The sequence below is a fragment of the Maribacter aquivivus genome (genome assembly GCF_900142175.1).
In the GTDB taxonomy this organism is placed as follows: Bacteria; Bacteroidota; Bacteroidia; order Flavobacteriales; family Flavobacteriaceae; genus Maribacter; species Maribacter aquivivus.
Map to the genome: position 1 here is coordinate 2,303,701 of NZ_FQZX01000001.1, position 57,671 is coordinate 2,361,371.

The 57,671-nt window shown below is 34.3% G+C and carries 46 protein-coding genes and 1 tRNA gene (2 of these 47 only partly in view); 26 read left to right on the plus strand and 21 right to left on the minus strand.

Annotation, left to right across the window (positions count from 1 at the left end; translation table 11 throughout):
- The 4 genes in view from lptB to BUC31_RS09780 are tightly spaced (at most 51 nt apart) and all read right to left on the minus strand, a layout consistent with a single transcriptional unit that may run on beyond the window.
- Window positions 1-409, minus strand: the 5' portion of a protein-coding gene (gene lptB / locus BUC31_RS09765; RefSeq protein WP_027064458.1) for an LPS export ABC transporter ATP-binding protein. Its footprint begins 332 nt before the window's first position; only the first 409 of its 741 coding nucleotides appear in the window; its start codon is at window positions 407-409; its stop codon lies beyond the left edge, outside the window.
- Between the two features lie 51 nt (window positions 410-460).
- Window positions 461-811, minus strand: coding sequence for a carboxymuconolactone decarboxylase family protein (locus tag BUC31_RS09770; RefSeq protein WP_073243473.1), 351 nt, complete (start codon window positions 809-811; stop codon window positions 461-463).
- Window positions 795-1,676, minus strand: a complete 882-nt coding sequence (gene tatC, locus BUC31_RS09775) for a twin-arginine translocase subunit TatC (protein WP_073243475.1) — start codon at window positions 1,674-1,676, stop codon at window positions 795-797. Before tatC ends, BUC31_RS09770 begins: the two co-directional genes overlap by 17 nt.
- Window positions 1,676-2,653: a KpsF/GutQ family sugar-phosphate isomerase gene (locus tag BUC31_RS09780; protein WP_073243477.1), complete on the minus strand. Its 978-nt coding sequence runs from the start codon at window positions 2,651-2,653 to the stop codon at window positions 1,676-1,678. Before BUC31_RS09780 ends, tatC begins: the two co-directional genes overlap by 1 nt.
- A 172-nt stretch (window positions 2,654-2,825) precedes the next feature.
- Here BUC31_RS09780 and BUC31_RS09785 point away from each other — a divergent pair, with 172 nt between their 5' ends.
- A complete protein-coding gene (locus tag BUC31_RS09785; protein WP_244534030.1) occupies window positions 2,826-5,036 on the plus strand; it encodes a RecQ family ATP-dependent DNA helicase in 2,211 nt (736 codons plus the stop codon).
- A gap of 282 nt (window positions 5,037-5,318) precedes the next feature.
- Window positions 5,319-5,831, plus strand: coding sequence for a fasciclin domain-containing protein (locus BUC31_RS09790; protein WP_073243479.1), 513 nt, complete (start codon window positions 5,319-5,321; stop codon window positions 5,829-5,831).
- A 98-nt stretch (window positions 5,832-5,929) separates the two neighbouring features.
- Here the strand turns inward: BUC31_RS09790 and BUC31_RS09795 are convergent, their stop codons facing one another.
- The 4 genes from BUC31_RS09795 to BUC31_RS09810 all read right to left on the minus strand — a co-directional run bounded on the left by BUC31_RS09795 (window position 5,930) and on the right by BUC31_RS09810 (window position 9,498).
- Window positions 5,930-7,243, minus strand: coding sequence for a carboxypeptidase-like regulatory domain-containing protein (locus tag BUC31_RS09795; RefSeq protein ID WP_073243481.1), 1,314 nt, complete (start codon window positions 7,241-7,243; stop codon window positions 5,930-5,932).
- A gap of 106 nt (window positions 7,244-7,349) precedes the next feature.
- Complete coding sequence (rluF, locus tag BUC31_RS09800) at window positions 7,350-8,093, minus strand: 23S rRNA pseudouridine(2604) synthase RluF (RefSeq protein ID WP_073243483.1); 744 nt, start codon at window positions 8,091-8,093, stop codon at window positions 7,350-7,352.
- Between the two features lie 22 nt (window positions 8,094-8,115).
- Window positions 8,116-9,243: a serine hydrolase gene (locus BUC31_RS09805; protein WP_073243485.1), complete on the minus strand. Its 1,128-nt coding sequence runs from the start codon at window positions 9,241-9,243 to the stop codon at window positions 8,116-8,118.
- Window positions 9,244-9,258: 15 nt separating this feature from the next.
- On the minus strand, window positions 9,259-9,498 hold the full coding sequence (locus BUC31_RS09810) for a hypothetical protein (protein ID WP_073243487.1): 240 nt from the start codon (window positions 9,496-9,498) through the stop codon (window positions 9,259-9,261).
- A gap of 226 nt (window positions 9,499-9,724) precedes the next feature.
- Here BUC31_RS09810 and BUC31_RS09815 point away from each other — a divergent pair, with 226 nt between their 5' ends.
- The 4 genes from BUC31_RS09815 to BUC31_RS09830 all read left to right on the plus strand — a co-directional run bounded on the left by BUC31_RS09815 (window position 9,725) and on the right by BUC31_RS09830 (window position 16,140).
- Window positions 9,725-10,606, plus strand: coding sequence for a peptidylprolyl isomerase (locus BUC31_RS09815; RefSeq protein ID WP_073243867.1), 882 nt, complete (start codon window positions 9,725-9,727; stop codon window positions 10,604-10,606).
- Window positions 10,575-12,038, plus strand: a complete 1,464-nt coding sequence (locus BUC31_RS09820; protein ID WP_244534031.1) for a peptidylprolyl isomerase — start codon at window positions 10,575-10,577, stop codon at window positions 12,036-12,038. Before BUC31_RS09815 ends, BUC31_RS09820 begins: the two co-directional genes overlap by 32 nt.
- A 4-nt stretch (window positions 12,039-12,042) precedes the next feature.
- Window positions 12,043-12,996, plus strand: coding sequence for an AAA family ATPase (locus BUC31_RS09825; RefSeq protein ID WP_073243489.1), 954 nt, complete (start codon window positions 12,043-12,045; stop codon window positions 12,994-12,996).
- Window positions 12,997-13,365: 369 nt separating this feature from the next.
- Entirely contained in the window at window positions 13,366-16,140 is a 2,775-nt protein-coding gene (locus BUC31_RS09830; protein WP_073243491.1) for a bifunctional aconitate hydratase 2/2-methylisocitrate dehydratase, read from the plus strand.
- Window positions 16,141-16,254: 114 nt separating this feature from the next.
- On the opposite strand, the gene BUC31_RS09835 is transcribed toward BUC31_RS09830, so the two are convergent.
- Window positions 16,255-17,697, minus strand: a complete 1,443-nt coding sequence (locus tag BUC31_RS09835) for a pyridoxal phosphate-dependent decarboxylase family protein (RefSeq protein ID WP_073243492.1) — start codon at window positions 17,695-17,697, stop codon at window positions 16,255-16,257.
- Window positions 17,698-18,036: 339 nt separating this feature from the next.
- On the opposite strand from BUC31_RS09835, the gene BUC31_RS09840 reads away from it, so the two are divergent.
- Window positions 18,037-20,310 (plus strand): aconitate hydratase, encoded by a 2,274-nt coding sequence (locus tag BUC31_RS09840; protein ID WP_073243494.1) that lies wholly within the window; start codon window positions 18,037-18,039, stop codon window positions 20,308-20,310.
- Between the two features lie 78 nt (window positions 20,311-20,388).
- The gene (locus BUC31_RS09845) at window positions 20,389-20,955 is read left to right on the plus strand and encodes a TlpA family protein disulfide reductase (protein ID WP_073243496.1); all 567 of its coding nucleotides are present in this window, start codon (window positions 20,389-20,391) and stop codon (window positions 20,953-20,955) included.
- 12 nt (window positions 20,956-20,967) lie between these two features.
- Here BUC31_RS09845 and BUC31_RS09850 read toward each other — a convergent pair whose 3' ends face one another.
- From BUC31_RS09850 to BUC31_RS09875, 6 genes are all read right to left on the minus strand, one after another.
- Window positions 20,968-21,414: a sterol desaturase family protein gene (locus BUC31_RS09850; protein WP_073243497.1), complete on the minus strand. Its 447-nt coding sequence runs from the start codon at window positions 21,412-21,414 to the stop codon at window positions 20,968-20,970.
- Window positions 21,414-22,253 (minus strand): phytoene/squalene synthase family protein, encoded by an 840-nt coding sequence (locus BUC31_RS09855; RefSeq protein ID WP_073243499.1) that lies wholly within the window; start codon window positions 22,251-22,253, stop codon window positions 21,414-21,416. Before BUC31_RS09855 ends, BUC31_RS09850 begins: the two co-directional genes overlap by 1 nt.
- Window positions 22,254-22,260: 7 nt before the next feature.
- Window positions 22,261-23,718, minus strand: coding sequence for a phytoene desaturase family protein (locus BUC31_RS09860; RefSeq protein ID WP_073243501.1), 1,458 nt, complete (start codon window positions 23,716-23,718; stop codon window positions 22,261-22,263).
- Between the two features lie 14 nt (window positions 23,719-23,732).
- Window positions 23,733-24,632 (minus strand): MerR family transcriptional regulator, encoded by a 900-nt coding sequence (locus tag BUC31_RS09865; protein WP_073243502.1) that lies wholly within the window; start codon window positions 24,630-24,632, stop codon window positions 23,733-23,735.
- A 110-nt stretch (window positions 24,633-24,742) separates the two neighbouring features.
- A tRNA-Leu gene (locus tag BUC31_RS09870) sits at window positions 24,743-24,826 on the minus strand.
- 84 nt (window positions 24,827-24,910) lie between these two features.
- Window positions 24,911-25,756 (minus strand): AraC family transcriptional regulator, encoded by an 846-nt coding sequence (locus BUC31_RS09875; RefSeq protein WP_073243504.1) that lies wholly within the window; start codon window positions 25,754-25,756, stop codon window positions 24,911-24,913.
- A 133-nt stretch (window positions 25,757-25,889) separates the two neighbouring features.
- On the opposite strand from BUC31_RS09875, the gene BUC31_RS09880 reads away from it, so the two are divergent.
- The 11 genes from BUC31_RS09880 (at window position 25,890) to BUC31_RS09930 (ending at window position 37,528) form a co-directional block, all read left to right on the plus strand.
- Complete coding sequence (locus BUC31_RS09880; protein ID WP_073243506.1) at window positions 25,890-26,807, plus strand: dihydrodipicolinate synthase family protein; 918 nt, start codon at window positions 25,890-25,892, stop codon at window positions 26,805-26,807.
- A 118-nt stretch (window positions 26,808-26,925) separates the two neighbouring features.
- Window positions 26,926-28,503 carry an aldehyde dehydrogenase (NADP(+)) gene (locus BUC31_RS09885; RefSeq protein WP_073243508.1) on the plus strand — a complete coding sequence of 526 codons (1,578 nt, stop codon included), beginning with the start codon at window positions 26,926-26,928 and terminating at the stop codon, window positions 28,501-28,503.
- A gap of 21 nt (window positions 28,504-28,524) precedes the next feature.
- Window positions 28,525-29,532, plus strand: a complete 1,008-nt coding sequence (locus tag BUC31_RS09890; RefSeq protein ID WP_073243510.1) for a 4-hydroxyproline epimerase — start codon at window positions 28,525-28,527, stop codon at window positions 29,530-29,532.
- A 16-nt stretch (window positions 29,533-29,548) separates the two neighbouring features.
- Window positions 29,549-30,796 carry an NAD(P)/FAD-dependent oxidoreductase gene (locus BUC31_RS09895; protein WP_073243512.1) on the plus strand — a complete coding sequence of 416 codons (1,248 nt, stop codon included), beginning with the start codon at window positions 29,549-29,551 and terminating at the stop codon, window positions 30,794-30,796.
- Between the two features lie 125 nt (window positions 30,797-30,921).
- A complete protein-coding gene (locus BUC31_RS09900) occupies window positions 30,922-31,323 on the plus strand; it encodes a response regulator (RefSeq protein ID WP_073243514.1) in 402 nt (133 codons plus the stop codon).
- Between the two features lie 78 nt (window positions 31,324-31,401).
- Window positions 31,402-31,944, plus strand: coding sequence for a heme NO-binding domain-containing protein (locus BUC31_RS09905; protein ID WP_073243516.1), 543 nt, complete (start codon window positions 31,402-31,404; stop codon window positions 31,942-31,944).
- Entirely contained in the window at window positions 31,937-34,300 is a 2,364-nt protein-coding gene (locus tag BUC31_RS09910; RefSeq protein ID WP_073243518.1) for a PAS domain S-box protein, read from the plus strand. Before BUC31_RS09905 ends, BUC31_RS09910 begins: the two co-directional genes overlap by 8 nt.
- Window positions 34,301-34,311: 11 nt before the next feature.
- Window positions 34,312-35,442, plus strand: a complete 1,131-nt coding sequence (locus tag BUC31_RS09915) for an FIST signal transduction protein (protein ID WP_073243520.1) — start codon at window positions 34,312-34,314, stop codon at window positions 35,440-35,442.
- A complete protein-coding gene (locus BUC31_RS09920; protein WP_073243522.1) occupies window positions 35,442-36,500 on the plus strand; it encodes a sensor histidine kinase in 1,059 nt (352 codons plus the stop codon). The genes BUC31_RS09915 and BUC31_RS09920 overlap by 1 nt, the downstream gene beginning before the upstream one ends.
- Window positions 36,497-36,817 carry a histidine kinase gene (locus BUC31_RS09925; RefSeq protein WP_073243524.1) on the plus strand — a complete coding sequence of 107 codons (321 nt, stop codon included), beginning with the start codon at window positions 36,497-36,499 and terminating at the stop codon, window positions 36,815-36,817. The genes BUC31_RS09920 and BUC31_RS09925 overlap by 4 nt, the downstream gene beginning before the upstream one ends.
- On the plus strand, window positions 36,818-37,528 hold the full coding sequence (locus BUC31_RS09930; RefSeq protein WP_073243526.1) for a LytR/AlgR family response regulator transcription factor: 711 nt from the start codon (window positions 36,818-36,820) through the stop codon (window positions 37,526-37,528).
- Window positions 37,529-37,547: 19 nt separating this feature from the next.
- On the opposite strand, the gene BUC31_RS09935 is transcribed toward BUC31_RS09930, so the two are convergent.
- From BUC31_RS09935 to BUC31_RS09945, 3 genes are all read right to left on the minus strand, one after another.
- Window positions 37,548-37,961 carry a response regulator gene (locus BUC31_RS09935; protein WP_073243528.1) on the minus strand — a complete coding sequence of 138 codons (414 nt, stop codon included), beginning with the start codon at window positions 37,959-37,961 and terminating at the stop codon, window positions 37,548-37,550.
- Window position 37,962: 1 nt separating this feature from the next.
- A complete protein-coding gene (locus BUC31_RS09940) occupies window positions 37,963-39,750 on the minus strand; it encodes a sensor histidine kinase (RefSeq protein WP_073243530.1) in 1,788 nt (595 codons plus the stop codon).
- Window positions 39,751-40,015: 265 nt separating this feature from the next.
- Window positions 40,016-42,076: a tetratricopeptide repeat protein gene (locus BUC31_RS09945; RefSeq protein WP_073243532.1), complete on the minus strand. Its 2,061-nt coding sequence runs from the start codon at window positions 42,074-42,076 to the stop codon at window positions 40,016-40,018.
- 225 nt (window positions 42,077-42,301) lie between these two features.
- Here BUC31_RS09945 and BUC31_RS09950 point away from each other — a divergent pair, with 225 nt between their 5' ends.
- The 5 genes from BUC31_RS09950 (at window position 42,302) to BUC31_RS09970 (ending at window position 49,049) form a co-directional block, all read left to right on the plus strand.
- A complete protein-coding gene (locus BUC31_RS09950; RefSeq protein WP_073243869.1) occupies window positions 42,302-43,549 on the plus strand; it encodes an oligosaccharide flippase family protein in 1,248 nt (415 codons plus the stop codon).
- A 259-nt stretch (window positions 43,550-43,808) separates the two neighbouring features.
- Window positions 43,809-45,038: a glycosyltransferase gene (locus tag BUC31_RS09955; protein WP_073243534.1), complete on the plus strand. Its 1,230-nt coding sequence runs from the start codon at window positions 43,809-43,811 to the stop codon at window positions 45,036-45,038.
- A gap of 281 nt (window positions 45,039-45,319) precedes the next feature.
- On the plus strand, window positions 45,320-46,459 hold the full coding sequence (locus BUC31_RS09960; protein ID WP_073243536.1) for a response regulator: 1,140 nt from the start codon (window positions 45,320-45,322) through the stop codon (window positions 46,457-46,459).
- A gap of 39 nt (window positions 46,460-46,498) precedes the next feature.
- On the plus strand, window positions 46,499-47,770 hold the full coding sequence (locus BUC31_RS09965; RefSeq protein WP_073243538.1) for an MATE family efflux transporter: 1,272 nt from the start codon (window positions 46,499-46,501) through the stop codon (window positions 47,768-47,770).
- Window positions 47,771-47,819: 49 nt separating this feature from the next.
- Window positions 47,820-49,049, plus strand: a complete 1,230-nt coding sequence (locus BUC31_RS09970; protein ID WP_073243540.1) for a glycosyltransferase — start codon at window positions 47,820-47,822, stop codon at window positions 49,047-49,049.
- Window positions 49,050-49,155: 106 nt separating this feature from the next.
- Here BUC31_RS09970 and BUC31_RS09975 read toward each other — a convergent pair whose 3' ends face one another.
- From BUC31_RS09975 to BUC31_RS09985, 3 genes are read right to left on the minus strand one after another with little or no spacing between them, the layout of a single operon-like run.
- Window positions 49,156-50,694, minus strand: a complete 1,539-nt coding sequence (locus BUC31_RS09975) for a glycoside hydrolase family 2 TIM barrel-domain containing protein (RefSeq protein WP_073243543.1) — start codon at window positions 50,692-50,694, stop codon at window positions 49,156-49,158.
- Window positions 50,675-51,922 (minus strand): hypothetical protein, encoded by a 1,248-nt coding sequence (locus BUC31_RS09980; RefSeq protein WP_073243545.1) that lies wholly within the window; start codon window positions 51,920-51,922, stop codon window positions 50,675-50,677. The genes BUC31_RS09975 and BUC31_RS09980 overlap by 20 nt, the downstream gene beginning before the upstream one ends.
- A gap of 1 nt (window position 51,923) precedes the next feature.
- A complete protein-coding gene (locus tag BUC31_RS09985) occupies window positions 51,924-55,013 on the minus strand; it encodes a hypothetical protein (protein WP_073243547.1) in 3,090 nt (1,029 codons plus the stop codon).
- A gap of 287 nt (window positions 55,014-55,300) precedes the next feature.
- Here BUC31_RS09985 and BUC31_RS09990 point away from each other — a divergent pair, with 287 nt between their 5' ends.
- Window positions 55,301-56,467, plus strand: coding sequence for a response regulator (locus tag BUC31_RS09990; RefSeq protein WP_073243549.1), 1,167 nt, complete (start codon window positions 55,301-55,303; stop codon window positions 56,465-56,467).
- Window positions 56,468-56,604: 137 nt separating this feature from the next.
- On the plus strand, window positions 56,605-57,671 hold the beginning of the coding sequence (locus tag BUC31_RS09995; RefSeq protein ID WP_084135009.1) for an FUSC family protein. Its footprint extends 1,159 nt past the window's final position; 1,067 of the gene's 2,226 nt are visible here — the first part of the coding sequence; its start codon is at window positions 56,605-56,607; its stop codon lies off the right edge, out of view.

A 57,671-nucleotide genomic window follows, 5' to 3' on the forward strand; every position in this document is an offset into this window, starting at 1 on the left:
ATAATAAATCACCACGACTTTTACGAATATGACCTAAGCCGAACTCTTCAATAAGCGACTCCATTTTCATGTGTTGCTCTTTCTTGCTCAATTTTGTCAATTGAAGTACGCTTAAAATATTCTTTTCAATACTTAGCTTTCTAAAGACCGAAGCTTCTTGTGCTAAATACCCAATGCCATTCTGAGCTCTTTTATACATGGGGAATTTTGTAATCTCCATGTCATCTAAATAGATGCTGCCACCATTTGGTTTTATTAGACCAACAATCATATAAAAAGAAGTTGTTTTACCAGCACCATTTGGTCCTAATAATCCTACGATTTCACCTTGGTTAACCTCAAGAGAAATTCCTTTAACCACCCTACGACCTCTGTAGGACTTCATTATATTGTCGGCACGTAACTTCATGTTTTCAAATCTATTGGTTATTGGTCTGTTAGAAAAGTAATTAGGGATTATTTAACCTTGTTGGTTTTCTAATTCTTCCCAGTACTCGTAAGCTCTTCGTAAATGTGGTATAACAATAGTACCGCCAACAAGGGTAGCAATACTCAGCGTTTCCATAATCTCTTCTTTAGAAACTCCTTCGTTATAAGAACTTTCTAAATGATATTTTACACAATCGTCACAACGAAGTACGGTTGATGCTACAAGACCTAATAACTCTTTAGTTTTAACGTCTAAAGAACCTGCAGCAAAAGCGTTGGTGTCTAAATTAAATATGCGCTTTACAACTTTATTATTATCAGCCAACAACTTATCGTTCATCTTAGAACGGTAGGCATTAAATTCTTCAATTTGGTTTGACATTTCTATTTTTCTTTTTTTCTTTTTCAGCTTTTTTTCTTTCTTTTCTCAATACCATTCCAGAAATATATATACTTATTTGGTATAAAAATATTACGGGTATAGCAACTATAATTTGACTTGTAACGTCTGGTGGTGTAATTACCGCAGAAAGTATCAAGACAACTACCAAAGCAATTTTTCGATACTTTTTCATTAACTCTGGCGTAACCAAACCTACTTTGGTTAAAAAGAAAATGATAATCGGTAGTTCAAATAAAATACCACAAGCAAGTACAGATATTTTTAATGTACCTATATAAGAATCTAAATCGAACTCGTTTAAAACGGAGTCACTTACAACGTAAGATCCTAAGAAGTTAATAGAAAGCGGCGCAACGATATAGTAACCGAATAATACACCGATAAAAAATAAGATGGAGGCAATTAGTATAAATCCTCTTGAATTTTTGCGTTCGTTTGCGTGAAGACCAGGACTAATAAATTTCCACATTTCATATAAAATATAAGGAAACCCAAGTATAACACCTGCCCATATAGAGGTCCAGATGTGAGCAGAAAACTGTCCGCCCATTTCACGACTCTGTATAGAAAACGGGAATTCATCACCACAGAAAGAGGAATCTATTACTGTAAAAGATTGTACTTTATTTAACCACGTAGCTATATCACAAAAAAAGCGATACGTTGGAAAATCCATATTCTTAGGTCCGAAAATAATGGTGTCGAAAATGAAACCTTTCATTAAAAAGGCAACACTTCCTATAATAACAACAGCTAGTACAGATCTGATTAAGTGCCATCTTAATTCTTCTAGATGATCAAGAAATGACATCTCGTTTGGTGGCGTGGTAGTTTTGGAACTCATTATAAAATACCTTCGTTTATTAAATTATGTAAATGAATAACACCAACATACGAATCTTTATCCATGGCTAACAATTGTGATATTCCCTTTTTTTGCATGTGCTCTAAAGCTTTAATAGCCAAAGTGTTTGCAGGTATGGTTTTAGGGTTTGTGGTCATGATGTCTTTAGCAGTTAAGCCTTTAATATTATCATGCTTGTTTAACATGCGTCTAATATCGCCATCGGTTACGATACCAACAACTTTTTCGCCATCAAGTACAGCAGTGACCCCTAACATTTTTTTAGAGATTTCTACAATTACCTTTTTTACCTCTTCATCTTTTTGAACTTGAGGTACTTGATTTTTACTTACTAAGTCTGCAACTCTTAAATATAATCTCTTGCCTAAAGACCCACCTGGGTGGTATTTTGCGAAATCTGAACTACTAAAACCTTTGATTTCTAAAAGAACAATAGCCAAGGCATCACCCATTACTAATTGTGCCGTTGTACTTGTTGTAGGTGCTAAACCATTAGGGCAAGCTTCTTTGTCAACATGTGTGTTTAAAATAAAATCTGCTTGTTTTGCCAAAAAAGAATCGGTGTTACCGGTCATGGCAATTAACTTGTTCGAACCTCTTTTTATTAGTGGAACCAACATTTTAATTTCGGGTGTATTACCACTGTTAGAAATACAGATTACTAAATCATTATCTTGTACGGTTCCTAGGTCTCCATGTATAGCGTCGCCAGCATGCATAAATATTGCGGGAGTACCCGTAGAATTCATAGTAGCTACAATTTTTGTGGCAATGATAGCGCTCTTTCCAATACCAGAAATGATAACGCGTCCTTTTGCTTCAATAATGCAGTTTACGATACTAGCAAAATCATCAGTTAAAAGAGAGGAAAGTTGTGCTATAGCATCACGCTCAGTTTCAATGGTTTTTTTCGCTAAGCTAATAATGGTGTCCGTTGCAATCAATCTATTATTCAAATTATGGATTGTATTCCTAAAAGAATGTATTATCTTTAAGATGACAAAATTAAACAAACTTAATTTTAAATGCTGATTATCGCATAATAATTTAGTAATGCCAAGCTTGGTATTTTATAATTTTGTTCACTTATAAATTTAAAAGTAAGTAGTGTCCCCTTAAATGTAAAATGTGACAGACAGTAAAGAATTTGACAATATCGATTTACATTCCTCATTAAAAAAATATTTTGGTTTTTCTCAGTTTAAAGGACTTCAAGAGGAAGTGATCAAGAATGTTCTGCGGCAGAATAATACATTTGTTATTATGCCTACAGGCGGTGGTAAATCTATGTGCTATCAATTACCGGCCCTTATGCAAGAGGGTACGGCAATTATAGTTTCGCCATTGATTGCTTTAATGAAGAACCAGGTAGATGCCATACGTGGTATATCTTCTGAAGTAGGAATTGCACATGTACTTAACTCTTCATTGAATAAAGGAGAGATAAAACAGGTAAAACAAGATATAACAGATGGTGTTACCAAATTGTTATACGTAGCACCAGAATCGCTGACTAAAGAAGAGAATGTGGAATTCTTGCGTTCAGTTACCGTATCTTTTGTAGCGGTAGATGAAGCGCATTGTATTTCTGAATGGGGTCATGATTTTAGACCTGAATACAGAAATCTTAAATCGATAGTAGAACGATTAGGAGATAATATTCCAATTATTGGTCTTACGGCTACAGCGACACCAAAGGTGCAGGAAGATATTATTAAGAATTTAGGTATTGGTGGGGCGAAGTTATTTAAAGCTTCATTTAACCGACCAAACCTATTTTATGAAGTACGTACCAAAACAGAAAATATTGAAGCTGATATTATTCGTTTTGTAAAACAAAATTCTGGTAAATCAGGAATTATATATTGCCTTAGCCGTAAAAAGGTTGAGGAATTAGCACAAGTCTTACAGGTTAACGGTGTAAGTGCCGTGCCATATCATGCAGGGTTTGATGCGAAAACAAGATCTAAATATCAAGATATGTTCTTGATGGAAGACGTAGATGTTGTAGTTGCGACCATTGCCTTTGGTATGGGTATCGATAAGCCAGATGTACGTTTTGTAATTCACCATGATATTCCAAAAAGTATAGAGAGTTACTATCAAGAAACTGGTAGAGCCGGTCGTGATGGTGGCGAAGGACATTGTTTGGCGTATTACTCTTATAAAGATATTGAGAAGCTAGAAAAATTTATGTCGGGTAAACCGGTCGCTGAACAAGAAATTGGGAATGCACTGTTACAAGAAGTTGTAGCATATGCAGAAACTTCTATGTCTAGACGTAAATTTATGCTTCATTATTTTGGTGAGGAATTTGATGACATTAACGGCGAAGGTGCCGAAATGGATGACAACACCAGAAACCCTAAAGAGAAAGAAGAAGCTAAAGATAATGTTGAAAAACTGCTTAAAGTAGTAACGGGTACTAGTGAGAAATTTAAATCTAAGGAGATTGTAAATACATTGCGTGGTAAAATGAACGCAATTATTTCTTCTCACAAAACCAATGAAAAAGAATTTTTCGGCATTGGTTCTGATAAAGATAAAAGCTATTGGATGGCGTTGATTCGCCAAACCTTGGTTGCCGGACTCCTTAGAAAAGAGATAGAACAATACGGCGTATTACACGTAACTGATAATGGTAAAGAGTTTTTAAGTAAACCATCATCTTTTATGATGACGAAAGACCATGTGTATAATGCAGAAAATGATAATGCCATTGTAGGTGCTGCTAAATCTGGTGGTATTGCCGATGAGAAATTATTGAAGCAATTAAAAGATTTGAGAAAAGCGCAGGCTAAGAAATTAGGTGTACCTCCGTTTGTAGTATTTCAAGATCCTTCTTTAGATGATATGGCGTTGAAATACCCTATCTCGCATGAAGAATTATTAAATGTTCATGGTGTAGGCGAGGGTAAGGCAAAGAAATACGGTAAACCTTTTCTAGCTTTTATTAATGCCTATGTAGAGGAGAATGAAATTATTAGACCAGATGATCTTGTGGTGAAAAGCACAGGTGCTAATTCTGCTTTGAAATTATACGTAATACAAAATGTAGATAGAAAATTACCGCTGTCTGATATTGCTTCCTCTAAAGGATTGGAAATTCCGGATTTGATAAAAGAGATGGAACAGATAGTATACAGTGGTACCAAGTTGAATCTTAATTATTGGATTGATGATATCTTAGATGAAGATCAGCAAGAAGAAATTCATGAGTACTTTTTAGAATCTGATACAGATGATTTAGAAGAGGCGATGTCTGAATTTGATGGTGAATATGAAGAAGAAGAATTACGACTGTACCGTTTAAAATTCATTAGTGAGGTGGCGAACTAACCTTTTTAAGAAATTTGATTCTAAATCCATTAATCTATTATAAATAGATTAATGGATTTTTGCTTTTTAAGAGTCTAGTAAACAGAAGTGCGTATTCTTGTTTACTAGACTTTATGATATCCAGTCATTTTATTGGTATATCAAAAATAATTTACTTGTTAAATGTTTGATTTTTAGTCAATTATATTTTGTTTAATCTTTTTGTTAAAATTTTAAACAAAATTTAAGACTATTGCTTGAAGTTCCGTTATACTTTTACAGAAATCTAAAAAAAAAAGAACTATGAAAATTTTAAAAATTACATTATTAAGTGCGATTGCATTATTTGTAACGAACATTAACGCGCAGTCAGAAACTATTGTAGGAGTGGCAGCGGGAAACGAGAATTTTTCAACTTTGGTAACTGCAGTTACGGCGGCCGATTTAGTAGAGACTTTAAGTAGTGAAGGTCCGTTTACTGTTTTTGCTCCGGTAAATAGTGCTTTTGAAGCATTGCCAGCTGGTACTGTTGATACATTATTAAAACCTGAAAGTAAAGATACTTTGACAAGTATTTTAACTTACCACGTGGTTGCGGGTAAGTATATGGCTGCAGATGTTGTTAAAGCAATTACAAATAACAACGGTTCTTTTGATGTAAAAACGGTACAAGGTGGTACAATTGTTTTATCATTAAGTGGAGATAAAGTAATGTTGAAAGACGAAAAAGGAAACATGACAACTGTTGTAATGGCAGATGTTGCTGCTAGTAATGGAGTTATTCATGCAATTGATGGTGTGGTAATGCCAAAATAAATTGAACACGCTATTGGTAATAAAAATCCCTTTGTAATTCTAAAAATAGAATAGCAAAGGGATTTTTTCTAAACACTACTTAAAACTTTAAAAATTTTCTATCGTGCAGCCGTACCGCCATTGATAGATTTATCTTTTCGTAATTGTCTTTGTATTTTTTTGATGGCGGATTCTATAGATTTTTCTGGTTCTATAATATTGTATTCTCCCCAGAAATCTGGATCAGAAAAACCGATAGCTTCGTCACTTAGTATAATAGAAGACTTCATTCTATCTTTAAATTTAGGGAAGGCATTGTCAGTATTCTTTTCCCAATCGGTAATGGCCATTTCGCAGTTCATGCTATATACTGAGTTGAACAAACGCTTATCCCAATTAATTTTGAACTCTAATAATACATTGCTATACCCGTAATACCATTTGCCATCTTTTTCTCTATAATCTACGCGATAAGATACTTCTGTTGGCCATACTTCTGCATTCTTTGGCTTTCTTCTCACAAACATTTGAGACGCCAATCTTTTATCTGTAATGTTAAGGGAGTAAATAGCACTGGTCAAAATCTTGTTTTCGGCATCGATGTATAACTTGCCGTTATATAAAGGGTCTATAATTTCAGGCTTTTGCTTAAAATCTATAACATATATTAATTGGTCATTTACACGTGTAGAAGTGTCAAAAGAGAAATCATAATAGGCTAATGTCTCTGGAGTGAAAATATAATTTGGGTATTTCACCATATCCACGAACAATGTGTTAAACGGACCACCCTGTAGTTTTAATGCTACAGTATCTAATTTTGTATAGTCAGTACTTTTTCTTGCCTTGTAAAGTTCAAGAGCATCAGTCTTTTTAGAAGAATAGGGAGTTTTGTAAATATTTACTACAGCCTCAGATAGGCTTACATTTGTTCTTCTTTTTTTAATGGTTTCTCTGTAAAATGCTGTCATTACAGTACTTTCATTAAGGTAATTGTCACCTTTTTTGTTCAAAGTTTCTTTCACCAGTGCTTCTGCATCATTGGGGGCATCAATACTAGCTTCTGATAATGCCATAACAAATTCATTCATGAAGATTTTGTTCTTCTTCAACGCTAATTCGGCAATAGCAATTTGCTTTGTTTTGTATCCTAAAAAAGCAATTGTTAGTTTGTTGTCTTTATACTCATTGGGGACTTTCAAAGAAAATTGGCCTTCTGAGTTGGTGATGGTGGTTACATTGGTGTTGTCTACGGTAAGCGTAGCGAAAATTAATGGTTTCTTACTATCAGCGTCTAACACTTCTCCTGCATATTCGATGTAATTGATTGTTTGGGCTGAAATCGAAGTGACTCCTGATCCTGCAAATAGAAGTAGAATCAGTAGATACTTAAAACTATGATGCTTAATAACGGTGTGATGTTTTTTTGACATGGTGTAGCTTTTTGTTTTAAGGTAGTGATTTTTAGTTGATTAAGCATCTTGTTTATGCTTTAATTAACTGAGGTAATCATTAAGGAAAAAAGTGCTGATTGTGTAATTATTTATTACTATCAAATGTTTTTGATGACGTACTCACCAATCTATTTATTTCTTTCAATTCTTCTTCTGTTAAATCTCTCCATTTACCAACGGGTACATCTAACTTCACATTCATGATTCTAATACGTTTCAATTTCTTAACTCTATAATCTAAATATTCGCACATTCTACGAATTTGTCTGTTGAGACCTTGAGTAAGAATGATTCTGAATTGATAAGTACTCACTTCAAAAACTTCACATTCTCTGGTTACTTGATCTAGAACGGGGATTCCTCTTCGCATTCTATTTAAAAAATCTATCGTAATAGGTTTGTCTACCGTTACCAAATATTCTTTCTCGTGATTGTTTCTGGCCCGTAAAATTTTATTTACAATATCACCATCATCGGTTAAAAATATGAGTCCCTCACTAGGTTTGTCTAATCTGCCAATAGGGAAAATACGCTTTGGGTAGTTAATGTAATCTATAATGTTATCTTTTTCAACACCGGTGTCCGTGGTGCAAACAATGCCTATAGGTTTGTTGAATGCTAAATAGGTAGATTTTCCTTTTGGTTCTTTGATTAATTCGCCATCTACTTTAACCACATCGCCAGCTGAAATTTTAGTGCCCATTTCTGGAACTTCTCCATTAATAGTTACTCTGCCTTGGGCAATAAGTTTGTCTGCAGCCCTACGTGAGCAGTAACCAGCTTCGCTAAGGTATTTGTTTATTCTAGTTTTATTGGCATTATCTTGCATAGTCAGCTTGCTGTTTCTAATGTTATTTTCGATTCACTTCTTGTTGGTAGATCTCTCGTCCTAATTGCGCTAAAAACGGAATTCCGATTTCGTCATACTCATAAGCGTCGTCATTAAAGATACCATCTTTGTTTACCAAAATTGTTGCAGTTAAAAGAAAGTCTATATTCTTTTCTGTGTCTTTTATATATGCGCAGTCGGTTAGCGTACCGTACGCAAATCCTACTTTATTATAAATTTCAATATGCTCTGGTATGTCTTTCTTGGTATCGCCATACATGAAAAATTTACAATAGGCATCGTAATAAGTTGTTGCATCGTAACCGACTTTTTGAGGTACTGTATGCATCGCTTTTAATAAATGCGCTCTTTGTTTGGTACTAATATCAAAACGTTCTGATTCAACGAAATTCTTGGGAAATAGTACTCGTTTTAATAGCTTGTGTTGTGATGAAATAGGGTAGTAATTTTTTAGGCTAAAATCGAATGGGTCTTCAATTAGCTCTTCATCTTCATAATAACCTATTCCTTTTTCAATTCCTTTTAGTTCTAGCTTCTTAGGTGTTTTGTTCAGTAAAGACTTTGTGATTCCCGTAGTAGAATCGTTTAAATAAATAATTAGGGGCTTGGTTCTTAAGTCATCTGAATGATACCCTAGTCTATGGCTAAGTCTAACAGGTGATATCCCTTTATTATTTAAACTCTCGTTGATGGCTTCAAATCCTAAGAACTCTATTAATCTATTGTTTGCTAAATTATCGCTTACCGCAAAAATTTCAGATACATCTTTGGCAACCGTACTTTCAATAGTGTCACCTTCTATGTAATATTTGGTGTTTATAGTTAAGCTGTCTATTTGGTTAAGCTTTTCTAAAGCTAATACCGCAACTGGGAATTTAACCGTGCTTGCAGGATAAAAATACATGCTGTCGTTTACCTGAAAATCATAGTCTGTAAAAATGACGCTATCATTTCTTCTATCAATTTGTGTGTATTTAATCTGAACTTGATAGTTTTCAACGCTATCCATTACCTTTTTTATTTTAGGGTCATCAGAAGATAGTACAACCTCAAGAAAATTTAAATTCTGCTTTTCTTGAGTGCAAGAAAATAAAAGAACACAACATATGAAAAGAAGAAAGTGCTTCATGTTACTATGTTGGTTTTATGGGGTGTAGACTTCGCCACGGTGAGGTTTTAATAAATCTCTGACCGTAATCATCTCTTTTTCTTCTACAACCATAAATGCAATGCTATACATATCATTTAGTTCTTTGAAACCTGTAATCTTCAAAGAAGTTTTCTCAGAAGCGATGAATTCATTTAGGTGCTTAACATGATGTTCTGCCGTTTTTAATGCCGCAGGACCTCTAAAATCCCATATTAGTTTTATCTGTCGGTTCAAGAATATGTAGTGTTAGTTTATAAAAGTAAGTAGGCAAATTTACCTAAAAAATGGCAGTTTATAACCAGTTTTGAGTGACATTGCCATTTTGCGAATCGCTATTTTTTAATTGATTATTAGCTATTTGTTATATCTTGTAATCCCTAAAAACGTGTTAAGTAAATCATTAAGCATTTGCACACGATTTGGTTATTACTATTTTTGCTCGATGTTTTTTAAGAAATCAATGTTTTTAATCCGTAAATTTTATCCTATTGTAACGATAGGGCTCATTTCTATTGTCATTGTTTCATGCGACGGTCTTTTTAAGAAAGATGAAGAGAAAAAGGTGATTGCTAGAGTGGGAGAGTCTTTTTTGTATCAAGATGATTTGGCTCCGCTATTAACTGAAAATATGACAAAAGGGGATAGCGCTTCTTTTGCAATCAATTATATAAATAATTGGGCTTCTAAGCAATTGTTGTTATCCAAGGCCAAGATTAACTTATCTGAAGAAAAATTAGCAGAATATAATGCGCTGGTAGATGATTACAGAACAGAATTATATACCAGAGTTTATAAAGAGGCATTGGTGGAGCAGGCAACAGATTCTGTTATTACAGACGAGCAACTAAATACGTTCTACGATAATGCTAAAGAGAATTTTAAACTGAAAGAAAGAATTGCAAGAATACGTTTTGTTGCTCTGCCAAAAGGTTTTTTAGATCAAGATGAGGTAGGTAAGCGATTAAAAAGATTTAAAAAAGATGACATTCGTTATTTAGATTCTATTGGTGTTCAGTTTACTAAATTGAATTTTAATGACTCAATATGGGTGCGTTACAATAGAATATTCGAAGAAATACCGCCGATAACGGCAGACAATGCCAATAAGTACTTAAAAAATTCACAATTTTTTGAATTAGAGGATTCAATCGGGGTATATTTGGGAAAAATAGAGGAAACCAAAGATGTTAACGACATAGCACCTTTGTCCTTTATTAAGCCTACAATTGAACAAGTATTATTAAGTCGTAGAAAAATGGACTACCTACGCAAATTAGAAACTGAATTACTAGATGAAGCAATCAAGGATAATGAATTTGAAGTTTTCGAAAACAAAAAATAGTATTTACATAGGTGCAGTTTTACTGTTCTCAGGTATTGCAACAGCGCAAGATTCTATACCAAGTGTTTCGGCTAATGAAGCTGAACCAATTGAAGATGTAGCAGAAGTAGCTCCAGTGAAGAAAGACTCATCAATTAATTTTAAAAGAATTAAACTAGATGGTATCGCCGCAGTTGTTGGTGATTATGTAATCTTAGATTCTGATATTGAAAAAACACTTATCGACCTTAAAAGTCAAGGTGCATCTACAGAAGATATTACACATTGCGGACTTTTAGGTAAATTGATGGAAGATCGTTTGTATGCTAACCAAGCAGTTCAAGATAGTATCTTGGTTTCAGATGATGAGGTAAATGCTACTGGTGATCGTCAATTACAGTCTTTAGTACAACAAATTGGTTCAATGGACAAGGTGTTGAAGTACTATAAGAAAACTGACGAAACTAGTTTTAGAGAAGAACTTTATAAGATTAATAAGCTACGTATGCTGTCTGAGCGTATGCAACAAGATATTATTAAAGAGATTGAAATTACACCTGAAGAGGTTCGTCAGTTCTTTAATAGGATTCCTGAAGATGAACGCCCGGTATTTGGTGCTGAATTAGAAATTGCACAAATTACTAAAGAACCAAAACCATCTGAAGAAGAAAAGCAAAAGGTAATAGATAAGTTAAATCAGATTAAAGCAGATGTTGATGATAACGACTCTAGCTTTAGTGTAAAAGCTATTTTATATTCTCAAGATCCTGGTTCAAAGTCAAAAGGTGGTTTTTATAGTATTACGAAAGACACCGGTTTTGATAAGAAATTTAAAGATGTTGCTTTTAGTTTAAGAGAAGGTGAAGTTTCTGAGCCATTTGAAAGTGCTTTTGGTTACCATATTATTTATATCGAAAAGATTAGAGGGCAGGAGTTAGATTTAAGACACATTTTGATTATACCAGAAATATCACAAAATGTATTGGATGAAGCAAAAGCGGAATTAGATAGTATTCGTAAGAAAATTATAAGTGAAGAATTTACTTTTGCAGAGGCTGCTTTAAATTTCTCTGATGAGAAAGAAACGAAGTTTGATGGTGGATTGCTACGTAATCCAATAAACTTTGATTCTAAGTTTGAGTTGACTAAAATGGATCCTACATTATACAACCAAGTTCAGAACTTGAAGGATAATGAAATTACATATCCGGTACTAGAGGAAGATCCAAGAGGTGGTGCACCAAAATATAAAATTTTGAAAATTACCAACAGGTATGATGAGCATGTTGCTGATTTCTCTAAAGATTATACAAAAATTCAAGAATTAGCGCTTACTGAAAAGAAATACAACGCCATTAAAAAATGGATGGATAAGCATATTGAAGATACCTATATTAGTGTGAACGATGAGAACAAAGATTGTGAGTTCGCTAATAACTGGGTAAAAGAATAAATATATGTCAGACGTTGCAGCAATAGAACGCCTAGTAGTAAAACATGCTGAGCTTAAAAAGGAAATAGCCAAGGTCATTGTAGGTCAAGATGAGGTTATTGAACAGATACTGCTTTCCATTTACACAGGTGGTCACTCATTGTTAATCGGCGTGCCAGGCTTGGCAAAAACTTTAATGGTGAATACCATTGCCCAAGCCATAGGTCTTGACTTTAAAAGAATACAATTTACACCAGATTTAATGCCAAGTGATATTCTTGGTAGCGAAGTATTAGACCAGAATAGAAACTTTAAGTTCATAAAGGGTCCGATATTTTCAAATATTGTTTTGGCAGATGAAATCAATCGAACTCCGCCAAAAACGCAAGCAGCTCTTTTAGAAGCTATGCAAGAGCGCGCGGTAACCATTGCCGGTCATCAGCATAAATTAGATTTGCCGTACTTTGTATTGGCAACGCAAAACCCAATTGAGCAGGAGGGAACCTACCCTTTGCCTGAAGCTCAGTTAGACCGTTTTATGTTTGCCATAGAATTAAAATACCCATCTATAGCCGAAGAAATTCAAGTGGTTAAAAATACTACTGCAGATAGAAAGCAAGTGATTAACCCGCTATTCAATTCTCAAGATATTATTGCTATACAAGATTTGGTACGTAGAATACCAGTTGCAGATAATGTTGTAGAGTACGCAGTAAAATTGGTAAATAGTACAAGACCTAACTTAGACTCAGCTTCAGATTACGTAAAACAGTATTTAGACTGGGGAGCAGGACCAAGAGCTTCTCAGAACCTTATTTTGGGGGCAAAGGCAAATGCCGCTATTCATGGTAAGTTCTCTCCAGACATTGAAGATGTGCATGCCGTTGTTAAAGGTATACTACGTCATCGTATCATTAAAAACTACAAAGCGGAGGCTGAAGGTATCAGTGAAGAAGATATTATCAATAATCTACTTTAATAAATAGCTGACTTTCTGCATTTTTGTGAAGAATTAAACAAAATGATTATTAGTATTGTTTGATATCTATCAACTTTTTACATCATTTGAGAAAAAGCGCCTAATCATACTTATTTAATTTTAAATGCGTTCTATATTACGTAATTTTACGAAATTGCGTTAACTTAAAATTAATTAACAGATGACATTTGACATTGGTAAGTTTAGAAGAGTATATCTTGTTCTTATGTAATAAAGTATATTCTTAAAATCAATTCAATCTGTTAATTTGTGGTTACAATGATTCTCATTTCATCATCAAGTCTTCAGAAAGAAATAAGAAATCTAGCTACATGTCTGCATCCAAATTAACAAACAAATTACTTTTTAATGAGCATTTATAAAGATTACCTTAAGGAGATTGAAGAGCGTAAAAGTCAAGGTCTTCATCCAAAGCCAATTGATGGTGCTGAATTACTTAGCCAAATCATTGAGCAAATTAAAGATGTGGATAATGAGTATAGAGAAGATTCTCTTAACTTTTTTATCTATAACGTTTTGCCTGGTACCACTAGTGCTGCCGGAGTTAAAGCTAAATTTTTAAAAGAAATAGTTCTTGGAGAATCAGTAGTAAAAGAGATTACTCCTGCTTTTGCTCTTGAACAATTATCTCACATGAAGGGTGGACCTTCAATAAAGGTATTGTTAGATATCGCATTAGGGTCTGATGAAGCATTGGCAAAACAGGCAGCTGAGGTCTTAAAAACTCAGGTTTTCCTTTATGAAGCAGATACTTCTCGTTTAGAAGAAGCTTTAAAAAATGGTAGTGCAATTGCGAAAGATATTATAGAAAGCTATGCCAAGGCAGAGTTTTTTACAAAGCTTCCTGAAATTGAAGAAGAAATAGAAGTAGTTACCTATATAGCTGGTGTTGGTGATATTTCAACAGATTTATTATCTCCAGGGGGTGATGCACACTCAAGATCAGATCGAGAGTTGCACGGTCAATGTATGTTTGAGCATAACAAAGACATGCAAAAGGAATTATTGGCTTTAAAAAAGCAACATCCAGATAAGCGTGTTATGCTTATTGCGGAAAAAGGAACAATGGGTGTTGGTTCTTCTAGAATGTCTGGTGTAAACAACGTAGCATTATGGACAGGGGTGCCTTTTAGCAAATATGTACCATTTATCAATTTTGCTCCGGTTATTGCAGGTACTAATGGTATTGCTCCAATTTTCTTGACGACTGTTGGTGTAACTGGTGGTATAGGCTTAGATCTTAAAAACTGGGTAAAGCAAAAAGATGCTGAAGGCAATACTATTGTTGATGCAGATGGTGAACCAATTTTAAAGCAGATGTATTCTGTAGCAACAGGTACAGTGCTAACCATTAATACTAAAGAGAAAAAACTTTATCACGGTAAAGTAGAATTGAAAGATGTCTCTGCCGCATTTACTCCGCAAAAGATGGAGTTCATGAAAGCAGGTGGGTCTTACGCCGTTGTTTTCGGTAAAAAATTACAAACATTTGCTTCTAAAGTACTAGGTGTAGATGTTGTACCTGTATATGCACCATCAAAAGAAATAACTATTGAAGGTCAAGGTTTAACAGCGGTAGAAAAAATATTTAATAGAAATGCAGTAGGAACATCAGGTGCAACGTTGCACGCTGGTTCTTATGTACGTGCAGAAGTAAATATTGTAGGTTCTCAAGATACTACAGGTTTAATGACTTCTCAGGAATTAGAGATGATGGCCGCAACGGTTATATCTCCAATTGTTGATGGAGCGTACCAATCTGGTTGTCATACGGCATCGGTTTGGGATGATAAGTCTAAGGCTAACATTCCAAGATTAATGAGCTTTATGAACGATTTTGGTTTAATTACCGGTCGTGATCCAAAAGGGAAATATTTTCCAATGACAGATGTTATTCATAAAGTATTGAATGATATTACCGTTGGTGATTGGGATATCATTATTGGTGGAGATTCGCATACACGTATGTCTAAAGGTGTTGCTTTTGGTGCAGATTCTGGTACAGTAGCTTTGGCGTTGGCTACAGGTGAGGCAAGTATGCCAATTCCTGAGTCGGTTAAAGTAACCTTTAAAGGACAAATGAAATCGTATATGGATTTCCGTGATGTAGTTCACGCTACGCAGTCTCAAATGCTAAAGCAGTTTGGTGGCGAAAACGTATTCCAAGGTCGTGTTATTGAAGTTCATATCGGGACTTTAACTGCAGATGAAGCTTTTACATTTACTGATTGGACGGCGGAGATGAAAGCTAAAGCATCTATTTGTATTTCTGAGGATGATACCTTAGTTGAATCTTTAGAGATTGCTAAAGGGCGTATCCAAATCATGATTGAGAAAGGAATGGATAATGCAAAGGGCGTACTTCAAGGTTTGGTTGATAAAGCTGAAACTAGAATTACAGAACTTAAAACAGGGATTAGACCTTCTTTAAGACCAGATGCTAATGCTAAGTATCATGCAGAAGTTGTTATTGATTTAGATGAAATTGCTGAACCAATGATTGCTGATCCAGATGTAAATAATGACGATGTATCAAAACGTTATACACATGATAACATTAGACCATTATCTTACTATGGCGGTACTAAAAAAGTAGATTTAGGGTTTGTAGGTTCTTGTATGGTTCATAAGGGTGATATGAAAATATTAGCTCAAATGTTGAAAAATGTAGAGGCTCAATATGGTAAAGTGGAATTTAAAGCACCTTTAGTTGTTGCACCACCAACATATAATATTGTTGATGAATTAAAAGCAGAAGGAGATTGGGATGTTCTAGTAAAATATTCAGGTTTTGAATTTGATGATAATGCACCAAAAGGTGTAGCACGTACAGGATATGAAAATATGCTATACCTAGAACGCCCAGGTTGTAACTTATGTATGGGTAACCAAGAGAAAGCGGAACCAGGTGATACGGTAATGGCAACATCTACCCGTTTGTTTCAAGGTAGAGTTGTAAAAGATTCTGGTGAGAAAAAAGGAGAGTCTTTATTATCTTCTACTCCGGTAGTAGTTTTATCTACAATTTTAGGTAGAACACCTACTATGGCAGAATATGAAGCTGCTGTTGATGGTATTGTATTAACGAAGTTTAAGCCTTCTACCAAGCAATTGGTTAGATAGTCAAGAAATAATTATTTTATATTAAAAATGCCTGAGTTAAACTCAGGCATTTTTTTGTTACAATTCATTTATCAGTACTAGAGTTTAATAGTACAGTAATTTTAATAACCAATATTAAACCGCATTTTTCCAATCTAAAAGAATTTGTTCAGCAAATGTTTCGCATTGATTTAAAGTGTCTTTTATATGATTTAATGTAGTATCTGGGTTAATTAAGCACATTCTTATTACTACTTGATTTTGTAAAATAGTAGTTACTAAAAGTGCTTCTTTTGATGCCACAACTCTCGCTGAAATTTCTTGATTTAATTTATCCAGTTTTTTTTCAGATAATTTTGATTCTAAGGGGTTGTATCTAAAATTTATTATAGCCAAAGTTGCTAACGAAACAATTTCCCAATTTCCGCTTTCTCTTAATAAATCCTCCGTTTTATCGGCTAGGTCAATATTATAAGTAATTGCTTGTTTAAAAGCATCTAAGCCATATGTTTTTATAGACATGTAAAACTTTAAAGCTCTAAATCTTCTTGTTAGTTGAATACCGTAATCATAAAAATTAATTTCTGATTCGTTACCTTCTATATCTCTTAAATATTCTGGTTTTTCGCTAAAAGTATTGCTTAGCCATGATGCATCTTTTACCAAAAGACACCCAATTTCATAAGGTTGAAAAAACCATTTATGAGGGTCTACAGTTAAAGAATCTGCACGTTCAATACCTCTTAGAGCCTTACTTCCTTTATCTGATAAAATAGCTGCTGCGCCATATGCTCCATCAATATGAAACCAAAGATTTTCTTTTTCACAAATATCTGCTAACGTGTCTAAAGGGTCTACCGTTCCCGTATTTGTGGTTCCGGCAGAAGCTATAATACAAAAAGGTTTTCTGCCTTCTATTTTATCTTTTGCGATTTCATTTTTAAGTTTATTGATGCTTATTTTAAACTCTAAATCTGTAGGTATTATTTTAATCTGTTCTTTTTTAAAACCTAAGACCCTAATTGCTTTAATGTTAGAAGAATGTGCTTGGTCTGATAAATAAATAATGGCATTAGAAAAATCGTTTCCACATTTTACTCTTCTTGCGGTTACTAAAGCAGTTAAGTTTGCCATAGAACCTCCACTTGTGAAAATTCCACCACCTTTTTTTATCGGAAAATCGAACATTTTCAACAACCAATTTAAAGTAACGATTTCTAATTCTGCTGCTGCAGGAGCAACAATCCATCCGCCAGAAAAAATATTAAAACCTGTTGCTAAAGAATCGGAAATTGCACTGATAAAATTACTGGGTCCGGGTACAAAAGAAAATGATTTTGGATGACCAGAAATATTAGCGTTGGGTATTACATTGTCCATGACAAAGTCTAAAACTTTATCTGCAGGCATACCTTTATCTGGGGCTTCTTGTAAAAAAATAGAATCCATTTCTTTTCTTGAAGCAATACTTACGGGATTTTTACTCTCAATTTCTGTATAATGCTCAACAATTAAGTCTACAATTTTATAACCATAAGATTGCATTTCTTCTTTTGATAAGTGAAAAGGTGATTTCATGAAGTTTTTAATTTTGTGTAAAATACATGAAGTAACCCAATTGGTTTCAAAAAAAGCTTTAAAATAATAAGGGTGTTTAATCTGCAATTTTTGGTAGTGCACATAGTATAGTAGATTATTAAGTTGCGGTTGAGGGTGTTGTTTTGACTAAGGATGTGGCAACTATTGAGATGTATTAAAGGTAATTTATGTAGTATATGTAGCTTGAGTGCTCATAATCAAGCCTTTTTGATTCAATTTTTTATAGTCATTCTTTATTTCAAATGTGGTTTCAAAATCATCGTACATTTCGTATCTTGTACAGATAAGATAGATTAACAATTTTTATAAATAGATTTTATGGCTTTTGACATAGATATGATTAAAAAAGTTTACGCTTCCATGTCGGAAAGTGTAGGCAAGGCGAGAGAGATTGTAGGTAAGCCTCTAACTCTTTCAGAAAAGATTTTATATTCTCACTTATGGGATGGCACTCCTAATAAACCATTTACAAGAGGTAAAGATTATGTTGATTTTGCTCCGGATCGTATTGCTTGTCAAGATGCTACGGCTCAAATGGCTCTATTGCAGTTTATGCAAGCAGGTAAGCCTAAGGTTGCTGTACCAACTACAGTACACTGTGATCACTTAATTCAGGCTAAAAATGGTGCTACTGCAGATTTAAAATCGGCAAACACTACAAGTGCAGAAGTTTTTGATTTCTTAGAATCTGTTTCTAATAAGTACGGAATTGGTTTCTGGAAACCAGGTGCTGGTATTATTCACCAAGTAGTATTGGAGAATTATGCATTCCCAGGTGGAATGATGATCGGTACCGATTCTCATACTGTTAATGCAGGTGGATTAGGTATGGTTGCCATTGGTGTTGGTGGTGCAGATGCTGTTGATGTTATGGCAGGTATGGCATGGGAGCTTAAATTTCCAAAATTAATAGGTGTAAAGTTAACTGGAACTATTTCTGGATGGACAGCACCAAAAGATGTTATATTAAAAGTTGCCGAAATTCTTACCGTTAAAGGTGGAACGGGAGCTATCGTTGAATACTTTGGTTCAGGTGCAAAATCTTTATCATGTACAGGTAAGGGTACAATTTGTAACATGGGTGCCGAAATAGGAGCAACAACTTCTACTTTTGGTTATGACGAGTCTATGGAGCGTTATTTGAGAGCTACCGATAGAGCTGATATTGCTGATGCGGCAAATGAGGTTAAAGAGCATTTAACTGCAGATGATGAAGTATATGCAAACCCTGAACAATATTTTGATGAGGTTATTGAAATTAACTTGTCTGAATTAACACCATTATTGAATGGTCCTTTTACTCCAGATTTATCTACGAAAGTTGGTAAAGACATGACAGAAAAGGCTACTGCACACGAATGGCCGTTAGCTGTTGAGTGGGGATTAATTGGTTCTTGTACCAACTCTTCTTATGAAGATTTATCTAGAGCTTCTTCAATTGCACAACAAGCTATTGATAAAGGAATTAAAATGAATTCTGAATTAGGAATTAATCCTGGTTCTGAACAAGTACGTTATACAGCAGCCCGTGATGGTATTCTTGGAATATTTGAGAAATTAGATGCTAAGATATTTACTAACGCGTGTGGACCATGTATTGGACAGTGGGCACGTTACAGCGATCCTAAAAATGCGCCAAAGAATAGTATTGTTCACTCTTTCAACAGAAACTTTGCAAAACGTGCAGATGGTAATCCTAATACGCACGCATTTGTAGCTTCGCCAGAAATTACAGCGGCAATTGCAATTGCAGGTAGATTGGATTTTAACCCGATGACGGATAAATTAATCAATGAAAAAGGAGAAGAAGTAATGTTCGATGAGCCTACAGGGTGGGAATTACCTCCTAAAGGTTTTGCAGTGGAAGATGCAGGTTTTCTTGCACCTGATGAAGATGGATCTGGTGTGGAAGTTAAAGTTGCTTCAGATTCTGAACGTTTACAATTGTTAGAACCATTTACACCTATAAAAGACGAGAGTTTAATGGGTGCCAAATTGTTGATTAAGGCATTTGGTAAGTGTACAACGGATCACATTTCTATGGCAGGACCATGGTTACGTTTCCGTGGTCATTTAGATAATATTTCTAATAACTGTTTAATTGGTGCTGTAAACGCATTTGGTCATAAGACTAACTTGGTTAAGAATCAATTGAACGGAGAGTTTGGTGGTGTTCCAGATACTGCACGTGCTTATAAAGCTGCAGGTGTAAAAAGCATTGTTGTTGGTGATCATAACTATGGTGAAGGATCTTCAAGAGAACATGCTGCAATGGAGCCACGTCATTTAGGTGTTGCTGCAGTAATTGTAAAATCATTTGCACGTATACACGAAACAAACCTTAAAAAACAAGGTATGTTAGGGTTGACTTTTGCGAATGAAAGCGATTATGACCTTATTCAAGAAGATGATACCTTTAATTTTATAGATATAGCAGATTTTGCGCCAGATAAGCAGTTAACGGTTGAGATTGTTCATGCAGATGGTAGTAAAGATGTAATCAAAGTAAACCATACTTATAATGCTGCACAAATTGGGTGGTATAGAGAAGGTTCAGCTTTAAACGTTATTAAGAGGGAAAACGCCTCATAATTCAACAACTCAAAATTTGTAAGGAAAACTCCTGATATTAATCAGGAGTTTTTTAGTTTTGACCCCTATCTAATTTTTATGACCAGACAAACGGTTTTTACCTTATTGATCATTGCTTTTGTAATTTCTTTTTTCGTCACCCCATTAGGTGATTATAGCAAGATTTTTCTTAACAGGGTTTTTGCCACTTCCCCAACAATTATTCAACCTGAAAAACGAGGTAAGATAACTGACTATGATTGGAAATTAAAAGATCAGAATTGGAAGTTTTTTAACTTTGAGGAAGCAAAAGGTAAGGTTGCATTCATTACTTTTTGGACTTCTTGGCATATGCCTTCTCAGGCGCAGTTAAAAGACGTGCAGTACCTTTACGACACTTACGGCGACAAGATGAAGTTCTATGTGATTACCAATGAAGAAAGAGCTCCTGTAGAGCTTTTTATGGAAGAGCAGGGCTATACTTTTCCAGTAACTTATCAAATAATTGGTGAGCCAAGTCCAATTTCATTATTAAAACCACCAGGGTCTTACTTAATAGATAAATCGGGTTCAATAGTAATACACCAAAATGCCATTGCTGATTGGGATAATGAAAAAGTTGATAAACTTCTTAATCAACTTATAGCTGAAAAGCCTAGTTTGTAGATTTACCGATTACTATTTCTTAAAATACTTGAAGGGTACAAACAACATACCAAAGCATTCGCCCTCACCTTTGCCTAAATGTTTGTGGTGCATCTTATGAGCTCTTCTAACACCTCTACTGTACCAATTATTAGCGTTTCTAAATAGTTTAAAGCGTTGGTGTATAAAGATATCATGCACCAAGAAATAAGCTATTCCATAGGCTAAAATTCCAAACCCTAACGGGTATCCATACCAAAAACCTGTGGTGCCTGAATAAAATAAAGACATACTGACAATTGCATAAAAGATGAAGAACAGATCATTTCTTTCAAACCAAGAATCGTGATCCTTCTTGTGATGATCTTTATGAAGACTCCATAAAAAACCATGCATTACATATTTATGAGTAAACCAAGCCATGAATTCCATGAACAAAAAAGTTCCTAGAAAAATCAATATTCCAATAACTATATTCATTATACTAAGTTCATTTTAAATTTAACGTAAGAACGCGCTAGTAAACCAAATTTTTGATAATTAGGTACTCTAATCCGTGCGTTTTTAATTTCTAAAGATGGTGTGCTTTGTAACTTATTCAACAGTTTATAATAATATTTATACGCTGTATATACTCCAAATTTTGCATCTGTAGGCAAATTTACAATTCCTTCATATCCTTTTTTGAAATCTGCCTTTATTTCTTCAACGATGCGTTTTTTAGATGCTTCATCTAACTCTTTCAAGTTCGTGTTTGGGAAATATGATCTATTTAGTTCCTCAAAATCAGCTTTTACATCTCGCAAGAAATTTACTTTTTGAAATGCAGAACCTAATGCCATTGCTGATTCTTTTAATCGGTTATACTCTTCAATATCACCCTTTACAAAAACCTGAAGACACATTAAGCCAACAACATCTGCAGAACCATATATGTATTCTTTATATTCAGCATCGGTTCGGTAAATATTCTTCACCAAATCCATTCGCATACTTTTCATAAATGAATCAACCAAGTGCTTAGGTATATTGTAGGTATGATACGTATGCTGAAAAGAGTTTAAAATAGGATTAAGACTTATTTTATCTCGTAACGAAGCTTCAAGTTCTTCTTCGAATTTATCGAAAAGAACTTCTTTGTCATAATCATGAAAGGTGTCAACAATTTCATCTGCAAAGCGAACAAAACCATATATATTATAAATATGACCACGTATAGATGAGTTAAGCATCTTGGTAGCTAATGCAAAAGACGTACTGTATCGTTTTGTAACAATCTTACTGCATTGGTATGAAACTTGATCAAAAGTATCTTTCATAGGTTAACTAATTATCTTTTATAATTAATTCTGACACTAATTTACCGGAGATTAATGCGGGTGGCACACCGGGACCAGGTACAGTCAGTTGTCCTGTGAAATATAAATCAACTACTTTTTTACTTCTTAGATTAGGTCTCAAAAATGCAGTCTGTGTTAAAGTATTGGCCATGCCATATGCATTGCCTTTATATGAATTGTATCGTTCCACAAAGTCGTTTACACAGAATGTTTCTTTGAATATAATATTTTTTCTAATGTCTTGCCCGGTTCTTTTTTCAAAACGATTCATTATTAAATCAAAATATTGACTTCTCAATGCTTCGGTATCTTTAAGAGCAGTAGCTATTGGTACTAGAAAAAATGCTGTTTCGCAACCATCGGGTGCCATACTTGCATCTGTTATCGATGGAAAATTAGCATAGAATAGCGGGTTTGTAGGCCATTTTGGATTGTCGTAAATTTCTTTAGCGTGTAGCTCAAAATCTGTATCAAAAAATAGGTTGTGATGCTCAACGTTGTTCAGTTTAGTATCAAGCCCTATGTAAAATAATAATGAAGAAGGTGCAAATACCTTTTTATCCCAGTAGTTTTGAGAGTATTGCTGGTATTTTTTATCTAATAAGCTTTCTGAGTGATGGTAATCTGCTCCACTTAAAACAACATCTGCAGTAGAGGTTTTTCCATTGCACGTAACACCTGTTGCTTTACCGTTGGTTACTTGAATTTTCTCAATGGCCGAATTTGTGTGTACTTTGACGCCAAGTTCTTTTGCAAGACTCTCCATAGCTTTTATTACTTCATACATACCACCTTTTGGATGCCATGTACCTAAGCCAAAATCTGCAAAATTCATAAAATTATAGAACGACGGAGTATTGCTAGGCTTGGCGCCAAGAAACAATACAGGAAATTCTAAAGTAGATATCAATTTTGGATTTTTAAAAGACTTACGTACTTGCGAACTAATAGTTTTAAAAAATTGGTCAACTTTTAAAATGGTTTCTTTGGTTACCAACTCTAAAGGAGAAAGTCCTGGTCTTAGAACTACTTTGTTGATGGCAATATCATAATTTTCTTGTGCTTTACTAATAAACTTTTTTAATGCTTTAGAGCTGCCAGGTTCTATTCTTTCAAACTCCTCACAAATTTTATCCATACTATCACCGATGGTAATAATATCGTCACTAAAGAAAATTTTATAAGCAGGACTCAGCTTATCTAGTTGGTAATAGTCTGATGTTTGTTTATTGAAATCGGCAAAAAACTTATCAAATATGTCTGGCATCCAATACCAGCTCGGACCCATATCGAACGTAAAGCCATCTTTTATGAATTGAGAAGCTCTACCACCTACAGTGTCATTTTTCTCATATATAGAAACATCCCAACCAGCTTTTGCCAAGTAACATGCCGCTGATAGTGATGAAAAACCAGAACCAATTACTATGCAGCTTTTATTCATTTGTATCAAAGAGATTATAAATTGTTAACCAGATTATCTATGGAAGTAAATGTTCTACAAAATTTAGGTTTTGTAGTCTCTTCAATAAAATTTGTTTGTCTTCCTAAGATCCAAAAATTAGGGTTGTTATATTCGGCAACTAGCTTAGAGAAATCTTCTAAATACTTATTAATCTTATCTTTTTCAGGAAAAACAGTGAAATAAGATACGAAATAGATATCATCGAAATACTTTAATACATCTTCTAGATTCTCCATAGGTATTGTTGGACCAAGATAAATACACTTATAACCTTTTAAAATAATCTCGTAGTTGATATAAAGTAAGCCTATATCATGTATTTCATTTTCAGGTAAAAATGCAACAAATACTTTGTCTTTCTTGGTAGGCTCTAAATGTTGAAGCTTTTCTGTATTAAGAAGAATTTTTTGTTTGATCAAACTACTCATAAAATGTTCATGAGCAGGACTTATGGTGTCCGTTTGCCATAAAAGACCTAATTCGTTCAATAGTGGTACAAATGTTTCTTTGAAAATTTCTCGGAATGAGTTTTCACTCAATAACGCATTGTATGTATTAAAGAACATAGTTTGGTCAAAGTTGACCATTGCCAATTTAAAAGCATTGATTGCTTGACTCTTATGACTGTGTTTTGCTACTATTTCGCGAACTACATACGGAATATCTTTATCAGATATCTTTGCGATTTTAGATATTTTATGTCCGTTATTGTACAACAATGTAACATTGAGTAACTTTTGTAGGCTTGAAAGACTATAGGTTCTAATGTTAGTGTCTGTACGTTCAGGAGACAAAAGATTGTATCTTTTTTCCCAAATTCTGATAGTATGTGCTTTAATACCAGAGAGGTTTTCAAGGTCTCTAATACTAAATTGCTTTTTTACATTGTTCATGTTTTATGAAAAAGTATTAAACAAATTTACAATTTATTAAAATGTATTAGGGTACTTGATAGTTAAAATTATCAAAATAAAAAAAGGTTAGACCTAAATCTAACCTTTTGTGCCCACGACTGGATTCGAACCAGCACGTCCTTACGAACACTACCCCCTCAAGGTAGCATGTCTACCAATTTCACCACGTGGGCATGCTTGAAGTATATTGAATAGCAAATATAGAAACCTCTCATTCAATTTAAAATTTATTGATGATAATAAATGAGGGAACTTTTCTATACTACTAGTGACTTTAGATACTGAGTTGGTGTTAAACCTTTTATCTTTTTAAATTTCTTATTAAAATTAGAAATGGAGTTGAAACCAGATAGGTCAGATATCATATTAATATTCAATTCTTTTTTAGAATTTAATAATTGGCACGCATGTTCTACGCGAAGCTCTATTAAAAATTGAAAGAAAGTTTTATTCGTACGTTGTTTAAAAAAACGACAAAAGGCATTTGGAGTCATGTATGCCATTTTAGAAATGTCATCTAATACTATAGGCTGCTGAAAGTTTTTAAAAACAAAATCAAATATTTCCTGCAAACGTTCACCCTCATTAGAACTTAAGGTTTTAGCATAAATAAACTTACTTAATGGCTCTGTAGCTGCATTGCTCAATTGTTCTAATAGCTCTAAAAACGATGTAAAGCGTTTTAGATTTTGTAGAGATTGTAGCGCTAAGATTTGCTGAGTTAGTTGCTTTTTATTCGACATAACTTTAAAACCAGAAGCAGCATTTGTAAAGAAAGATTGTAAATCTTTAAAATAAGGTAGTTGAAAGAAGTGAGGACCAAAGGTGTTATGGGTAAAGAAAACGGTAAGCATATGGGCATCTTCAACAGCCGCTATACTTTTAAAAACATGAGGTAGATTACTACCAATAACAAATATATCTCCGGCAGAAAAATGGTGTATACTATCACCCACTAACAATTTACCGTTACCATTTATGATATAGCTTATTTGAATTTCTTTATGTTGATGTAAGCGATTGTAAAAGATGGGTTGTTTATCTATTTGAACGATTAAATGCTCACTGATTGGTTTCGGTATTTTAAACGGAAAGACCTTCATATGCATCTAATTTAGCACTATATATTGTAATTGTATGATTAAGATGGTAAAATAGTACCATGTGTGGATAATATGAAAACAATTAAATTCTAATACTACCCGTAGATTTGGATATCATCAAAAACAATATAGAATGAGTATTTCATGGACAGGCGTTATGCCAGCAGTTACAACAAAATTTACCGATAAAGATGAACTTGATTTAGATATGTTCTCGGTCAATATTAAAGCTCAACTAGATGCTGGGGCTAGCGGAATTATACTAGGCGGAACCTTAGGGGAGGCAAGTACACTAACCTACGACGAGAAAAAGGTTTTAATGAAAGAAACTGTTAAGTTGGTTAAAGGACAGGTACCTGTTATAATTAATATTGCCGAACAAACAACTAAAGGGGCTATTCATGCTGCTGAAGTTGCCGAAGAATGTGGTGCAACAGGTTTAATGATGCTACCACCAATGCGCTATAAAGCGAATGATCATGAAACGGTAACCTATTTTAAAGAAACGGCGAATAGTACCGATTTGCCTATTATGATTTATAATAACCCTATTGATTACGGAATTTTGGTAACTCTAGATATGTTAGAGGAACTTATGGTTTGCGATAATATACAGGCGGTAAAAGAATCTACGAGAGATATATCTAATATAACACGTATAAAAACAAGATTTGGAGATAGACTTAATGTTTTAACTGGTGTAGATACCTTAGGCTTAGAAAGTACATTAATGGGTGCTGATGGATGGGTGGCTGGTTTGGTATGTGCTTTCCCGGCAGAAACATGTGCTGTTTTTGAATTGGCAAGAGCTGGCAGAATTAAAGAAGCATTAGAAATATACAGATGGTTTTTACCATTGTTGGAGCTTGATATAAGTCCGCAATTGGTACAAAATATTAAAATGGCAGAAGTTGCTACGGGTATTGGGACCGAGAATGTTCGTGCGCCAAGGTTACCACTAGTAGGTGCAGAACGCCAAAGAGTAGCAGCGGTTATAAAACAAGGTATGGCTACAAGGCCATCATTGCCAGATTATAAAGGAATTAATTAATTCAACTATTGTTTTATGCCTTAATAGTGTTATTGGGCATATTTAAAAAAGTAAAGAAAGAATCAAAATTTGTTTCGGCTTCTTTCTTTACTTTTGAGTAACATCAGAAAAATAGAAAATGATAAGCGGTACAAATGCAATAGGAAGTAAATCTTCTAAGCAAGGAAATAAAACTTTTAAGACTTTTAATCCTAAAGAAAATAAAGAAACAGAATGGACTTTTTACGAAGCATCTTCAAATGAAATTGATGAGGCGGTAGCCTTAGCTACTGATGCTTTTAAAGTTTATAAAGATTTTTCAGGAGCTAAAAAGGCTGAATTTCTAGAAGCGATTGCTGATGAAATTGAAGCTCTTGGAGATGAACTTATTGAGACTTATTGTAAAGAATCAGGTTTGCCAGATGGTAGAGCAAGAGGTGAACGTGGGCGTACCATGGGGCAATTACGTGCTTTTGCCAATTTATTGAAAGAGGGTTCTTGGGTAGAAGCGGTAATTGAAAAAGCCCAGCCTAATAGAGAGCCAATGCCCAAGTCAGATATTCGTAAAATGTTATTTCCGTTAGGTCCTGTAGTGGTATTTGGAGCAAGCAACTTTCCATTGGCATTTTCAACGGCAGGTGGTGATACGGCAAGTGCACTGGCGGCAGGTTGCCCTGTAATCGTTAAAAGTCACCCAATGCATGCAGCTACGGGTGAACTAGTTTCATCAGCAATTATAAAAGCGGCAGAAAAAACAGGAATGCCTAATGGAGTATTTTCAAATTTGAACAGTAGCGGTATAGAAGTTGGGCAGCAGTTGGTGAAACATCCAAAAGTAAAAGCTGTTGGGTTTACAGGTAGTATAAATGGTGGTACTGCGCTTTATAAATTAGCTAATGAGAGAGATGAGCCTATACCTGTATTTGCAGAGATGGGAAGCATTAACCCTGTCGTATTACTTCCTTCTGCATTAGAGAATGACGGTGAGGCATGGGCTACTAAATATGCTTCTTCAATAACTATGGGTGCAGGTCAATTTTGTACCAATCCGGGGTTGGTGTTAGGATTAAAGGGAGCTAAATTAGATAGTTTCATCAATACTTTATCCGAAGAAATTCTAAAGTTAGAACCAACATGCATGTTGCATCCTAATATATATGCAAAATACAACGAAGGCAAAAAAGAGCTATCTGCCCAAAAAGGAATTACCGTTACGGCAGATTATAAAAAAGCTACTAATCCAAATACAGCACAACCTTCTATTTTAAAAGTTAGCGGTGCCGATTTCTTGGCGAATACAAAATTGCACAAAGAAGTTTTTGGTCCTTTTTCTGTGGTAGTTGAATGTGAGAATGCACTTGAAATGGAATCTATTTTAAATCATTTAGAAGGTCAGTTAACAGGTACGGTTTTAGGTTCTGAGGATGACTTAGAGAATAATTCTGGGGTTGTAGATGCGCTGCAGAGTAGAGTAGGGCGTATATTGTTTAATGGTGTACCAACAGGTGTTGAGGTAAACTCATCTATGGTTCACGGTGGTCCTTTTCCCGCTTCTACAGATGCTCGTTTTACTTCTGTTGGTACCTCGGCAATAAAAAGATGGGTGCGTCCGGTTTCTTATCAAGATTGGCCTAATAAATTGTTACCATTGGCTTTGCAAAATGAGAATCCCCTGAAAATCACCCGCCTTGTTGAAGGCGAATACACTAAAAACTGAAACAAATAATAAACTATTAATATGGCCAGGAGCACATTTGTTTGTATTGATGCGCATACTTGTGGTAATCCTGTTAGGGTAGTAAAACAAGGTGGTCCTAATTTGGTAGGCGCGACCATGAGTGAAAAACGCCAGCATTTTTTAAAGGAATATGACTGGATCCGTAAAGGACTTATGTTCGAGCCTCGTGGACATGATATGATGAGTGGTAGTATTTTTTATGCTCCGAGCGACCCTAACAATGATTTTGGAATATTGTTTATTGAAACCAGCGGATGCCTACCTATGTGCGGTCATGGTACTATTGGTGCTATTACCATTGGTATTGAAGAAAGATTGATTATACCTAAAACACCTGGAAAAGTTCGTATGGAAACTCCCGCAGGATTAGTACATATATCCTACCAGCAAACGGGTAATAAAGTAGATTGGGTAAAATTGACCAATGTGAAGTCTTACTTAGCTGCTTCAGACTTAACAATTGATTCTTCGGCGTTAGGTGAATTAACCTTTGATGTATCCTACGGAGGAAATTTTTATGCTATAATAGATGCACAAAAGAATTTTACCGGTATACAAGATTATTCCGCAAACCAGCTAATTCAGTTCAGTCAAGAACTACGAGAGAAAATCAATGTGAAATATTCAGAGCAATTTATTCATCCGGAGGATAGTACAATAAGGAATGTAAGTCACATATTATGGACGGGGAAAACAATCTCTTTACATGCTACTGCTAGAAATGCCGTATTTTATGGTGATAAGGCTATTGACCGTTCACCGTGTGGTACAGGTACTTCTGCGCGAATGGCACAATGGTTTGCAAAAGGTAAGTTAAGTGTTGGTGAAGATTTTATTCATGAGAGCTATATAGGTTCTCAGTTTGTAGGTAGGGTAGAAGAGGAAACGACATTAATAGATAGATCTGCTATAATACCAAGTATTAAAGGTTGGGCAAAAATATATGGTCAAAACACTATTACCATAGATGACGATGATCCGTACGCATACGGGTTTCAAGTAATTTAAATTTTAGTAACTACAAATGAAGAATGTACTTATAATTGGCGGTGGCATTGTAGGTTTAAGCACTGCCTATTTTTTAAATAAGGAAGGTTTTGCCGTTACCGTTATTGATAAAGGTGATATTACCTCTGGTGCGTCTTTTGTAAATGCAGGATATATTACTCCAAGTCATATAATTCCGTTAGCATCACCAGGTATGATTTCTAAGGGAATAAAGATGATGTTCAATTCTGCTAGTCCGTTTTACATGAAACCAAGACTAGATGCTGATTTTTTAAAATGGTCATGGTATTTTCATAAGTCATCAACACCAGCTAAGGTAGAAAAGGCTATTCCTTTAATTAAGGACATTAACCTTATTAGTAGAGAACTATTTACTGATATTAAAAATTCGGGCGATTTAGGCGATTTTCAACTAGAGCGAAAAGGTTTATTGATGTTGTATAAGACCGAAGCTAGTTATTTACACGAAAAACAGGTTGCCGAAAGAGTTGCTTTTGAAGGGCTAGAGGTATCTGATTTAAACAAGACAGAATTACATCAACTAGAACCTAATGTGAATATTGATGCAGAAGGTGCTATACATTACGAGTGCGATGGGCACACGACACCCACAGAAATAATGCCCAAATTAATGGCTTATTTAAAGCAACAAGGTGTTGTTATTAGAACGAATGAAGAAGTTTTAGATATTAAAAGTTCCGGTAGCAGTATTAAAGAGGTAGTTACAAATAAGGGTTCTTATAAACCAGAAGAGGTTGTTTTAGCTGCAGGCTCATGGAGTGGAGAGCTGGCTAAGAAATTACAGTTGAAGTTACCACTACAAGGTGGTAAGGGGTATAGAATAAATATTGAACGTGATACAGGTATTACGATTCCTGCTATATTGATGGAATCTAAAATAGCGGCTACCCCTATGAACGGTTTTACAAGATTCGCAGGTACCATGGAGTTTTCTGGTTTAAACGACATTATAAGAAAAGAAAGAGTGACTGCGATTGCCAATGGTGCCCAAGCATTTTACCCTGATATAAAAATTAACGACACTGAAATAAAGAATGTAAAAACCGGATTGAGACCTGTTTCACCAGATGGGTTGCCTTATATAGGTAAATCTTCTAATATAATAAACTTGACTATTGCTACTGGTCATGCAATGATGGGTTGGAGTTTAGGACCTGCTACAGGTAAGCTGGTTTCAGAGTTATTGACAGATAATAAAACCTCAATGAACATAGCGGCATTTAGTCCTAATCGCACATTTTAAAAATTGTTAAAAAATACTCATCGGCATAGAATTACCATTCACCGACAGTAAACTGCCATTCACCTATTGCTGCCATTTTAAGATTGATTAATCTCTAATCTTTGTCGTATCAATATAAATGAGCTATGGACATATTACTAATAGAAGACGATTTAATAGAAGTTATGAAGTTGAAACGTACAGTTTCTAAACTTAACTTAAAGCATTCAATTATTGAAGCAAAAAATGGTGAAGAAGCGTTAACCTATTTAAGGTCTGGCGAAAAATTACCGGATATTATTCTTTTAGATTTGAATATGCCAAGAATGAACGGTATTGAATTTCTAGCTATTTTAAAAGCAGATGAGTTACTTCAATATTTACCTACAGTTATTTTAACAACCTCAGAAAATAGAGCAGATTTGTTGAAATGTTACCAAGCTGGTATTGCAGGTTATGTAATTAAGCCATTAAAATATGAAGATTACGAGTACAAATTAAACGCTGTTTTAGAGTACTGGAATGTTAATCAACTAGTAAAAGGCTAACAAAAAAGCTCATTTCACAACATTTTTTCCTATTTACGTATTAATTTTCCTACGTTTGAGTGTATTTAAAAAAATCAAATGAAAGGAATCGTATTTACCGAGTTTTTAGAAATGGTCGAATCTGAGTTCGGTTTAGAGACTGTTGATAATATTATTGAGAAATCAAATTTACCATCAGAGGGTATTTATACTTCTGTAGCTACTTACGAATTTAATGAAATGGTAGCGTTGATTACCCAGCTGAGTAAAGAGGTAGATTTACCGGCCGGAGATTTAATTTATGCATTTGGACTATACTTATTCTCAAGTTTAAAAAATGCGCATCCAGAGGTTATTCAAAGTTACAGAAACCCCATAGGGTTACTATATTCAATAGAGGATCATATACATGTTCATGTAAAAAAACTTTATCCTGAAGCAGAACTTCCTACGTTTAAGATACTAGAAAAGACTGATAATTCTATTTCCATGATATATTCTTCATCTAGAGGTTTATATAGGTTAGCTCATGGTCTAATTGAAAAGGCTTTTGAACATTTTAACGGTAAAGCTGATATTACCTATGAACTTCTTAAAGAAGACGGTACTGAAGTAAAATTTGACGTAGTACAACATGGATAATAAAGAAGTTCTTCTCTTAAAAAAAGCCCTTGAGCGCCAGAAAAAAGCGCGTAAACAGGCAGAGAATATCTTAGAGGAAAAATCTAAGGAGCTCTATGATGTTACTAGTCATTTAAGAGAAACTAATAGTAAACTCGAAAATTTACTAAGCGAAAAAACATCTGAATTAGATGGTATTTTTATAAATATTATCGATCCTTACGTGGTAATGGATCTACAATTCAATGTTATTAATATGAACAGATCTGCTAAAGAATTTTTGCAGTTTGATCATAATGATAAGGTAGTAAACCTTTCGCAATTTATACATCCAGATTTTATGGAGTATACCCAAGAATCGATGAGATCGATGATTGAGGTAGGTAGCTTAAAAAATTATCGTGCCAAAATTATTCTTGATAATGGTGTAGAAAAATGGGTGCAAATTAACGCAAGTCTAGTATATGACAAAAATCAAAGACCAATTGCTGCACAAGGTATCATTAGAGATATTACCCAAGAAAGCGAAGTAAAAAGACTAGTTGCTGAACAAAAGGCGCAATTAGATATTATAGTAGAGAATTCTCCTTTAGGTATTGTTTTAGCCGTTGACGGAGTAATTCTTAAGACCAATAATACTTTTGTTGATATGCTTGGTTATCATGAAAGCGGGCTCAAAAATATTTCTTTCAAATCAATTTCAGAACCAGAAAATGTAGCAGATTCTCTAAATCAACTTGATGAAATGTGTGCCGGTAGAATTGAAAAATTTACCGAAATTTGGAAGTTTGCTAGAAAAGATGGTTCTACTATAATGGCTAAAACCAGAATTTCAGCGATACATGATGATCATAGAAAAAAAGATTATCAGGTAGCTATTATAGAAGATATTTCGCATCAACTAGAGGCAGATAGAAAGCTAGAAGCATCCCAAAATAGATTGGCTGCTCTTATTTCTAATTTACAAACAGGTGTTCTTTTAGAAGACGAGGAAGGTAAAATTGCATTGACCAATCAAAAGTTCTGTGATTTATTTCATATTAAACAATCTCCTAAGAATATTATTGGCGTTGACTGTGCAGAATCTGAAGAAGAGTATAAAAAGTATTTCAAGAGTCCAAAAAGCTTTGTTAGTAGAATAGAGGAAATTCTAACTAAAAAAGAAACCGTTTTGGCAGATGAACTTGAAATGATCGATGGTAGAATTTTAGCAAGAGATTTTATACCTATAGATAATGATGGTGATTACAAGGGGCACTTATGGGCTTATCAAGATATTACCATTTCTAAAAATTATAGAAAGAACTTAGAAAATCAACGAGAAAAGTATAGTAGTATCATTGCAAACATGAACTTAGGTCTTGTTGAGGTCGATAATGATGATGTTATTCAAATGGTCAACCAAAGCTTTTGTAGTATGTGTGGCTTTAAAAAAGAAGATCTTATTGGTCAAATTGCTTCTCAAACAATAAAATTTAAGGACGGTAGCCTCATTGAAAAGAAAAATGAAAATAGATTAGGTGGGGTATCGGATTCTTATGAAGTTGAGGTTTACAATAAAAATAATTCCATTAGACATTGGCTAATTAGTGGTGCGCCTAGGTATGATGATACTGGTGCAGTTATTGGTTCTATTGGTATACATTTAGATATTACCGATCAAAAATTATTAGAACTTCAAAAAGAAAAATTATTAAAAGATTTAGAGAACAGTAACCAAGGTTTACAAGAGTATGCCCATATTGTTTCTCATGACCTTAAGTCTCCGTTAAGAAGTATTAGTGCTCTGGCAACTTGGTTAAGTGATGATTATAAAGATGTTTTAGATGAAGGTGGTAAACAGAATCTTGAGCTTATGCAAGAGAAAGTTGCCTCTATGGATAAACTAATTCATGGTATTTTAGAATATTCTACAGCAAATAGTTCTGATTTAGATGATTCTAAAGTAGACCTGAACGAAGTAATAAATGATATAGGCGAGACCATTTATATTCCTGAACATGTGAAATTGGTAATTCCTGAGACTTTGCCAATTATCATGGCAGATAGAATTAAAGTGCATCAAGTTTTTCAAAATATAATTGGTAATGCGGTTGTGCATATAGAAAGAGAAGTAGGGTTGGTTGAAGTTCTCTATAAAGACGATGGCGAGTTCTGGCAATTTACCATTAGCGATAATGGGGTAGGTATACCAGAGGAGTATCATAAGAAGATTTTCGACATATTTCAATCTATAGGTAATAATGAAAGGTCTACTGGTATTGGGCTTTCAATAGTTAAGAAAATAGTAGATCGTTACCAAGGTAGCGTTTGGGTAGATAGCGTTGTTGGGGAAGGAACTCAATTTCATTTTACCATAAAGAAAAACCATAACTAAAGATTCACAAAATGAAAATAGTTCAAGGAATAAAAAAACCAAATGAATCTTTTGTAATTAAAGATTCTACGCTACTTAATGAACCGTTAGTATTGGTTTTTGGTAATCGATATATTTTAGAAAGTAATCAAATATATACAGAGGTTAGCAAATTATTTCCAAATGGTCATATCGTTTTTGGTACCACTTCAGGTGAAATTATAGATGATACTGTTTTGGACGGATGCGTTGTTTTAACTGCTATTGAATTTGAGAAGAGTTCAATTTTGGTAAAAAGAAGCAATGTGGCAGATTTTAAAAATGATGATAAAAAACTGGGAGAGGGTTTAATAGCTGAGTTCCCTAAAGAAAATTTAAAGCATTTATTTGTAATATCTGAAGGTAGTACCGTTAATGGTAGTGCTCTTATAGAAGGTTTAGAACATTTAAAAAACACGAGTTTTGGACTTTCTGGCGGATTATGTGGTGATGATGATCGTTTTGAAAGAACATTGGCATCTTATAATGAAAACCCGAAGGAAGGCGAAATAATAGCTATAGGTTTTTATGGTGATACCTTAGAAATTACCAGTTCTAATTATGGTGGTTGGACCACTTTTGGACCTGAACGTATTATCACAAAATCTGAAGGTAATCTACTTTTTGAATTAGATGGTAAACCGGCATTAGATCTTTACAAAACCTACCTAGGTGAAAAGGCAGATGAATTGCCGAAGTCGGCATTGCTTTATCCGTTAAGTGTAAAAGTAACAGATGATGCAGAGCCTTTGGTTAGAACTATTCTTAATATTGATGAAGTAGAAAATACTATGACACTCGCTGGTGACGTTCCAGAAGGGGCAAGGGTGCAATTAATGATGTCGTCTGTAGATGATATTGCAAATGGGGCATTTCATGCAGCAGAACTCGCTATGAGTGATAGAAAAAAATCTCCAGAGTTAGCGTTATTGATTAGTTGTATTGGTAGAAAGTTGGTAATGGATCAACGTACCGAAGAAGAAATCGAAGAAGTTAAAGCAGTAATTGGTGATAATACGGTAATAAGCGGATTTTACTCCTACGGCGAAATGGCACCTTTTAGCGGTCAAGATAGTTGTAAATTGCACAATCAGACCATGACTCTAACCTTATTTAGCGAATAATGCATTCCCTGTTAAAAAGACAAATTCGAAAATATTTACCAGAAGATCTAAAGGCGCACCCAGAAATGGAAAGTTTTTTAGAAGCTGTAGAAAAATCTTATGAGAATTTTGATGATAAATTTTCTATGCTTCATAGAGCTTCAGCTATTAGTTCTGACGAACTTTTTGAAGCCAATAAAAGCTTACAGAAAGAGGCATTGCAACAAAAGAGTATTCTTGTTTCTCTAGAAAACGCTATTCGTAGTTTAAGAGAGAATTTGAATGATGAAAAGACTATAAAGATTCAAGATGAGTTTAATACAGAAGAACTTGCAACTTACATAAGTAATTTGGCATCGCAGGTTTCAGAGATGTCAACAGAAAAAGATAAACTTCTAAGTAGTTTAGAAAACCAGAATGAATCTTTAAATAATTATGCGCAAATGGTATCGCATGATTTAAAATCGCCTATTCGAAACATCAACGCGTTGATGAGTTGGATAATGGAAGATGAAAAAGATAAATTTTCTGATGTTAGTAAAGAAAATTGCTCATTGGTATCTGAAAATCTTACCAAGATGGACAAGCTTATTAGTGGTATTCTAAAACACGCCACAATGGGTGAAACTGAAGAGCATAAAGTATCGTTTAGTTTAGAAGATAGTCTTAAAGATATTGAACAGACTATTTACGTACCTGAAAACATAACCTTTGAGTATAATGAAGAATTGCCGGAGATGTTCTTTGAAAGAGCACGTTTAGAGCAATTGTTCATGAATTTATTCACTAATGCTGTAACGGCAACTGAACATGTAGATAAAGGTGTAATCAAAATTGGTTACGAGCCAGATGACACTTATTGGAAATTCAGTGTTTCAGATAATGGAAAGGGAATACCTGAAAAACATCAAAAAGGAATTTTTGAGATGTTTAAAAAGCTGGAGACAGCCAATAATGCTACCGGCATCGGACTTGCAATTGTTAAGAAAATTGCGGTACTTTATGAAGGCGATGTTCGGTTAGAATCAGAAGAAAACGTTGGTACTACGTTTTATATCACATTAAAAAAGAATTCATGATAGAACAACCCAACCTTAATTATGTAGATGAACTTGCCGGTGACGACATTGCTTTTAGAAATCAGTTTCTTGATATTATTAAAAACGAATTTCCGTTAGAAAAGGAAGAATATTTTGGTCATGTAAAAAATACAAGAGTAAAAGAAACTGCCGAAATCGTTCATAAGCTAAAACATAAGTTCAATATTTTAGGAATGGAAAATTCTTATAAGCTAGCAGTAGCCTATGAAATGGAATTATTGGATGGTAAGCACGATAGTCAATCTAAATTCGTTGAAGTATTAGAAACTATTGAAGAATACATTAAAACAATTTAAATGAACTGTATTATAATCGATGATGAAGCCACGGCAAGATTAGTTGTAAGGCAATTATGTTCAAAAATACCTGAGCTCGATGTTATTGAAGAATTTGATAATGCCATTTCGGCTATCAAGTTTTTAAATCATCAAAATATTGATGTTATCTTTTTAGATATACATATGCCAGGTTTTAGTGGTGTCGATTTTATACAAACGCTTAAGGATCCACCAAAAGTAGTTATGACTACTTCTGACACAGATTTCGCAATAGCCGCTTACGAATATGAATGTATTGTTGATTATTTGGTGAAACCCATTACGTTAGAGCGTTTTGAAAAAAGTATTGAAAAAATTAAGAATAGTTCTTCTAAAAAGCCACAAGCACAGGTAGCGCCGCAACAAAATTCATCTGAAGATGAAGATTTATATATTAATATTGACCGAAGATTGATTAAGTTGAAACTCAATGAAATTTTGGTTATCGAAGCCAAAGGCGATTACATTGATGTTAAAACAGAGAAAGAAGACCATAGGGTACATACTACCTTGAAAAAAATAAAGGAAAAATTACCTGAAAAGTTGTTTCTGCAAATACACCGATCTTATATCATCAACTTTACCAAAATTATTGATATAGAAGATAATAGTGTGCTTATAGCTAAAAATGTGGTGCCCATTAGTAGATCTAATCGTCCAGAATTAATGAGACGTTTAAACCTTCTTTAAGCTTTTTATAAAGTCATAATCACCAATTTTCGTGGTAAATCTTTTTAAATATTTCTGCTAATTGAACTTTGTTTACAGGCTTAATAACATAACCTGTTAAATCTTCAAAGTCAGAGGCTCTTTTAATATCGCTATCACGCATAGAAGAGCTTACCATATAGATGTTTACGTCATTATGAATTTTGTCCTTAAGTTTTTTAAACTCGTTTAAAAATCCCCATCCATCTAAAAATGGCATGTTGATATCTAAGAAAATGACTTCAGGAAGCTCAACTTTTTCATCGGTACATTTAGAAATGTACTCAACAGCTTGTTCTCCATCCGTAAATGTGCTTACCACCAAATCTTTTGATAATTGATGAATGGTTTTTTCCATTATATATAAATACAGTTCGTCATCATCTACGAGTAAAATATTTGGTTTTGTAATCATTTTAAAATATTAGTTTAAACGTGGTTCCTACTCCTTCTTTGCTATTAATTGTTATGGTTGCGTTGAGCGCGTCTAGTTGAGATTTTACCAGAAATAGTCCCATACCTTTGCCAGAAATATTTCTATGAAATCTTTTGTAGAGTTTAAATACGTTGTCACCATGACGTTCCATATTCAACCCAATACCATTATCCCTTACATATAAGACTTTGTGCTTATTTTCTATTGCGGACTCAAATTGTATGTACGAAGAGACATTTTCTCTTTTATATTTAATAGCATTAGAAATAAAATTATGAACGATGCTTTGCATATAAAATTTTGAATATGAGATATGGTTCCAAGCCGCTAAATTAAGTTGAACTTCAAAACCAGAATTATCTAAAAGTGTTTCTGTAAATTCATTTTTAACCTCAAGTATCAATTCTTGTAAATCTATATCAACTATTTTTATTTCTTTAGTATCAAGTATAGATACATAGTCATTTATGTCTTCTGTCAGGTTTGTTATGCTTTTGGCTACTTTATCTAGCTTAGGTAGTAACTGATGTAATATTTCAGGATTTTTTTCTTTTTGTATCATCTCAACAATTACAGACATGCTTGTAACTGGTGAGCGTAGGTTATGAGAAATTAAATAGCTGAAATCGCTTAATTGCTTATTTCGAATTTCTAAGCTATTGTTCATCTCATTGACCATTACATTGTTCTCTTCTAATTGGTCTTTACTTCTAGTCAATAATATATTTTTGCTTTCTAGTTCTTTATAGAATAATTCTTTTTGTTCTCTATTTTTTTGGTAGATATATGATAACCCAAAAAGAACTAGAATTGTGATAATATTAAATATCATCAGACTTTCATATACAGGTGAAAGGTAATCTTCGATAACACTTGGTGGTGTTTCTTGCGCAAAAACCCAATTGGTAGGTGTTATTACAGTTAACGAGTCTTTAGAACTACTACCATAAGGCTTTAGCGGTCCACTTAATACTAATGCTTGTTGAGACCAAATGTGATCGCCATCGACATAGCTACTATCTTTAGTTAAAGTCTTGAATTTGGCAGAGCGAATCTCAGATAAAATTTTTCCTTTATTGTCGATTTCATAAGGTATGTCTATAGAAGATGTACTTGCAGTTATGATATTTGAATTTTTATCTAATAGATATATATTGTTTTGTACGATTCGCGACTTCAATTGATCAAGAATTCGCTTCATTTTAAAATTGATAACTACTAAACCAATTTGATTATTTTCGATATCGAAAATTGGAGCAATACTTCTAATTACGGGTTTGTAAGGTTTTTCTATAACCCCATTTTCTCGATTCAAACCAATTTGAGATAAATACAATTCATTGCGTTTTAAAGCAAGACCAGCTTTTACATAATCTCGTTCTCGCTTATTTTGTAAGTTCCCTACCACTATAGAATCTGTACCTTGTCGAACAGCTCTAAAGATTTCTTTACCATGTAGATTGATTATACGAAATTGGTCGTAATCTGTAATTTTCTTTATCATTTCTAAATACGGTAGCATTATAGCTTCATGCCGCCCCATGGGATCAAAATCTTTTGGATATTCTAAAGTTGACCAATAGTGGGTATTATTCAGAAAAGAATGTAATTGTTTTTTAAAATTAATTATTTTGATGGATGTTGCTCGTGCCTGAAATTCTGACAATTGCGCTATTTGTTTTTGCTTCTGTGTATAGTATAGAAACACGGTTAAAGCCAATAAAGGAATATATAGGCTAATTAACATTTTAAAAACTCTTTTCCACATATAAGCTCGATTAGAGTTTCATTTTCAATTTTTGCTCTCGAATAATAAATGCGTCTTAGACTCACACTAAAGTAAGTAAAATTCTTACAAACAATTAATTTTTTATAGAGAAAATCAACTATTTGTGCCTATTTTTTATAAGAACTCTCAAACATTATGTAGGATATATTTATAAGTATCAACTGTGTGGTTTTATGCATTGAAATAGTCATTTCAATATCTAAATGATACTATTTAAAATGTAAATTATGCAGTGATATTTAAATTAATCTAAGTTTAACTTTTTGTGGAATAATGGTTTACTTAGAAACAACCATTTTGCTTTTAATCCAATTTCTGTAAACTCAAATCCGGCTGCTGTGGCAGAGGCGATATTACTATACTTGCCATACACATTTAAGCTAAATCGTTTTGAGAATTGACGTTGTACAGAAGCTTCAGCCCTAAAAATAGCCGTTTTAGCATCATCCTCTACTTGTTGAATACCTGTGGCCGCACTAGCCATATACGTTGTTTTTTCTGAGATGTTACCTCGTATATCTGCAAATAATTCGACTGCTTTGTAAACTTCTGGACTAAAGTATATGGTAGGTACTTGGTCTTTAAATGTAATATACTGAAAGTTAACCCCCATTTTTAATGCAGGTTTACGCAGCACATTATAGTATAAAGAAGTAAATAATAAATTTCTAACGTTGTCATCACTCTGTTGGGTGTGCATTAGTTGCGTATACCAACCAAAATTTACATTAGTACCAAGGTTATAATTAAGACCATAATGGTTTTGTACAATTTCACGTTCTATTAATTCAGCATTAAAACTCTGTACTTCTCGTTGGTATCCAAGTGTTAAGTTTTGCAATTTAAAAGGTTGCATATCTAATTTAATATCTAAAACAGGTTGTGTATATGCATCATCTAAAAATCTAGAGTTGTTTAAACCAAGCACTGTTTTTAAAACAGTTTTAGGAAATAACTTGTATTGTAAGCCGGCCAATAGAACATGAGAGGTTGCTTTATTATCTGTAACACTATTTTCTGTCGTTCTAAAAAAGTAAGAAACCGTAGTTCTAAATTTTGTGCTAAAAGGTACATCAACGGTAGTATTGGTGAAAAAGGCAACATTATTACCATTGTCAAAAGTATAGGCTGCATGTTCCTCAATTGTAGGGGTATGCATTAAATTTAGCTTTTCAATAAAGCCTTTGGCATCTTTTTGATTCTTATAGAATTTTAATGTCTGGTTGGCCATACTGTATGCTGGTATAATCTTGTCAGATGCGAATAATGCATTTGCCTTACCTAAATTACCATCAAATGAAGCACTGTCATTAACCAAAATTCTATCATAACTTTCAACACTAGATTTAGCATCACCAGTATATAGACCTAATGTAGCTTTTAATGCTAGAATCCAATTTTTATTAGGGTAGTGTACCTCTAGACTATCAATCTTATTTCTAGCAGAAATAAACTTTCTGTTCCATATTAATGCTTGTACATAACGATCGTAAGTACTTTCGGTAAGTTTTACATCATCAATTTTATCAACTTTTACGGTTGCTCCTTTAGAGATAATAAGTGCCTCTTTATCATTTTCATCGATATGCTCTGCCAATGCAATACCATTTAATGCGGTAATAGAATCTTTAGGGGTAGTTGCATATCTAACATAAATATCTTTTGCCTTATCTGCTTGTTTGATAATAAGATATAAGTTTGCCAAGTTTATAAGTACATCTTTATCTTCAGGGAAATCTTCAAAAATCTTTTTTAAAGTTTGCTCTCCTTTTCCATATTGCTGATTGTTTACAAACTGATTTGCATAGCCTAAACGCATAAATTTTCGAGAGACTTTTGCACTTGCATTTTCTGGATCTAACGCAATTGCCTTTTCAACCCAACTTAATGCTAATTCATATTCTTTTAAATTACTTAAGGTATTGGCATACCCTAATACTGCACCAAATTTGGTTGGGAATTTTTCTACCAAATCTGCATATAAGGGTCTTGCTTGTTCATATTCTTTCGCCCACAAATAAGATTCGTTGTAATTAATTAAGATTTCAAAATCACCAGGGTAATCTTTTAAAAGGTCTGCGAACAAACCAGTTGATTTTTGTGGTTCGCCACTTAAACCAACCGCACGCCCATAACAGAGCAATGCCGTTTTATTATTTGGGTCTGTTTTAAGGTAATCACCAAAAAAAAGTTCTGCCTCTTGAAAATCACCTTTCTCTAAAAGACCAAAGCCTTTGGTCATATCAGATTGTGCTTTTAATAAGGATGAGGTTAAAAGAATAAGGAATACTACTTTACGAATCATTCAAAGTGAGATTAATACTACAAATACCTAACGGTAATTATTGCGATTTATTTGTCTTTTTCAATATTGTAAAGATAAAATTGACTTCACCGTTACGGAAGTACGATAATTGCCATTCGTCTACAGTAATTGGTCATCGACCTAAAGCCTTTAAAATATAAGGGTAGCCTTCATGATATTTGATGTAGAACCAAGTCAATGTTGAGACTTAAAAAAAACATGATTATGACAGCAATTAGAGTAGTACTACACAAAATTTCTCCAGAAAAATTATTTATGGGGAGCGTACTTTTAGTAAACGGAGGTAATTATCTCTATAACCTTATACTGGGTAGATTACTTGGTCCGGCAGCATATAGTGAGGCTGCTTTACTTATTACATTACTACTTGTGCTATCTTTTTTAGGAATGACCTTTCAATTGGCAACAGCCAAATTTGCCATATTGTTCAACAATGATGATTGGGTTGCTTTAAAACAATTGTTATATAAGTATGCTTTAGGTTTTGGTACATTAATAGGTATTTTACTATTTACTTTTGCCGGTAGCTTACAAGAACTATTTCATACAGAATCTTCTCTGTTATTTAAAACCTTTGCAGTATCGGTGCCTTTATATTTTTTTATGTCGGTTAATAGAGGAAGGTACCAAGGCAAACAAGATTATCAGAAACTATCGCTAACCTACCAAACAGAAATGTGGAGTAGGTTATTGATAACACTTGGGTTGCTATGGTTGGTACCTTTTGAGCCTGCTTTTTTAGTAGCATTGGGTATTGGATTGTCTTTTGTATTCGGATTAATTCCTACAGATTTTAATATTAAGAGCATTATTCAAACAGTTACCTTATCCAAAGAAAATAAAAGAAAAGTAATCAGTTTTATAGTATTGACAGCCTGTTATGAACTTACCCAGATTATCATAAATAACAGTGATATTCTTTTAGTAAAACATTATTTCGATACTCTAAATGCCGGACTCTATTCTTCTTTGGCCATGATAGGGCGTGTCGTTTATTTTGTTGCTTGGATGTTCGTAATGCTATTACTACCTACCGTTGTACAAAAACAAAAAGATGGAGAGGCAACAGCTCCTATATTAATAAAGTACGTAAGTTATGTTGGGGTATTGGCTATTGTTATAATTTTCTGTTGTGCTGTTTTTCCTAAATTAATAATTCAATTAATGTTTGGCGAAGCTTATATTTCAATGGCACCTTTATTATGGCAATATGCCTTGGCTACCTCTTTATTCGCTATCTCAAATATATTTGCCTACTACTTTTTATCACTAGATAAATATATACCTGTAATACTTTCTGGTGTGTTGGGTATATCACAAATTGTTATGATCGTATTCTTTCATAGTACCTTATATATGGTGGTACAAGTTCAAATTATAGCCATGGTTACTTTGCTGGTAGCACAGTTGCTTTATTTTGCGCACAATAATATACTGAACAAGACCTCTTAATACTTTTATATTAGGTGAGTCTAACCCGAGGAAATCCCCCATCTTCGGGCTATTTTATTTATCATACTGTAAACTGTATGAAATTTTCTGTTTGTTAAGTATTGATTTAAAGATGTGTACTAATTAAATAAGGCTTAACTAGTAATTTCTTCCATTCGTCTATAGTAACGCTTCATCCACCTAAAATCACCTAAAAAGCCTTTGTCATAGTTAGATATTTGTAAAAGAAATAACCCAATAGTATAGTAAACCTTAACCTATGAGACTTGCAATTGTAACAGCCTACCCACCAAGTAAAGTAACATTGACCGAATACGGTTATCACTTGGTAAAACATTTTAGACTTCAAAAAGAAGTAACAGAAATAATATTGATTACCGATAAGACGGAAGGTGATAAGGATTTAAATTTTAAAGAAGACGGATGCAAGATTATAGTTAAGGAGTGTTGGAATTTTAATGACTACAAAAATATCTTTAAGATTAACCGAGCTATTTCACAAACAAAGCCCGATGCTGTACTTTTTAATCTGCAGTTTTTAAAATTCGGAGATAAAAAAATACCTGCTGCACTTGGTTTAATGCTACCCTTAATGTGCAAGCTAAAAGGTATACCTACTATTTCTTTACTACATAATATATTGGAGCAGGTAGATTTAGATAACGCTGGTATTACCTCAAATAAAGTGCTGCAGAAAGTTTATAATGGTATCGGTAATGTTTTAACTAGATGTGTTTTGGCTTCAGATGTTGTTGCAGTGACTATTAGTAAATATCAAACGATATTAGAAAACAAATTTCAATCTAGAAATGTGGCATTAATTCCACATGGCTCATTTGAAACTCCGCCAACCCCAGATTATAGTTTACCTGCAGGACCAAAAAAAGTGATGGCTTTTGGTAAGTTCGGCACGTATAAAAAGGTCGAAATAATGATTGAAGCGATCGAGTTAATTAGACAACGTACCAATGAAGATATAGAAATTGTAATTGCAGGTACAGATAGCCCAAATACACCTGGTTACTTAGAAAGTATGAAAAAGAAATATGCACATGTAAACCAATTAGTTTTTACAGGTTATGTTGCAGAAGAAGATGTTCCGGTGTTATTTGGTGATAGCGCGTTAGTTGTTTTTCCATATACATCTACAACGGGCAGTTCTGGTGTGTTGAACCAAGCTGGCAGTTATGGTAAAGCGGTTGCGTTGCCAGATTTAGGTGACCTTAGTATTCTAGTAAAGGAAGAAGGCTATAAAGGCGAGTTCTTTGATCCGGAAAGTACAGCCTCATTAGCAGACGCCATTGAAAGTATTTTGTTGCATGATTCTTATAGAACATATTTAGCAAAAGCAAATTATAGAGCAGCGTGTTCTTTTCCAATGGAAGATATTACGAAAATGTATATAGAATACTTTAAAGTTCTACAAGTTGCCAAAACAAAAGGATTCACTTTAGATGTACCAATGGTAGAAAAAGAATTAATGGCATAAAATTTTTGGTTAGGTTTTGTGAAAAAGGGGGTAGTATGGTTAGCTACTCCCTTTTTATTTTTGTTTTTCAGTTTTTGTATTTTCATCATAATGCACACTTTTAAGTAAGAATTTTTTGAAATTCTTACAATGGTGCATTTCAACGACTGCTCTGTTAATTAGGGGTAACCAAAGGTTTTACCGTATTCATTTTAAAATTGAAATTGTAGTTTTCAACTTTAATATTGCAATTTTTACAAAATTATGCGTTATATGTAAGTTAAATCTTACTTACGTAAACCATGAAAATACTAACCATTGATGATCAACAACTTATTTTATTATCTGTTGAGAAAAGACTTACCGAATTAGGTTATGATGTAAAAACAGCTGATTCTGGTAAAAAAGGAATAGAAGTATATGATTCATTTGAACCAGATTTAGTTCTTGTAGATATAAATATGCCAGATATGTCTGGTTTAGATGTTGTTAAACATATTAAAGAAGGCAAACGTAATACTACGCGGGTATTGGTTATGTCTGGTAACACCGATGAAACCATTATTACAGATGGCTTTACTTTAGGTATTGACGATTATATGAAAAAACCTGTGAGTTTGTCTGAAATGGCGGCTCGTATTAAAAGGTTGATCGGCGCGCCAGTTATTGAACTGAATGCACAAGAGTCTACTAGCACTAGAATGCTCCAAAAAAACTGTGTAGGGGTTGTTATACCTTGTTATAATGAAGAAGAACGTCTTTTAGGAAAAGAGTTCAGAGACTTTGCGCATAGTAACCTTGGGTACCATCTTTGTTTTGTAAACGACGGTAGTACAGATAAAACACTAGAAGTTTTAGAAGAATTAAAGAAAGGCAACGAAAGCAATATCAGTATATACGATTGCGAGAAAAATGGTGGTAAGGCCGAAGCGGTACGCTTGGGTATGCTACACTTGGCAAAAGACCTTCAGTTAGATTATATCGGATTTTTAGATGCCGATCTGTCTACCGATTTTAGGGATTTTGACGATTTAGTAGAAACCTTAGATCAATCTGATTTTAAGATTGTTAGTGGTTCTAGAATGAGTAGAATGGGTGCAGATATTACTAAAGAATCTGCACGTAAGGTTATTAGTATGACTATTAACCTAATCATTAGAACCATTTTAAGAATGCCATTTAATGATACCCAATGTGGAGCAAAAGTGATGGATCGTTCAGTAGTTCCTTTACTTTTTAGTAAACCTTTTATTACCAAGTGGTTGTTTGATGTTGAAATGTTTATTCGAATGAGAAAATACTTTGGTAAAACCGAAGCGAAAAAACTTATTTGTGAGCAACCATTAAAAAGATGGATACATGCCGATGGTTCTAAATTATCAATGAAAGATTCTGTCAAAATCGTTGGTCAGTTGGCAAAAATCGCTTTTGTATATAGATAAATAAGTATTACCAAACCCCCGAAAAACCCTATCAAAATCATGACAGCAATTAAATTGGCCTTAAAGCGGATTTCCCCTAAACATTTGTTTATGGGCAGTGCTTTGCTGGTAAATGGTGGTAACTATTTATATAATTTACTTTTAGGTAGATTACTTGGTCCTGAGGCTTTTGCCGATGCCGCGCTTTTAGTGACATTACTTTTAGTGTTGTCTTTTGTTGGTATGACTTTTCAATTGGCAACCACAAAATTTGCTGTGTTATTTACAGATTATACGTGGATTATTTTTAAGAATACTATGTATAGATATGCATTGGTATTCGGTGTATTTACCGGTATTCTTGTACTCATTTTTTCTAAAAATTTACAAGCACTCTTTAATACGCAAAACCATTACATGTTCATGATATTTGCTGTGGCCATACCCTTATACTTTGTTATGAGTGTAAACAGGGGTAGGTTTCAAGGTAAGCATGACTTTGGTAAATTGGCAGGTACTTACCAAACAGAAATGTGGAGTAGGTTATTGATTACTTTTGCCTTGCTATTATTGCTACCCTTAGAACCCGGAATGTTAATAGCAGTGGGTATTGCACTTTCTTTTGTATTCGGACTTTTTCCGTCAGATTTTAAAGGTGTTCAAGTTTTTTCTAAAGATAAATTAGCTGCGGTAGATTTAAAACAAGTCTGGCTTTTTATTGGTCTTACGGCTGGTTATGAGCTTACGCAGATAATAATAAACAATAGTGACATTCTATTGGTCAAGCATTATTTTGATGATAAACAGGCTGGCTTGTATTCATCATTGGCATTGATCGGTAGGGTAGTGTACTTTGTTGCTTGGATGTTTGTAATGCTATTAATGCCAACGGTTATTCAAAAACAAAAAGATGGCGAGCCAACGGCTCCGGTACTTTTTAAGTATGTATTCTTTATTGGTGGCTTATCTACCTTTATAGTTTTTGTATGCTTTCTGTTTCCAAATTTGATCATTACGTTAATGTTCGGGGACGCGTATTTGTCTATTGCACATTTACTTTGGAAATATGCTTTGGCGACATCACTATTCGCAGTCTCTAATATTTTTGCATATTACTTTCTGTCATTAAATCAATATTCACCTGTAATACTTTCAGGTCTTTTAGGTTTTTCTCAAGTAGCACTCATCATGCTTTATCACGATAATCTTGAAACCGTAGTTCACATGCAAATCATTGCCATGGTCATACTATTGGTGGCACAGTTACTATTTTTCATCATCAAGAATAAGAAAGATTCATCAGCCTTAAAAAAACAAAATAATTTGGTCTAGCACTGCTTTTCCAAAACAAAATAACCCTGAATACTAAAATTTAGTTCAAATGAAATTAGCAATCGTAACCGCCTATCCGCCCAGTAAAGTAACTTTAACAGAGTACGGTTATTACTTGGTAAAACACTTTAGACTTCAAGAAGAAGTGACCGAATTAATTTTGATCACCGATCGAACCGATGAACCTAAAGATTTAAACTTTGAAGAAAACGGTTGTAAGATTACGGTAAAGGAATGTTGGAGCTTTAATAGCTACAGTAATATCTTTAGTATTAGCAAGACAATTTCGCAAACAAAGCCAGATGCCGTATTATTCAATCTTCAGTTTTTAAAATTCGGAGATAAGAAAATACCGGCGGCACTAGGGCTAATGCTTCCATTTATTTGCAAGTCTAAGGGTATACCAACAATATCACTTTTACATAATATTCTAGAACAGGTTGATCTAGAAAATGCAGGTTTTACTAAAAACAAGCTGTTACAAAGTATCTATAATTTCATAGGTACAACGTTGACCAAATTTGTACTGGCGTCAGATATTCTTGCCGTTACTATTAGTAAATATGTGACAACGCTTGAAGATAAATATAAGGTTAAGAATGTAGCATTAATTCCGCATGGCGCTTTTGAAACTCCGCCAGAGCCAGACTTTAAGCTTCCGGCTGGTCCAAAACAGGTAATGGCTTTCGGTAAATTTGGTACGTACAAAAAAGTAGAAATACTTATTGAAGCCGTAGAAGAAATTAGAGCTCGAACCAATGAAGATATAGAAATCGTTATTGCAGGTACAGATAGCCCTAATACCCCTGGTTATTTGGAAGAAATGAAGCAGAAATATAGCCACGTGCCTCAAATTAGGTATACAGGTTATGTAGCAGAAGAAGATGTGGCTAAAATATTCGGTGATAGTGCGGTAACTGTATTCCCATATACATCAACAACAGGTAGCTCTGGCGTATTGCACCAAGCTGGTAGTTATGGTAACGCTGTTGCCTTACCAGATTTAGGTGACTTAAGTGTTTTGGTTAAGGAGGAAGGATATGTAGGCGAATTTTTCGATGCACACGATACTTCATCTTTGGCAAATGCCATTGAGAAAATTATTACCAATGATGCTTATAGAATTCAATTGGCGAAACAAAATTATAAAGCGGCATGCTCTTTACCAATGTCTGCAATTACACAAATGTATATAGATTACTTTAAGGCAATCCAGAAATCCAAAGAAAGTGGTTTCAATATTGATATATCAACTATGGAGAAGAAATTGGTTCATTAAGAATCGATATGGTTAGTATTTATAGGCTGGTGTGGTAACCAGCCTTTTTTTATGCCTTATTTTTCGACACCTATTATTGAATTGGATTGCGCAGAAAAATGGTTGCTTAGTTTTTTATCGCCAGTTCAAAATAGGATGGTTTTTTATTTCCTAAAGAATCTAAACAACCAAAGAAATGTTGCTTTTTGGTTTTCCAAGGTAGGCTACCCGCAACAGAACTAGGTACTTTTTCAAAATCATACAGCGTCCAAAATAAAAAGGGAATGTTCTCTTTTTCTAAATAGCCTTGCATTTCTTTATAATAAGCAGCTTGTTTTTCATCTGAACCTAAGAATCCGCTCCACATACCATCATAAGAAGAATCACCATATTCCTGTAAAACAATAGGTTTATTTGGAGTTAAATACCTTAGAATTTTATAAGATTCTATAAAATATTGCGGTTTTTTATAATAGTGAAAAGAAATAAAATCTACTTCTTTAGATAAGTTCAATGCCGCTTCAGGGTTAGACCAGCCAATAGTTATAGGGTTCTTTTTATCCCATTTTCTGATTTCTAAAATCATTTGATTCAACCATTGAATTACAGTGTTCTCTCCACGAGAATCAAAATCTAGGTCGGGTTCATTTTTTATATCCCAACCTAATAGGGCAGGGTGGTCTTTAACGGAATTTACTATGGCTTCTGCATGTCTGTGAGTGAGTGTCCAGTTAGAAATATCGTAATCCCCATAGAAATCAAATAAAGTTATCAAAACATCTAATTTGTGGTCTTGTGCTTTATCCAAAAGTATCTTTAAAAGTGCAAGTTTTTTTTCATCGACCCTGTTTTTTCCAAAATCTTCATATTGTAGAAATACACGAATCGTATTTAAACCCATATCTTGAATAATCTGAAAATCTTGATCAATTATAGTATCATTAAATCTTTTACCAAAAGTATCCCAAGGGGAATCTTTAGGGTAGTAGTTAATGCCTTTCTGGTTCTTTATTTTTTCAAGTTTGGGTGCTATGTTTCGCTCAATTACTTCAGTAGTATCTGCAGGTGTAGGTATTTCTTTTAAATGTCTAATACGCCAAAATCCGTCCTCTAAAAGCATCATAATTTGGTAGCTGGTGGTATCTTTTTCTTTAAGTATAAGTGTTTCACCTTCGTACGTTTCTTGGTATTCTTCAACATTATAATCTTTGAAGACGACCATTGTACCATCTGCAGTATAAAAATCTAAAGCAGATTTATGGCTTAAGGTTGTACGCTTGTACCAGTGATTATTCTTTTTGTTGAGGTCAATATTATCATAAAGTCTAGCTCTTGCACTATCGGTGTAGAAATCTTCAATACCGTAACGGTCATTTTTCTTAAATGCGATATTTCGAACGTGCCATGCGTTCATGTAATCGTTGGTGATTTCGCCCAATGCTTGCTCTTCCATTGGGCGCCCTGGGTTATCTATATTAGACCATTCTAGATTTGGCTTATACACATCATCCATAGGTACTTCTAAATGGAGCATAGAAGTTTTATCTGCACCGGTGTTCATAAATGCCCATGCAGCGCCTATTCCGTAGAGAATAAGTCCGTTAATAGCCAAAAAGGTGACTATCAATACGGTTCTGTATAATGTTTTATTTAACTGTATCGCCATGTATACTTTTTGTAAACTCTTTTGTGATGCCTGCAGCCGTTATTTTAAATATATAATCGCCATCCGGTAAAAAATACTCGCCCAAGAAAATATTACAAACTCCGCTTTTAGTGGTTGTAATTTTAGATTCTATAAATGTTCCTTCTGTATCATAAATTTCTAGTTGCAATAGGAGTCCGTCAGGAATAAGCTGTTTCATAAAGCTCTCGAACGGACCAATATCTATATTTCTGTTTCCTTTAGAGAAATGAACAGGATAGTCTTTTATGGCAGCTTTAAACTCAAATTCTGTGGTATTACTTTCTGCGGCACCAGTTACAAAAGCCTGTATTTCCCATGAAGCAGGTTTATCTGGGTGCAGTGTTTTCGCCTCTGCAATACCGTTTATAGTGGTACCTATGGTGTATAAGTAAGCGTCGTTTTCATTTTTAATGACAAAGGTTACCAAGGTACCGTTGGTGACCATATTGCCAAATTCATCTTTTATAATATCTGATGTAAACGTTACAATTTGGTTGCCATCAGCAAAGTTGTGTGCACTAGAACCACTAATGTTAAAGTTGACCGCATTAGCAGGATAAACAATTGTAGCCAGTTCTTTTGAAGAAGTACCGTTACATTCTGATGTTACCAATATTCTCCCGGATTTTAAAGTAGATGCCACATTGTACCAAGCAATAAAGCTTTCCGTCATTATTTTTAACTCGTCAATATTCTCTTGAAATTGATATTTAATCGTTACCTCAGTACCATCATCTAAGGGGTTGTCATAAGCATCTGTAGGTGATATGGTCAGCATAGAGAAATCATTTCTACCAGCAGTTATACTACGCGGTCCAAAATACGATTCTACATAGGTGGCTTTAGATGCGTTCGTTGCAATTTCATGGGTGCCGTTACGTAAAGTTTCGCCATGTAATAACAACTTCCACCGAAATGGTCCAGCAATTCTAGTAAAGTTTGTAGGGATGTTAAAAGTGATGTTTTCAGCAGTTGAATGATCAGGATTCAATAACACATTACCGTATGCGTTTTTTACTTGTAGTTTATAATTTGCAGTAGGTATATCTGTACTAAAAGCCAAGGTAATAGCCTCGCCTGCAACACTTGTATTTGTTGTTGTAATTAAAGTAGTATTTGGGGTGTTCGTTTCCTTTGGTTGTTCTTTCTCTTTACTAGAGCAACCAAGCAGTACAAGACTTAAAATCATTAAAATTTTAATACGCATACTATTTAGGATTACCGATATAACTGTTAATCTCAAACTTTATGTACTCATATCCTTTTCCTTTGAAAGGCTGTGCCTGCTGCATTCCATGTTCCAATTTTCTATTGGGGAATAATTTATCGGCTATGGCTTTATTGGGCGAACCGTTTACAAAGCAATTTTCTAAACTACTGCTTACAACTGCTAAACTATCCAAATCTAAAGGTTTGTAATTAAAGAACTGTTTACGCTGTATGCGCACCCCTTCGGTTACAAATTTATGATCTACCCAAAGTAACTTGCCCTCAGCGTCATAATACGAGATTATAAGCTGCGGAATTGTCACTTCTTGCACGCCCGAATTAAATAGTACTCCATTGAAACCTTGCTCTGTGTAGACCAAATCTTGTAAAGCAACATGCTTATACAAATCAGTATTGGCCGTGTTACCTGCAGATTGCAAATTGAATTTTGTGGGTTGTTCTTCAAAACTAACTGGAGTAAACTCGTCTGGATTAAAAGTTGGTGGTAGGGTGTCTTTGGTAGAAGACCACGCAATACCTTCAAAGTTAATTTTGAACGTTGTCGTTTCTTTCGGCATCAACTTATGCTTAATTTGATGCTTGGCGTTGTAATTTGCCAACTCCTTATTATAGTCATTATACAAGGTTGCTTTAATAACGATATCTGCAGGAGTATTGTCAACATTTTGTAACTCGCCAATAATGCTATATTGCCCTTTGTATTTTACCAGTTTAGCTGATAAAATTTCTAGAACGGGCTGTTTTAATACATCTTCATGATAGGTTTCTTGGGTCGTAATTTTTCGTCTACCGTGGTTATAATATGTGGTGCTGTTTGCAGTAAAAAGTTGATCTGGCGGAATGTCATTATCAACTTTTGATGATTTTACGTACCACTTGTTTTTTCGTTTTACCAGTTCATGATGGTCGTTGTTGAATACATTTTCTAATGGGGTGATCCACCTAGTTGAAACTTTCGCTTTTGCACTATTTTCAGTTTCATCGTAAATTTCTATTCCCAACGAATCTAGTTTTGCGTATGAACTTAAAATACCGTCAGTCACGGAAACTTCTAGCATATACTGGGCTATATCAATATGCTGCTCTGGATCTATGTATGAATGTGCTCTAGAGAATTCTTTAAAATCTAAGGCGTCATAATAAGATTCTACCACATTATTGGGTGATAATTGCGTGACATTTTTTACGTAAAATATGTACATGCCATATCCCATACAAATCAATATTAACAATGCCCACCAATGTGAGAAGGTTAATAGCTTTGACGGGAATTTATTGTAAGGCAGTTCTAATTTCATAAAAGAATGCACCGGTACTTTTTTAGACTTTAGTAGTCGCACCCAAATCATCTGAATATTTACGAAAATTGCAATAAGTACGGTCGATAGCGGAATGATACCCCACATAATTTTCATTATGGTGGGTACATCTTGTTTGGGCATGATTTGCGGTATAGGTGCCACATTCAGCTTCTCCCAAACCATAATGCCGTTTTCTAATTGTTGCAACCTTTGCCAGCCACAATAGTAGAGGATGGGGTCATAGAATTTATCGTTCGAGAAAATGTACTTTAAATTATATTTTTCGGGTACGGTCAAGAATTGTTGTAAAGATCCAATACCTTCAACACCTCTAAATTTGGAGTTTTCTATTCGTTCTATCGCTCTGGTAGTTAATTCAGGTAATCGCCGTGCAGAGTGGTAATTTCCATCTACGGTCATTGCGCCGGTTTGTGCAGAAAGCCAAGCCATTTGATCACCAAAACCAAGCGGTAAATATCGCCATGAATCATGCGAATCTGCCCCTAGAAAGTTGACAATGGGAAGCATCTTTATTTTTGCAGGCTGCGAGGGTCTAAAATAGCCCAAGGTCATGGTAAATAGTACCATAAATAACATTCCGCCTGCAATTAATCCGCCTAAGACCCTATGGTAAACTCCGCCGAATCTTTCTTGTATCAATGCTTTTAAATCTCCTTCAACCATCCGGTAGGCAAACTCTGCGAATATGGGGAGTGCCATAATGGTTGCCCATAACGTAAACCTATCTAACGTAAGAATATTGAAAGCCATTTCACCCAACATCATACGCGGAATAGGAGTAGTGCCACCGGTTCCTAAGATTGTTAATAGTGCAAAAGACAATCCGAAGAATACATACCTTTTACTAAAATATCTGTAAAAAAAATAGGGTAGAATAAATAGAAATACTCCCCACGGAATTATAAAGAAAACAAGCCCTGAGGAAGTAATTTCCAAGAAATTATCTCTTGACCCATGAGGTATGGCTACCTGGGTAATAGGGTTTCTTTTAGAATTATACCAATACGGAAAAATACAGAATATGAGTAAAAATATTGCGGTACCACCAAACTTGGCTATGCGCCAAAAGTGCTGTAAAGTGGTGCCCCAAAATACTTTAAATGTAAGCGCTTTGTAAGATTCTACTTTTTCCCTAGCGGCATCCATAACCGCCATACCCATTAAAGGAGCGATGAAGAATACCATACCAAAAAGCGGAGTTACATGATGTGAGGTAACCGTTACAGCAAGCATAGTCGCTGATGTTATAAAGTACCGTGTTTTATCTGTTTTAATATACAGGTATATTTCGGTCATGGAATGCAGTAGTATCGATAATGCCGAGATACTGGGTAATTGTCCGAAGATATGAAGGGTTTCTACAAATGTAGAAGAGAAAACAGCCATTACTGCCCCATAACCCGCTATTCGCCGGCTGCCCGTCATTAAAAGTGTAAACCTATATGCCCCAGTAATAAATAGAACGATTGCAATTAAAGCAACCGTGTACATACCAAATTTTAAGCCGCCTATGTAAGAGAGAATACCAATGAGTTGATGTACTAATGGTGGGTACGACTGTACCGTAAAACCTGTATACCAGCGATATTCCCACGGATCAAACCAGCTATTGGCATAGTGATCGGCGAAAAATAAATGAATTAATGCATCGTAGGTAGATTCTAACGTAAAGAAAATAGCAGAACCGTGAAAAGCAAGCCCTACGATTAAAGCTAATATTAAGAGGGTATTGGTTTTTTTTTCCAAAGGTTATATTAGAATCAAATTCTATATAAAGGTATTAAATATATAAGATGATCAATACAATAAAAGGGGATTAGTTGAAATTTTAATAATAGAATACCTACAATATGGTGTTCTGTTATTATCAATTCGTAATAATGGCAAGGACTAAAATTTTAAAATTAGATCGTTATCTAATGTTATAAACCACTCGTCTACAGTAAACAGTTATCCATCTTGTTTGAACCCTATTTGCGCTACATGCCAAGTAAATTTGTAAACGTAAACCAAGCTTAACCAAAATTATAGTAATGAAAATTCTAGCCATAGACGACCAAAAACTTATTCTACTTTCTGTTGAAAAACGATTGTCAGAATTAGGATATGAAGTACAAACCGCCAATTCAATTGAATCGGGTATACAGTTGTTTAATTCTTTTAAACCTGATTTGGTTTTACTTGATATGAATATGCCAGAAATGTCGGGTACAGAATTGGTCTCGTGTACCGGTACTGAAGTTGTAAAATATATTCGAGTATTTATGAAAAACGATACGCCTATTCTCGTAATGTCCGGTAATACAGATGAGCATTTAATTATGCAGAATTTTGATTTAGGGGTTAATGATTATTTGAAGAAACCGGTAAGTCTAGATGAAATGGCCGCTAGAATAAAAAGAATAATAGGTGCGCCTGAAAATAAGGGAGTAGTTACTTCAAAAAAACCTGATACACGTATACTTCAGAAGAATTGCGTAGGGGTGGTGATACCATGTTATAATGAAGAAGAGCGCCTTTCTAGTGCAGAATTTAAAGACTTTGCACATAAAAACCTTGGGTATCATTTGTGCTTTGTAAATGATGGTAGTACGGATAATACATTAGCTGTTCTTCAGCAATTAAAAAAAGATAATGCTGATAACATAAGTATTTATAATTGTAAACAAAATGGCGGGAAGGCAGAAGCTGTTCGCCAAGGAATTCTACACTTGGTAAAAGATCAACAGTTAGATTATATAGGGTTTTTAGATGCCGATCTATCAACAGACTTTAGAGATTTTGATGATTTGATAAAAACTATTGAAAGTTCAGATTTTAAAATAGTAAGTGGTTCTCGTATCGCAAGAATGGGTGCTAATATTACAAAAGAATCTGCTCGAAAGATAATTAGTATGACGATCAACTTGATCATTCAAACTATTTTAGGCATGCCTTTTAAAGATACCCAATGTGGTGCAAAAGTGATGGATCGCGAGATTGCTTCTAAAATGTTTAATAAGAAATTTGTTACTAAATGGCTTTTTGATGTAGAGCTATTCATGAGAATGAAAAAGTACTATGGTAAAAGTGAGGTGAAAAGCATGATTTGCGAACAACCTTTAAAAAGATGGATACACGCTGATGGTTCTAAACTGTCTATGAAAGACTCCGTTAAAATTGTAGGTCAACTAGCTCAAATCGCTGTTCATTACAGATAATAAGACTTAAAAATTAGGTTCCCATTTTTTAAGATATATAAAAGGTGTTGAGATTTCATTATCTCAGCACTTTTTGTTTTTATGTAGTTAATGCGTCTTACTGCCAAAGTGTATCTTTGTACTTGATTCTATAGGTGTTGAACAAAATTCAAAATTTCATTTCTGTTTCTTTAAAAGAACTACTGCAATATTTTGGTAGTACTAATTTTTCTAAGTCGGTACTTACCGTAGTTGCGGTTATTACACCTTTGTCCATTGGTATTTCTACTGGGTATACCGAAATAGGTGTTGCCATATGTTTTGGTGCTTTTTGGTGTAACCCTAGTGATGTAAATGGCAGTCAAAAACATAAAATTTACGGTATACTCTTTTCTGCTGCTTTAGTAATGGTCGTTAGCTTTATTGGTGGGTATTTACACTATGCTACTTGGCTTGCCCTACTTATTTTAGGGGTTGCAAGTTTTGCTATATCGTTAATATCATCTTATGGTTTTAGAGCTTCACTTATAAGTTTTTCTGGACTTTTAGCTTTAGTTTTAAGTTTTGCCCATACTCCCGATAAATTGGAGATTTACGAATATGCTTTGCTAGTAGGACTTGGCGGACTCTGGTATTTGGCATTATCCTTATTGTGGTATAAAATAAACCCGAAGGGGCAGACCGAAGAAATTTTATATGATACCATAGGGCGTACCGGTAAACTTCTAAAGAAACGTGCGCAGCTAATAGATGAACAATCTAATAGGAAAAAATTGCAGCAGCGGTTGTTTCTACTACAAAGTGAACTTACGGAACAACATGATACGCTGCGTGAAATTCTTATTCTATCGCGTAAAAACTCAGGTAGGTCTACCTATAATGGTAAGCGGGTTTTGGTATTGGTGCAATTGATAGAAATGCTGGAAACGGCAGGTGCGAATCCGGTAAATTATACGAAGATGGATGAGCAATTTAAACTGTATCCAGAATTTACCAAGTTGTTTCAAAACCTGACTTTTGAGATGGCTAATCAATTGCAATTAATTTCTGAAATTGGTAACAAGCCTAGTAAAATGCCAAAGCATGATGCGCTAACCAATCATTTTGAAGAATTGCGAATTAAGATTTCGGCACTTGGCACTGTAAAAGATGCTAAAGCTTATGAAGCTTTTATTATGTTTCAGAATTTGTTAGAATATCAAGAAAAGCAATTCGATAAACTTAA

What these genes read in the sequence shown, in the direction of transcription:
- BUC31_RS09955 (WP_073243534.1), top strand. Translation starts at nt 43,809, where the DNA reads ATGAGACTTGCAATTGTAACAGCCTACCCACCAAGTAAAGTAACATTG.
- BUC31_RS09935 (WP_073243528.1), bottom strand. Translation starts at nt 37,961, where the DNA reads ATGATTACAAAACCAAATATTTTACTCGTAGATGATGACGAACTGTAT.
- BUC31_RS09855 (WP_073243499.1), bottom strand. Translation starts at nt 22,253, where the DNA reads ATGAAAGATACTTTTGATCAAGTTTCATACCAATGCAGTAAGATTGTT.
- BUC31_RS09805 (WP_073243485.1), bottom strand. Translation starts at nt 9,243, where the DNA reads ATGAAGCACTTTCTTCTTTTCATATGTTGTGTTCTTTTATTTTCTTGC.
- BUC31_RS09910 (WP_073243518.1), top strand. Translation starts at nt 31,937, where the DNA reads ATGGATAATAAAGAAGTTCTTCTCTTAAAAAAAGCCCTTGAGCGCCAG.
- BUC31_RS09890 (WP_073243510.1), top strand. Translation starts at nt 28,525, where the DNA reads ATGGCCAGGAGCACATTTGTTTGTATTGATGCGCATACTTGTGGTAAT.
- BUC31_RS09895 (WP_073243512.1), top strand. Translation starts at nt 29,549, where the DNA reads ATGAAGAATGTACTTATAATTGGCGGTGGCATTGTAGGTTTAAGCACT.
- BUC31_RS09925 (WP_073243524.1), top strand. Translation starts at nt 36,497, where the DNA reads ATGATAGAACAACCCAACCTTAATTATGTAGATGAACTTGCCGGTGAC.
- BUC31_RS09850 (WP_073243497.1), bottom strand. Translation starts at nt 21,414, where the DNA reads ATGAATATAGTTATTGGAATATTGATTTTTCTAGGAACTTTTTTGTTC.
- BUC31_RS09875 (WP_073243504.1), bottom strand. Translation starts at nt 25,756, where the DNA reads ATGAAGGTCTTTCCGTTTAAAATACCGAAACCAATCAGTGAGCATTTA.
- tatC (WP_073243475.1), bottom strand. Translation starts at nt 1,676, where the DNA reads ATGAGTTCCAAAACTACCACGCCACCAAACGAGATGTCATTTCTTGAT.
- BUC31_RS09900 (WP_073243514.1), top strand. Translation starts at nt 30,922, where the DNA reads ATGGACATATTACTAATAGAAGACGATTTAATAGAAGTTATGAAGTTG.
- BUC31_RS09865 (WP_073243502.1), bottom strand. Translation starts at nt 24,632, where the DNA reads ATGAACAATGTAAAAAAGCAATTTAGTATTAGAGACCTTGAAAACCTC.
- BUC31_RS09825 (WP_073243489.1), top strand. Translation starts at nt 12,043, where the DNA reads ATGTCAGACGTTGCAGCAATAGAACGCCTAGTAGTAAAACATGCTGAG.
- BUC31_RS09960 (WP_073243536.1), top strand. Translation starts at nt 45,320, where the DNA reads ATGAAAATACTAACCATTGATGATCAACAACTTATTTTATTATCTGTT.
- BUC31_RS09880 (WP_073243506.1), top strand. Translation starts at nt 25,890, where the DNA reads ATGAGTATTTCATGGACAGGCGTTATGCCAGCAGTTACAACAAAATTT.
- BUC31_RS09835 (WP_073243492.1), bottom strand. Translation starts at nt 17,697, where the DNA reads ATGAAATCACCTTTTCACTTATCAAAAGAAGAAATGCAATCTTATGGT.
- BUC31_RS09970 (WP_073243540.1), top strand. Translation starts at nt 47,820, where the DNA reads ATGAAATTAGCAATCGTAACCGCCTATCCGCCCAGTAAAGTAACTTTA.
- BUC31_RS09980 (WP_073243545.1), bottom strand. Translation starts at nt 51,922, where the DNA reads ATGCGTATTAAAATTTTAATGATTTTAAGTCTTGTACTGCTTGGTTGC.
- BUC31_RS09950 (WP_073243869.1), top strand. Translation starts at nt 42,302, where the DNA reads ATGACAGCAATTAGAGTAGTACTACACAAAATTTCTCCAGAAAAATTA.
- BUC31_RS09790 (WP_073243479.1), top strand. Translation starts at nt 5,319, where the DNA reads ATGAAAATTTTAAAAATTACATTATTAAGTGCGATTGCATTATTTGTA.
- BUC31_RS09930 (WP_073243526.1), top strand. Translation starts at nt 36,818, where the DNA reads ATGAACTGTATTATAATCGATGATGAAGCCACGGCAAGATTAGTTGTA.
- BUC31_RS09940 (WP_073243530.1), bottom strand. Translation starts at nt 39,750, where the DNA reads ATGTGGAAAAGAGTTTTTAAAATGTTAATTAGCCTATATATTCCTTTA.
- BUC31_RS09860 (WP_073243501.1), bottom strand. Translation starts at nt 23,718, where the DNA reads ATGAATAAAAGCTGCATAGTAATTGGTTCTGGTTTTTCATCACTATCA.
- BUC31_RS09965 (WP_073243538.1), top strand. Translation starts at nt 46,499, where the DNA reads ATGACAGCAATTAAATTGGCCTTAAAGCGGATTTCCCCTAAACATTTG.
- BUC31_RS09820 (WP_244534031.1), top strand. Translation starts at nt 10,575, where the DNA reads ATGAATTTGAAGTTTTCGAAAACAAAAAATAGTATTTACATAGGTGCA.
- BUC31_RS09795 (WP_073243481.1), bottom strand. Translation starts at nt 7,243, where the DNA reads ATGTCAAAAAAACATCACACCGTTATTAAGCATCATAGTTTTAAGTAT.
- BUC31_RS09840 (WP_073243494.1), top strand. Translation starts at nt 18,037, where the DNA reads ATGGCTTTTGACATAGATATGATTAAAAAAGTTTACGCTTCCATGTCG.
- rluF (WP_073243483.1), bottom strand. Translation starts at nt 8,093, where the DNA reads ATGCAAGATAATGCCAATAAAACTAGAATAAACAAATACCTTAGCGAA.
- BUC31_RS09815 (WP_073243867.1), top strand. Translation starts at nt 9,725, where the DNA reads ATGTTTTTAATCCGTAAATTTTATCCTATTGTAACGATAGGGCTCATT.
- BUC31_RS09915 (WP_073243520.1), top strand. Translation starts at nt 34,312, where the DNA reads ATGAAAATAGTTCAAGGAATAAAAAAACCAAATGAATCTTTTGTAATT.
- BUC31_RS09975 (WP_073243543.1), bottom strand. Translation starts at nt 50,694, where the DNA reads ATGGCGATACAGTTAAATAAAACATTATACAGAACCGTATTGATAGTC.
- BUC31_RS09945 (WP_073243532.1), bottom strand. Translation starts at nt 42,076, where the DNA reads ATGATTCGTAAAGTAGTATTCCTTATTCTTTTAACCTCATCCTTATTA.
- BUC31_RS09770 (WP_073243473.1), bottom strand. Translation starts at nt 811, where the DNA reads ATGTCAAACCAAATTGAAGAATTTAATGCCTACCGTTCTAAGATGAAC.
- BUC31_RS09830 (WP_073243491.1), top strand. Translation starts at nt 13,366, where the DNA reads ATGAGCATTTATAAAGATTACCTTAAGGAGATTGAAGAGCGTAAAAGT.
- BUC31_RS09990 (WP_073243549.1), top strand. Translation starts at nt 55,301, where the DNA reads ATGAAAATTCTAGCCATAGACGACCAAAAACTTATTCTACTTTCTGTT.
- BUC31_RS09885 (WP_073243508.1), top strand. Translation starts at nt 26,926, where the DNA reads ATGATAAGCGGTACAAATGCAATAGGAAGTAAATCTTCTAAGCAAGGA.
- BUC31_RS09905 (WP_073243516.1), top strand. Translation starts at nt 31,402, where the DNA reads ATGAAAGGAATCGTATTTACCGAGTTTTTAGAAATGGTCGAATCTGAG.
- BUC31_RS09845 (WP_073243496.1), top strand. Translation starts at nt 20,389, where the DNA reads ATGACCAGACAAACGGTTTTTACCTTATTGATCATTGCTTTTGTAATT.
- BUC31_RS09920 (WP_073243522.1), top strand. Translation starts at nt 35,442, where the DNA reads ATGCATTCCCTGTTAAAAAGACAAATTCGAAAATATTTACCAGAAGAT.